54 protein-coding genes (2 of these 54 running past the window's edge) are annotated in these 56271 nt (G+C 64.2%); 27 read left to right on the top strand and 27 right to left on the bottom strand.

The genetic code is table 11. The features are described 5' to 3' along the window. Nucleotides 1–178, top strand: the 3' end of a protein-coding gene (locus VGN93_RS17435; RefSeq protein ID WP_327508436.1) for a YbfB/YjiJ family MFS transporter. It extends 1013 nt beyond the left edge of the window; the window shows 178 of its 1191 coding nt (coding positions 1014–1191); the start codon falls outside the window, past its left edge; its stop codon occupies nt 176–178. Between the two features lie 95 nt (nt 179–273). Then, entirely contained in the window at nt 274–1542 is a 1269-nt protein-coding gene (gene sbmA / locus VGN93_RS17430) for a peptide antibiotic transporter SbmA (RefSeq protein WP_327508435.1), read from the top strand. Nucleotides 1543–1566: 24 nt separating this feature from the next. Here sbmA and VGN93_RS17425 read toward each other — a convergent pair whose 3' ends face one another. After that, nucleotides 1567–2580 carry a polysaccharide deacetylase gene (locus tag VGN93_RS17425; protein ID WP_414714102.1) on the bottom strand — a complete coding sequence of 338 codons (1014 nt, stop codon included), beginning with the start codon at nt 2578–2580 and terminating at the stop codon, nt 1567–1569. Between the two features lie 139 nt (nt 2581–2719). On the opposite strand from VGN93_RS17425, the gene VGN93_RS17420 reads away from it, so the two are divergent. From VGN93_RS17420 to der, 3 genes are all read left to right on the top strand, one after another. After that, a complete protein-coding gene (locus tag VGN93_RS17420) occupies nt 2720–3304 on the top strand; it encodes an NnrU family protein (RefSeq protein ID WP_327508434.1) in 585 nt (194 codons plus the stop codon). Nucleotides 3305–3395: 91 nt separating this feature from the next. Beyond that, nucleotides 3396–4067, top strand: a complete 672-nt coding sequence (locus VGN93_RS17415; protein WP_327508433.1) for a tetratricopeptide repeat protein — start codon at nt 3396–3398, stop codon at nt 4065–4067. Between the two features lie 36 nt (nt 4068–4103). Next, a complete protein-coding gene (gene der, locus VGN93_RS17410; RefSeq protein ID WP_319324870.1) occupies nt 4104–5537 on the top strand; it encodes a ribosome biogenesis GTPase Der in 1434 nt (477 codons plus the stop codon). Nucleotides 5538–5707: 170 nt separating this feature from the next. On the opposite strand, the gene VGN93_RS17405 is transcribed toward der, so the two are convergent. After that, complete coding sequence (locus tag VGN93_RS17405) at nt 5708–6622, bottom strand: sugar kinase (RefSeq protein ID WP_327508432.1); 915 nt, start codon at nt 6620–6622, stop codon at nt 5708–5710. A 16-nt stretch (nt 6623–6638) separates the two neighbouring features. Continuing rightward, on the bottom strand, nt 6639–7643 hold the full coding sequence (locus VGN93_RS17400) for an Ldh family oxidoreductase (RefSeq protein WP_327508431.1): 1005 nt from the start codon (nt 7641–7643) through the stop codon (nt 6639–6641). A gap of 150 nt (nt 7644–7793) precedes the next feature. On the opposite strand from VGN93_RS17400, the gene VGN93_RS17395 reads away from it, so the two are divergent. Further along, nucleotides 7794–9437 carry an alpha-glucosidase family protein gene (locus VGN93_RS17395; protein WP_327508430.1) on the top strand — a complete coding sequence of 548 codons (1644 nt, stop codon included), beginning with the start codon at nt 7794–7796 and terminating at the stop codon, nt 9435–9437. On the opposite strand, the gene VGN93_RS31255 is transcribed toward VGN93_RS17395, so the two are convergent. The 4 genes from VGN93_RS31255 to VGN93_RS17375 form a co-directional block, all read right to left on the bottom strand. Next, the gene (locus VGN93_RS31255; RefSeq protein ID WP_319324876.1) at nt 9434–9703 is read right to left on the bottom strand and encodes a hypothetical protein; all 270 of its coding nucleotides are present in this window, start codon (nt 9701–9703) and stop codon (nt 9434–9436) included. The genes VGN93_RS17395 and VGN93_RS31255 overlap by 4 nt on opposite strands. Next, a complete protein-coding gene (locus tag VGN93_RS17385) occupies nt 9700–9900 on the bottom strand; it encodes a hypothetical protein (RefSeq protein ID WP_327508427.1) in 201 nt (66 codons plus the stop codon). Before VGN93_RS17385 ends, VGN93_RS31255 begins: the two co-directional genes overlap by 4 nt. A gap of 53 nt (nt 9901–9953) precedes the next feature. Next, nucleotides 9954–11648, bottom strand: a complete 1695-nt coding sequence (ade, locus tag VGN93_RS17380; RefSeq protein ID WP_327508426.1) for an adenine deaminase — start codon at nt 11646–11648, stop codon at nt 9954–9956. A 74-nt stretch (nt 11649–11722) separates the two neighbouring features. After that, nucleotides 11723–12592: an aldose 1-epimerase family protein gene (locus VGN93_RS17375; protein ID WP_327508425.1), complete on the bottom strand. Its 870-nt coding sequence runs from the start codon at nt 12590–12592 to the stop codon at nt 11723–11725. Between the two features lie 207 nt (nt 12593–12799). On the opposite strand from VGN93_RS17375, the gene VGN93_RS17370 reads away from it, so the two are divergent. Both VGN93_RS17370 and VGN93_RS17365 read left to right on the top strand, forming a co-directional pair. Beyond that, nucleotides 12800–13210, top strand: coding sequence for a thiol-disulfide oxidoreductase DCC family protein (locus tag VGN93_RS17370; protein WP_327508424.1), 411 nt, complete (start codon nt 12800–12802; stop codon nt 13208–13210). Next, nucleotides 13207–14829 (top strand): SDR family oxidoreductase, encoded by a 1623-nt coding sequence (locus VGN93_RS17365; protein ID WP_327508423.1) that lies wholly within the window; start codon nt 13207–13209, stop codon nt 14827–14829. The genes VGN93_RS17370 and VGN93_RS17365 overlap by 4 nt, the downstream gene beginning before the upstream one ends. 163 nt (nt 14830–14992) lie before the next feature. Here the strand turns inward: VGN93_RS17365 and VGN93_RS17360 are convergent, their stop codons facing one another. The 6 genes from VGN93_RS17360 to VGN93_RS17335 all read right to left on the bottom strand — a co-directional run bounded on the left by VGN93_RS17360 (nt 14993) and on the right by VGN93_RS17335 (nt 20995). Further along, on the bottom strand, nt 14993–16318 hold the full coding sequence (locus VGN93_RS17360) for an aspartate aminotransferase family protein (RefSeq protein ID WP_327508422.1): 1326 nt from the start codon (nt 16316–16318) through the stop codon (nt 14993–14995). Between the two features lie 168 nt (nt 16319–16486). After that, complete coding sequence (locus tag VGN93_RS17355) at nt 16487–16825, bottom strand: metalloregulator ArsR/SmtB family transcription factor (protein WP_327508421.1); 339 nt, start codon at nt 16823–16825, stop codon at nt 16487–16489. Between the two features lie 182 nt (nt 16826–17007). Then, nucleotides 17008–17772, bottom strand: coding sequence for a HugZ family protein (locus tag VGN93_RS17350; protein ID WP_327508420.1), 765 nt, complete (start codon nt 17770–17772; stop codon nt 17008–17010). A 204-nt stretch (nt 17773–17976) separates the two neighbouring features. Further along, on the bottom strand, nt 17977–19017 hold the full coding sequence (gene choV, locus VGN93_RS17345) for a choline ABC transporter ATP-binding protein (RefSeq protein WP_319322832.1): 1041 nt from the start codon (nt 19015–19017) through the stop codon (nt 17977–17979). Further along, the gene (gene choW, locus VGN93_RS17340; RefSeq protein WP_327508419.1) at nt 19014–19889 is read right to left on the bottom strand and encodes a choline ABC transporter permease subunit; all 876 of its coding nucleotides are present in this window, start codon (nt 19887–19889) and stop codon (nt 19014–19016) included. Before choW ends, choV begins: the two co-directional genes overlap by 4 nt. 146 nt (nt 19890–20035) lie before the next feature. Further along, nucleotides 20036–20995 (bottom strand): choline ABC transporter substrate-binding protein, encoded by a 960-nt coding sequence (locus VGN93_RS17335; RefSeq protein ID WP_327508418.1) that lies wholly within the window; start codon nt 20993–20995, stop codon nt 20036–20038. A gap of 227 nt (nt 20996–21222) precedes the next feature. Here VGN93_RS17335 and VGN93_RS17330 point away from each other — a divergent pair, with 227 nt between their 5' ends. The 11 genes from VGN93_RS17330 (at nt 21223) to VGN93_RS17280 (ending at nt 32637) form a co-directional block, all read left to right on the top strand. Then, complete coding sequence (locus VGN93_RS17330; protein ID WP_327508417.1) at nt 21223–21810, top strand: thymidine kinase; 588 nt, start codon at nt 21223–21225, stop codon at nt 21808–21810. Between the two features lie 65 nt (nt 21811–21875). Beyond that, on the top strand, nt 21876–22538 hold the full coding sequence (locus tag VGN93_RS17325; RefSeq protein WP_327508416.1) for a hypothetical protein: 663 nt from the start codon (nt 21876–21878) through the stop codon (nt 22536–22538). Nucleotides 22539–22596: 58 nt separating this feature from the next. Beyond that, complete coding sequence (locus VGN93_RS17320; protein ID WP_327508415.1) at nt 22597–22974, top strand: cytochrome c family protein; 378 nt, start codon at nt 22597–22599, stop codon at nt 22972–22974. 175 nt (nt 22975–23149) lie between these two features. After that, a complete protein-coding gene (locus tag VGN93_RS17315) occupies nt 23150–24238 on the top strand; it encodes a hypothetical protein (protein ID WP_327508414.1) in 1089 nt (362 codons plus the stop codon). A gap of 235 nt (nt 24239–24473) precedes the next feature. Beyond that, nucleotides 24474–25622 (top strand): hypothetical protein, encoded by a 1149-nt coding sequence (locus VGN93_RS17310; protein WP_327508413.1) that lies wholly within the window; start codon nt 24474–24476, stop codon nt 25620–25622. Between the two features lie 3 nt (nt 25623–25625). Further along, nucleotides 25626–27536 carry an AAA family ATPase gene (locus VGN93_RS17305; RefSeq protein ID WP_327508412.1) on the top strand — a complete coding sequence of 637 codons (1911 nt, stop codon included), beginning with the start codon at nt 25626–25628 and terminating at the stop codon, nt 27534–27536. Nucleotides 27537–27599: 63 nt separating this feature from the next. Beyond that, nucleotides 27600–27863 carry a type II toxin-antitoxin system RelE family toxin gene (locus VGN93_RS17300; protein WP_327508411.1) on the top strand — a complete coding sequence of 88 codons (264 nt, stop codon included), beginning with the start codon at nt 27600–27602 and terminating at the stop codon, nt 27861–27863. Further along, nucleotides 27860–28276, top strand: a complete 417-nt coding sequence (locus VGN93_RS17295; RefSeq protein ID WP_319322811.1) for a helix-turn-helix transcriptional regulator — start codon at nt 27860–27862, stop codon at nt 28274–28276. The genes VGN93_RS17300 and VGN93_RS17295 overlap by 4 nt, the downstream gene beginning before the upstream one ends. A 10-nt stretch (nt 28277–28286) precedes the next feature. Next, nucleotides 28287–29588, top strand: a complete 1302-nt coding sequence (locus VGN93_RS17290; protein WP_319322809.1) for a DUF6638 family protein — start codon at nt 28287–28289, stop codon at nt 29586–29588. Beyond that, complete coding sequence (locus VGN93_RS17285; protein ID WP_319322808.1) at nt 29581–30732, top strand: DUF2333 family protein; 1152 nt, start codon at nt 29581–29583, stop codon at nt 30730–30732. The genes VGN93_RS17290 and VGN93_RS17285 overlap by 8 nt, the downstream gene beginning before the upstream one ends. A gap of 225 nt (nt 30733–30957) precedes the next feature. Continuing rightward, complete coding sequence (locus VGN93_RS17280; protein ID WP_327508410.1) at nt 30958–32637, top strand: formate--tetrahydrofolate ligase; 1680 nt, start codon at nt 30958–30960, stop codon at nt 32635–32637. Between the two features lie 38 nt (nt 32638–32675). Here the strand turns inward: VGN93_RS17280 and VGN93_RS17275 are convergent, their stop codons facing one another. The 3 genes from VGN93_RS17275 to VGN93_RS17265 form a co-directional block, all read right to left on the bottom strand. Next, nucleotides 32676–33182 (bottom strand): DUF1993 domain-containing protein, encoded by a 507-nt coding sequence (locus VGN93_RS17275; protein ID WP_327508409.1) that lies wholly within the window; start codon nt 33180–33182, stop codon nt 32676–32678. A gap of 102 nt (nt 33183–33284) precedes the next feature. Next, the gene (locus VGN93_RS17270) at nt 33285–34040 is read right to left on the bottom strand and encodes an extensin family protein (RefSeq protein ID WP_327508408.1); all 756 of its coding nucleotides are present in this window, start codon (nt 34038–34040) and stop codon (nt 33285–33287) included. Between the two features lie 132 nt (nt 34041–34172). Then, a complete protein-coding gene (locus tag VGN93_RS17265; protein ID WP_319322801.1) occupies nt 34173–34481 on the bottom strand; it encodes a hypothetical protein in 309 nt (102 codons plus the stop codon). Between the two features lie 397 nt (nt 34482–34878). Between VGN93_RS17265 and VGN93_RS17260 the strand changes: the two genes are divergently transcribed. The 3 genes from VGN93_RS17260 (at nt 34879) to queF (ending at nt 38579) form a co-directional block, all read left to right on the top strand. Beyond that, nucleotides 34879–37068, top strand: coding sequence for an anthranilate synthase (locus tag VGN93_RS17260; RefSeq protein WP_327508406.1), 2190 nt, complete (start codon nt 34879–34881; stop codon nt 37066–37068). A 132-nt stretch (nt 37069–37200) separates the two neighbouring features. After that, nucleotides 37201–38112, top strand: a complete 912-nt coding sequence (locus tag VGN93_RS17255) for a cation diffusion facilitator family transporter (RefSeq protein WP_327508405.1) — start codon at nt 37201–37203, stop codon at nt 38110–38112. A 2-nt stretch (nt 38113–38114) separates the two neighbouring features. Further along, nucleotides 38115–38579 carry a preQ(1) synthase gene (gene queF / locus VGN93_RS17250; RefSeq protein WP_327508404.1) on the top strand — a complete coding sequence of 155 codons (465 nt, stop codon included), beginning with the start codon at nt 38115–38117 and terminating at the stop codon, nt 38577–38579. Between the two features lie 32 nt (nt 38580–38611). On the opposite strand, the gene VGN93_RS17245 is transcribed toward queF, so the two are convergent. After that, nucleotides 38612–39190 (bottom strand): HupE/UreJ family protein, encoded by a 579-nt coding sequence (locus VGN93_RS17245; RefSeq protein ID WP_327508403.1) that lies wholly within the window; start codon nt 39188–39190, stop codon nt 38612–38614. 244 nt (nt 39191–39434) lie between these two features. Here VGN93_RS17245 and VGN93_RS17240 point away from each other — a divergent pair, with 244 nt between their 5' ends. Both VGN93_RS17240 and leuA read left to right on the top strand, forming a co-directional pair. Then, nucleotides 39435–40013, top strand: a complete 579-nt coding sequence (locus tag VGN93_RS17240) for an ATP-dependent Clp protease proteolytic subunit (protein ID WP_319322790.1) — start codon at nt 39435–39437, stop codon at nt 40011–40013. A gap of 388 nt (nt 40014–40401) precedes the next feature. Further along, the gene (gene leuA / locus VGN93_RS17235) at nt 40402–42111 is read left to right on the top strand and encodes a 2-isopropylmalate synthase (protein ID WP_327508402.1); all 1710 of its coding nucleotides are present in this window, start codon (nt 40402–40404) and stop codon (nt 42109–42111) included. Between the two features lie 155 nt (nt 42112–42266). Here leuA and VGN93_RS17230 read toward each other — a convergent pair whose 3' ends face one another. The 4 genes from VGN93_RS17230 to VGN93_RS17215 all read right to left on the bottom strand — a co-directional run bounded on the left by VGN93_RS17230 (nt 42267) and on the right by VGN93_RS17215 (nt 45503). After that, entirely contained in the window at nt 42267–43121 is an 855-nt protein-coding gene (locus VGN93_RS17230) for an anti-sigma factor (RefSeq protein WP_327508401.1), read from the bottom strand. A 2-nt stretch (nt 43122–43123) separates the two neighbouring features. Then, nucleotides 43124–43642 carry an RNA polymerase sigma factor gene (locus VGN93_RS17225; RefSeq protein ID WP_319322784.1) on the bottom strand — a complete coding sequence of 173 codons (519 nt, stop codon included), beginning with the start codon at nt 43640–43642 and terminating at the stop codon, nt 43124–43126. A 194-nt stretch (nt 43643–43836) separates the two neighbouring features. Further along, nucleotides 43837–44469: a tetratricopeptide repeat protein gene (locus VGN93_RS17220; protein WP_414714101.1), complete on the bottom strand. Its 633-nt coding sequence runs from the start codon at nt 44467–44469 to the stop codon at nt 43837–43839. A gap of 131 nt (nt 44470–44600) precedes the next feature. After that, nucleotides 44601–45503, bottom strand: coding sequence for a metallophosphoesterase (locus tag VGN93_RS17215; protein WP_327508400.1), 903 nt, complete (start codon nt 45501–45503; stop codon nt 44601–44603). A gap of 110 nt (nt 45504–45613) precedes the next feature. Between VGN93_RS17215 and VGN93_RS17210 the strand changes: the two genes are divergently transcribed. Beyond that, on the top strand, nt 45614–46117 hold the full coding sequence (locus VGN93_RS17210) for an NUDIX domain-containing protein (protein WP_327508399.1): 504 nt from the start codon (nt 45614–45616) through the stop codon (nt 46115–46117). 3 nt (nt 46118–46120) lie between these two features. On the opposite strand, the gene VGN93_RS17205 is transcribed toward VGN93_RS17210, so the two are convergent. After that, entirely contained in the window at nt 46121–47107 is a 987-nt protein-coding gene (locus tag VGN93_RS17205; protein ID WP_327508902.1) for a glutathione S-transferase family protein, read from the bottom strand. A 274-nt stretch (nt 47108–47381) separates the two neighbouring features. On the opposite strand from VGN93_RS17205, the gene VGN93_RS17200 reads away from it, so the two are divergent. Beyond that, complete coding sequence (locus VGN93_RS17200; protein ID WP_327508901.1) at nt 47382–47909, top strand: N-acetyltransferase; 528 nt, start codon at nt 47382–47384, stop codon at nt 47907–47909. On the opposite strand, the gene VGN93_RS17195 is transcribed toward VGN93_RS17200, so the two are convergent. From VGN93_RS17195 to VGN93_RS17175, 5 genes are all read right to left on the bottom strand, one after another. After that, nucleotides 47910–48446, bottom strand: coding sequence for a glyoxalase superfamily protein (locus tag VGN93_RS17195; RefSeq protein ID WP_327508398.1), 537 nt, complete (start codon nt 48444–48446; stop codon nt 47910–47912). Between the two features lie 191 nt (nt 48447–48637). After that, nucleotides 48638–50710: a hypothetical protein gene (locus tag VGN93_RS17190; protein ID WP_327508397.1), complete on the bottom strand. Its 2073-nt coding sequence runs from the start codon at nt 50708–50710 to the stop codon at nt 48638–48640. A 1-nt stretch (nt 50711) separates the two neighbouring features. Next, on the bottom strand, nt 50712–53522 hold the full coding sequence (locus VGN93_RS17185) for a DUF4159 domain-containing protein (protein ID WP_327508396.1): 2811 nt from the start codon (nt 53520–53522) through the stop codon (nt 50712–50714). Beyond that, nucleotides 53519–54439, bottom strand: coding sequence for a DUF58 domain-containing protein (locus VGN93_RS17180; protein ID WP_319322769.1), 921 nt, complete (start codon nt 54437–54439; stop codon nt 53519–53521). Before VGN93_RS17180 ends, VGN93_RS17185 begins: the two co-directional genes overlap by 4 nt. Before the next feature lie 14 nt (nt 54440–54453). Then, nucleotides 54454–55467 (bottom strand): MoxR family ATPase, encoded by a 1014-nt coding sequence (locus VGN93_RS17175; protein WP_319322767.1) that lies wholly within the window; start codon nt 55465–55467, stop codon nt 54454–54456. 193 nt (nt 55468–55660) lie between these two features. On the opposite strand from VGN93_RS17175, the gene VGN93_RS17170 reads away from it, so the two are divergent. After that, a protein-coding gene (locus tag VGN93_RS17170; protein WP_327508395.1) for a DUF1285 domain-containing protein crosses the window boundary here: on the top strand, nt 55661–56271 show its 5' portion. It continues 7 nt past the right edge of the window; the window shows 611 of its 618 coding nt (coding positions 1–611); its start codon is at nt 55661–55663; its stop codon lies off the right edge, out of view.

Below are 56271 nucleotides of genomic sequence, written 5' to 3'. Positions count from 1 at the left end.
GCTGGCGCTGATGACGGCGGCGTTCGGGGTGGGGCAGATCCTCGGGCCGCTCGGCGCAGGCTTTCTCGCGGCGCGTACGGGAAGCTACGTGCTGCCGAGCCTTGCTGCCGCCGGCACGCTGCTGCTGGCCGCCGCGATTACGATCGCCGGTGGAGCGCTTTCCATTAAATCTCGGTAATACAAGCCGCGAACGATTGTTGCGATGCGCAAACTCCTCTAGGTTCTGCGCGAACCGGCGGCGCTGCCGCCCTATGCAAACGAGAGTTTCGCACCTTGTTCCACTCCTTCTTCCCGCAGCCGAAGTTGTTCTTTACCTCCGGCATCCTCTGGGCCGCCGTGTGTATCGCCGTCTGGTACACGGTGGGGCCGCAAATCGGCGCCGCGATCGGCCTGCCGCCGCTCGCCCCGAACGAGAAGGCCGCGATCGGCCTCGCCTATTTCGTTTCGCCGGATAACCTCTGGTTCTACCTCTACTTCACGATCTTCGTGCTGATCTTCGGCCTCGCCTGGAAGGTGATCGCGCGCGACCATCCCTGGACGAACTGGTCGATCTGGGGCTCCGCCTTCATCATCTTCATCGCCTACTTCTCCGTTCAGGTATCGGTGGCGCTGAACAACTGGCGTGGGCCGTTCTTCGACCTGTTCCAGGGCGCGCTGTCGAAACAGGGCAACGTCACGGCCGAGCAGCTCTTCTCGTTGCAGCTGCGCTTCCTGGAAATCGGCATGGTCGGCGTCGCGCTCAACGTGATCACGGCGTTCTTCACCAACCACTATGTCTTCCGCTGGCGCACCGCCATGAACGACTACTACATGTCCATGTGGCCGAAGCTGCGCCACATCGAAGGCGCCTCGCAGCGTGTGCAGGAAGACACGATGCGCTTTGCCAACATTCTCGAAGGGCTGGGCGTCACCTTCATCAACTCGATCATGACGCTGGTGGTGTTCCTGCCGCTGCTGTTCCGTATGTCGGAATTCGTCGGCGACCTGCCTTTGATCGGCGCCGTGCCGCATTCGCTGTTCTGGCTGGCGATCGCCTGGTCGCTGTTCGGCACGGTGCTCTTGGCTGTCGCCGGCATCAAGCTGCCGGGCCTCCAGTTCCGCAACCAGCGCGTCGAGGCGGCCTATCGTAAGGAACTGGTCTATGGCGAGGACCATGCGGACCGTGCCGATCCCGTCAGCGTGCGCGAGCTCTTCTCCAACGTACGGCGCAACTATTTCCGCATGTACTGGCACTACTGCTACTTCAACGTGGCGCGTTTCGGTTATGGCCAGCTCGACGCGATCTTCCTGAACTTCATCCTGATCCCGACCATCGTGGCCGGCCGCATCACCATGGGCACCTGGCAGCAGATCGCCACCGCCTTCGGCGAGGTCAGCAACTCCTTCCAGTACCTCGTGAACTACTGGTCGACGATCGTCGAGCTGCTGTCGATCCACAAACGTCTGAAGGCCTTCGAGGCGGCGATCGACGACAAGCCGCTGCCGGAGATCGATCAGCGTTACCTGGCGCGCCAGACGGAAGAAGACGCCGAGCCCGCCTGATCGGTGTGTGCATGGACAAGAGACTTAGAGGGCGGCGCCAGTCGCCTTCTTTTCTTTTGCGAGAATGTCCATCGCCTCGACATAGCTGACGCAGGCGACGTCCTTTTCTCCGCAGGTCTCCGTCAGGAAGCGGTCGAGTGCGCGCCAATAGGCGCCGGCATTCATCTCGACGAAGTGGAAGCCGAGCTGGAGGGGGATGCGGTCGCCGTCATATTGTTTGGCGAAGGCGTCGCGATAGGCCTTCAGCGCGCTGTCCTCGAAGGCGGCGCTCTTCTCCGGCTTCTCCTTGCCCTTGGAATGGCGGACATAGAGATTGTAGTCCATGGCGATGACCGGGCGTTGCGCGTCGCCCTCGGGCACGAGCGGCAGGGCGAAGCGGGCGATCGCGCCGCTTGCCACCGGCATCGCCGGCCCCTTCGAGACGAGGCTGGCGTCGTAGGTGAAGCCATTGGCCTCCAGCGCCTTGACCAGTCCGTTGCCGGCGGAAAGATAGGGCGCGCGAAAACCCTTGATGTCTTCTTTCACGAAACGCTGCCAGTCCGCGGGCTCGCGCTCGCCGACGCCGGCATTCTGCCAGCCGTTCTTCAGCGCTTCGTGGAAGAAGGCGAATTCGGCCTTCCAGTCGTCCGCGCTCCACTTGCCGCCGTCGAAATGGCCGCAACCGTGGCTGCCGATATCGTGGCCTTCCAGCTTCGCCAGCCAGATTTCGCCAAGCCGCAGGATCGTGTCCTCGCGGTCCGGTGCGAAGCCGACATTGGAGCGGCCGCGTTTTTCATGCGGCGCCTGGTATTTGGCGCGCTCGTCCTTCGGGAAGAGGAAGGTACAGGAGAGGAAATAGGTGAAATGCGCGCCGGTGCGTTTGGCCATGGCGCGGCTCTTCTCCCATAGCAGGTTGTCATGCGCGCCGTCGAAGGAGACGATAACGAGCTGCTTGCGCTTGGGCGTCCCGATCGCATCGTCCTTGGCAAGCGCCGGACCGGCGATGAGGCCGGCGGCGAGAAGGGAAGGGAGGATTCGGGACGATATTGCGAAAGACATGGGCACCTGCGGCAATTTGCAAAGGGTCTGTCATGGTTTCCGAATGCGGCAATCCTTTGATCGGGCTGGAATTGTCCGGCCGTGACGGCTATTCCAGACGGGATCGGCCCCGTGCCGCCTTTTTTCCAGGGACATTTCCATGACGTTGCTCATCGCCGGTCTCGTTCTCTTCATCGTCACCCATCTCATCCGCCCCTTCGCGCCCGGCCTGCGCAATGCCGGCATCGCGGCGCTCGGCAAGCCTGCCTGGATGGCGCTGCACGGCATCCTGTCGCTCGCAAGCCTCGTCCTCATCGCCTACGGCTTTGTCGAGGCGCGGGCGAATGGCGGCGCGATGCTCTATTCTCCGCCGACCTTCATGGCGCATATCGCGCTGACGCTGATGCTGATCGCCTCGATCTGTCTCGTCGCCGGCTTCCTGCCGGCCGGCCATATCCGCACGAAGCTGAAGTTCCCGATCCTCGTCGCCATCAAGATCTGGGCGCTCGCCCATCTCCTGGCGAACGGCGAGAGCTATTCGGTGCTGCTCTTCGTGACGATCCTCGCCTGGGCGGTCATCCTGCGCATATCGCTGAAGAAGCGCATTGCCGCCGGCGAGACGAAACTGCCGGTCTTCGTCTCGGCGAAAAACGACCTGATTGCCGTCGTCGTCGGCCTCGCACTCTACGTCGTCATCGTCTTCTGGCTTCACCTTTGGGTGATCAAGGTTTCGCCTTTGCCCTGATGCTGGGGCTTTTCGCGCCTGCCCCCTTACTTTGCGGCCAAAATGGAGTAGAAGGCGCAAACTCCAATCGTCAGCAAGAGCCGGGCAGGGAATGGTAAATCAGGACGACAGCTTTATCCGCGAGGTCAACGATGAACTCCGCTCCGACCAGATGCGTCTGGTCTGGAGGCGTTTTGGTCGTATCCTCATCGGCATCGCCGTGCTGGTCGTTCTCGGCACGATCGGCAAGGTGAGCTACGACTACTGGCGCGACAGCGAGGCGTCTGCCGCCGGTGACAGCTTCCTCGCCGCCCTGACGCTGGCCCGCGAAGGCAAGAACGAGGAAGCGCTTGCCGCGCTGACCGCGCTGGAAAAGGACGGTTTTGGCTCCTATCCGGTGCTCGCCCGCATGCGCTCCGCCTCGCTTCTGGCGACGACGGATGCCGCAGGCGCCGTCAACGCCTTCACCGCGATTTCCAAGGACACTTCTGTGCCGCAGGTGCTGCGCGATGCAGCCCGCCTGCGCGCCGCCTACCTGCTCGTCGATACCGGCACATACGACCAGGTTTCCGCCGAGGCCGAACAGCTCGCCACGCCGCAGAGCGCGCTGCGCCACTCGGCCCGCGAGGTTCTCGGCCTCTCCGCCTACAAACACGAGGACTATGCGCGCGCCAAGGAATGGTTCGACGCGATCCTCGCCGACAGCGAAAGCCCGCGAAACGTCGCCAACCGCGCGCAGATGCTGCTTGACCTGATTGCCGCAAGCGGCAAGCTGTCCTCCTAAACCGGCCTTCGCCGGTTCACCTGAACGGAACACGTCATGAGCTTCACGGTCGCCATTGTCGGACGCCCCAATGTCGGCAAGTCCACCCTGTTCAACAGGCTCGTGGGCAAGAAGCTCGCGCTCGTCGACGACACGCCCGGCGTCACCCGTGACCGCCGGCCGGGCGATGCGCGTCTCATCGACCTGAAATTCCGCATCATCGACACCGCCGGCCTGGAAGAGGCGGCACCCGAGACGTTGCAGGGCCGCATGCGGGCGCAAACGGAAGCGGCGATCGACGAGGCGGACCTGTCGCTCTTCGTCGTCGATGCCAAGACGGGCCTGACGCCCGTCGACACCGCGCTCGCCGACATGCTGCGCCGCAAGGGCAAGCCGGTCGTGCTCGTCGCCAACAAGTCGGAAGCGCGCGGTTCCGACGGAGGCTTCTACGATTCCTACACGCTCGGCCTCGGCGAGCCGACGCCGATCTCCGCCGAACACGGCCAGGGCATGCTGGACCTGCGCGACGCGATCGTCGCCGCGATCGGCGAGGAGCGCGCCTATCCCGAGGACGACGAGGCCGAAACCGATGTCGACGTGCGTGCGGAAGCCGCTGCCGAAGGCGCGGAGCTGGATGAGGATTTCGAGCCGGAATATGACGAGACGAAGCCGCTGCGCGTCGCCATCGTCGGTCGCCCGAATGCCGGAAAATCGACGCTGATCAACCGCTTCCTCGGCGAGGACCGGCTGCTGACCGGCCCGGAGGCCGGCATCACGCGCGATTCGATTTCCGTGGAGTGGGACTGGAAAGGCCGCACGATCAAGATGTTCGACACGGCCGGCATGCGGCGCAAGGCGCGCGTGCAGGAGAAGCTGGAAAAGCTCTCCGTCGCCGATGGCCTGCGCGCCATCCGCTTTGCCGAGACCGTGGTCATCATGTTCGATGCGACGATCCCCTTCGAAAAGCAGGATTTGCAGATCGTCGATTTCGTGCTGCGTGAGGGCCGCGCCGCCGTGCTCGCCTTCAACAAGTGGGACCTGATCGACGACCCGCAGGCCGTGCTCGCGGAACTGCGCGAGAAAACCGACCGGCTGCTGCCGCAGGCGCGCGGCATCCGCGCCGTGCCGGTCTCCGGCCAGACCGGCCGCGGCCTCGACAAGCTGATGCAGGCCGTCATCGATACGGACCGTACCTGGAACCGCCGCATCTCCACCGCCAAGCTCAACCGCTGGCTGGATGTGACGCAGACCCAGCATCCGCCGCCGGCCGTCTCCGGCCGCCGCCTGAAGCTGAAATACATGACGCAGGTGAAGGCCCGTCCGCCGGGCTTTATGATCTCCTGCACGCGCCCCGATGCGCTGCCGGAATCCTATATCCGCTACCTGACGAACGGCCTGCGCAACGACTTCAACCTGCCCGGCGTGCCGATCCGCATCCACTTCAAGGCATCGGACAACCCGTTCGCGAGCAAGGCGAAGAAGCGGCGCTGAGCACCCCCCTCTGCCCTGCCGGGCATCTCCCCCTCAAGGGGGGAGATTGGCAGGAAGCAAGAACCTCGTTCAAATGGCACCGCCAATGACAGGCGAAACGTCTGCCCCATCCAATCTCCCCCCTTGAGGGGGAGATGCCCGGCAGGGCAGAGGGGGGCTAACGATAGCGCTCAGCCTTCCGGCAGCTTGTCCTTCGTCACCAGCGCGCCGTGGTGCTGGATGACGCTGGCTGCGACATCGGCGGCGAATCGGGCCGCGTCGTCCGGGCTTGCGCCCGTTGCGAGCCGGGCGAGGAAGGCGCCGTTGAAGCTGTCGCCGGCGCTCGTCGTGTCGACGATTTTTTCGACCTTTGCGGAGGGCGCGTGGCTGCGCGCGCCGTCGAAGACCAGCGTTGCGCCCTCGGCGCCGTCCTTCACGACGATCTCTCCGACGCCGAGCGCGCGGTAGCGCCCGATCGTCTCTTCCAGCCCGGCATCGCCGAAATGCGTCGTCTCGTCGTCGAGGCTCGGCATGACGAGCGTGGCGGCGCGCGCGCCCTCGCTGATGGTCGCGCGCATGCGCTCCATGTCGTCCCACAGGCGCGGGCGGATGTTGGGGTCGAAGACGATGTGCTTGCCGGCGGCCTTGCCGCGGCGAAGCTCGGCGAGCAGGGTTTCGATATCCTCGGCCGGCAGGATCGCCAGCGTGATGCCGGAGAAGACGACCACGTCGGAGGCCTCGATCGCGGCGCGCAGCCGGTCGCCGTCGCGCGCCAGCAGCTTTGCCGCAGAGACGGAGCGCCAGTAGGAGAAGCTGCGCTCGCCGTCCTTCAGGTGGATCATGTAGAGGCCGGGCGAGCGGCCCTCGATGCGCGCGACATGGCCGGTGCCGATGCCGTGGCCTGCCATGAAGGCGAGCATTTCGTCTGAAATCATGTCGGTGCCGACGGCGGAGAAATAGTCGACGCTCCAGTCGGACGGCAGGTATCGGCGGGCATAATAGGCGGTGTTGAAGGTGTCGCCGGCGAAACTCTTGCGCATCAGGCCGCCGTCCGCCTGCATCAGTTCCACCATGCACTCGCCGATCGAGAGCAGCCGTCCCGCCATGTCGAAATCCTCCCGGCTAATTCCGCCGGAAAGAGGAAATACTGTCAAAGAGTTGGCGGGGCAAGACGATGCCGGTGCTTTCCGCCTGCCGTTGCCGCTCTACGCGGCCGATGCCGGGAACATGCACGCCGTATTCGCTCGAAAGCCGCTCCACATGCGTCGCGAGGCGGGCGGAAAAACCGTCGGCAAGAAGCTGCGGCGCCAGCGCCAGCACGAAGAGGCCGGCGCCGGGCGAGGTCTCGCCTGCCTGGAAATCCGGCGCATCGACCGACCAGTTCGCCCCGGTGAGGCCGGCGGCGAGCACTTCCACCATCAGCGCGATATTGGCCCCGCGCTCTCCGCCGAAGGCCAGCAGCGCGCCTTGCATCGCCGCGAAGGGATCGGTAGTCGGCTCGCCGTCCTGGTCGAGCGCCCAGCCGTCCGGAATGGCCTCGCCGCGCGCCGCCGCCTCGCGGATTTTTACGAAGGCGGTGGCGCTGGAGGCCTGGTCGATCAGCAGGAAGCGGCCGTCGGGAAGGGGGGCGGCGAAGGCGAGCGGATTGGTGCAATAGACCGGCAGGCGGCTGCCCGACCCCGCGAGCAGCGGCGGCCCGTTGGTCGCGGCCACGGCGACGAGGCCTTCCTGCGCCAGCCGGGCGGCGTACCAGCCGAGTTCGCCCGTCGTGTAGCTGTTGTGTACGGTGAAGATCGCGATGCCGAGCGCCTTCGCCTTCGTCACCAGTTCCTCCTGCGCGACGGAAAAACCATGCTGCGCCACGCCGCCCATCGCATCGCACTTGAGGATGGCCGGCACCGGCGAGGTGAGGAGGGGTTCGGCGCGCGCGACGATCCGCCCGTCGACGAGGCTCCTGAGATAGTCCGTCAGGTGGGCGAAGCCGACTGACGGCTTGCCGGCCATTTCGGCCTCCACCGTGGCGCCGGCAAGGGCTTTTGCCCCCGCCTCGACCATGCCGACGCGCATCAGCGCCGTTTTGGCAAGCTCGATGGCTTCGGCCTTCGAAAGGGTGACGTCATCGGTCATGCGGTCAGCCTTCTCTCTGGAAATCGCCGGCATCATCCCGACCGATCCACCCTTCGTCAACCTTCGAAAAATCGCGGGTTGTGCCGTTTACGCCCCAGGGCGCGCGCGTTACATCTTGTTGAACGCAATTGGAAACCGGAGCGAGAACGCATGGCAAAGCCCCGTAAGAAGGCCGACGACTGGTGGCGCGGCGCGGTCATCTACCAGGTCTATCCCCGCTCGTTTCAGGACACGACCGGCGACGGCATGGGGGACCTTCGGGGCATCACCCAGCGGCTCGGGCACATCGCCTCGCTCGGTGTTGATGCGATCTGGCTTTCGCCGTTCTTCAAGTCGCCGATGGCGGATATGGGCTATGACGTCTCGGATTATTGCGATGTCGACCCGATGTTCGGCACGCTCGCCGATTTCGATGCCATGCTCGCCGAATCGCACCGCCTCGGCCTCAAGGTCATCATCGACCAGGTGATCTCGCACACCTCCGACCAGCATCCCTGGTTCGTCGAAAGCCGCTCCAGCCGCAAGAATGCCAGGTCCGACTGGTATGTCTGGGCGGATCCCAAGTCGGACGGCACGGCGCCCAACAACTGGCTGTCGATCTTCGGCGGGCCGGGCTGGGAATGGGATGGGGTGCGCAAGCAATATTACATGCACAATTTTCTCATGTCGCAGCCGGACCTCAACTTCCACAATCCGGATGTGCAGGACGCGCTGCTCAAAACCGTGCGCTTCTGGCTCGACCGCGGCGTGGACGGTTTCCGTCTCGACACGGTGAATTTCTACTTCCACGACAAGAAGCTGCGCGACAACCCGCCCCATGAGCCCGATCCCGACGGGGTCGGTCTCGATGCGCCCGACGTCAATCCCTATGGCATGCAGACGCACCGCCACGACAAGACGCAGCCGGAGAATGTCCAGTTCCTCAGGCGTTTTCGCACGCTGCTCGATGAATATGAGGGCCGCATGACGGTCGGCGAAGTGGGCGATGGCGCACGGTCGCTGAAGACGGTTGCCGAGTATACGAGCGGCGGCGACAAGCTCAACATGTGCTACACGTTCGACCTGCTCGGGCCGGATTTCACGGCGGAACACGTGCGCAAATGCGTGCAGGGTTTTCAGCGGGCGGTGACCGACGGCTGGGTCTGCTGGGCCTTTTCCAACCATGACGTCAACCGCCATGTCAGCCGCTTCATCAAGACGCCGGAGGAGCGCGAACGCGTCGCCAAGCTGGCGATCACCCTGCTTTCGACGTTGCGCGGCTCGATCTGCCTTTACCAGGGCGAAGAGCTTGGCCTCACCGAGGCCGACCTCGCCTTCGAGGACCTGCGCGACCCCTACGGCATCCGCTTCTGGCCGGCCTTCAAGGGCCGCGACGGGTGCCGCACGCCGATGCCCTGGCAGCGCAGCGAGGCGCATTCCGGCTTCAGCACGGGAAAACCCTGGCTGCCGGTCCCGGAGGAGCATTCGCGCCTGTCCGTCGACGCGCAGGAAAAGGTTTCCGGCTCCGTGCTCAACCACTACCGTGCCACGCTCGCCTTTCGCAGGGAACACGAGACGCTGCACGACGGCGACATGTCCTTCCTCCATTCCAACCAGGACATCCTCGCCTTCACCCGCGAGAAGGGCGGCGAAAAGCTGCTCTTCGTCTTCAACCTGACGCACGAAAAGGCAGAGTTCGTGCCGGCGAAGTCGCTGAAGCTCGGCGAACCGCTGCCGGTGCCGGGGTTTGGCGCGAAGCTGAAGGACGGGACGATCGAGCTGGATGGGCTGGATATGGCGTGTGTGCGGATTTAGCGTTTTCGCCCGACGAGCCGGTCGTACTCGGCATGTGAGCCGATCCAGAACCAGACGAGCGTCTCCGTGTCGCTATCCCTGACGGCCAGCGCACGCCAGGAGATACCGACGCGTGCGGACCAAAAGCGGCCGACGGATTTGAGCTGCAAGGATGGATGAGCCGGATTCGCCTTGAGGAGAGCGAAATTCCTGTCGGCTTGTTCGCGTATGTGGGATGGCAGCGCCTCGTAACACGTCCAGAACGCGTTCGTGGCTTGGTGGTTCAAAGCGGGCGCGTCCGGTTGCTGCGGAATTCCGACAAGGCGAGCTCCGCGAGTTCGTCCAAGGTCCCGTTCGCGGCGTCTTCCGCCAGGTCCCGGTCCCAGCGTTCGGCCTGAAGTGCCTCGAACCAGGCCGAGAATCGCTCGAATTCATCCGAGCTTAGCTCAGAGACGCTTTTCTCGATTTGCTCCAGTTTCGTCATGTCGCGCTCCTATCGTCCATATTGTACGCGAACGGAGTGCCGGATGGCAAACCTCACCCGATCAGCATAAACCGGTCCACATCCACCATCCCCCTGTCCGAAATCTTCAGGTGCGGGATTACCGGCAGCGGCAGGAAGGCGAGCTGGAGGAAGGGTTCCTCCAGCGTGGCGCCGAGGGCGTAGGCGGCCTGGCGCAGGTGGTGGAGCGTGTCGCGGACGGCCTCGTAGGGCTCGAGGCTCATCAGGCCGGCGACGGGCAGCGCGATCTCGCCGGTGACCTTGCCGTCCTCCACCACGACGAAGCCGCCCTTGATCTCGCCCAAACGGTTGGCGGCGAGCGCCATGTCGTCCTCATCGACGCCGACGACGCAGATATTGTGGCTGTCATGGCCGACCGTCGAGGCGATCGCGCCCTTCTTCAGGCCGAACCCCTGGACGAAGCCGTTGGCATGGTTGCCGTTCTTGCCGTGGCGTTCGATGACGGCGACCTTGATGATGTCCTGGGCGAGATCGACGGTGGTCTGGTTGCCCTTCGCGGGCAGCCGGTAGCGCCGGTGCTCGGTGATGATCTTTCCCGGCAGCACGCCGATGACCGGCGTTTCGCCATCCGTGACCGGCACGGCGAAATGCGCCGCATTGACCGGCCGCGCCTTGACGCTGTCGAGGCCGACCGGGGCGACGGGTTGGCGCGTCGCAAACAGCGCGCCGTCGACCCTGCGTCCGGCGGAGAAGACCATCTCCGCCTTGCAGTTTTCCAGCGTGTCGATGACGACGAGATCGGCGCGCCAGCCGGGTGCCACGAGGCCGCGGTCGCTGAGCCCGAAGGCCTTGGCGGCGGAAATCGAGGCGGCGCGGTAGACGGCGAGCGGCGCGCGGCCATGGCCGATCGCGGTGCGGATCATATAGTCGAGATGGCCCTGCTCGGCGATATCGAGCGGGTTGCGGTCATCCGTGCAGAGCGCGATGAAGGGCGACAGCCGCTCGGTGATGATCGGCAGCAGCGCCAGCAGGTCCTTGGAGACCGAGCCTTCGCGCACGAGGATGTGCATGCCCTTGCGGATCTTCTCCAGCGCCTCCTCGGCCGTCGTGCATTCATGCTCGGTGCGGATGCCGGCGGAAAGGTAGCCGTTGAGATCGTTGCCGCGCAAGAGCGGCGCATGGCCGTCGATATGGCCGCCCTGGAAGGCTTCCAGCTTGGCGAGACAGATCGGATCCTTGTGGATGACGCCCGGGAAATTCATGAATTCGGCAAGGCCGATGACCTTGGGGTGGTCGCGGAACGGCAGCAGGCGCTCGATCGGCAGGTCGGCGCCGGAGGTTTCCAGATGCGTCGCCGGCACGCAGCTCGAAAGCTGCACGCGGATGTCCATGATGGTTTCCAGCGCGCTGTCGAGGAAGAACTGGATGCCCTCCGTGCCGAGCACATTGGCGATCTCATGCGGATCGCAGATCACCGTCGTCACACCATAGGGCAGCACGCAGCGGTCGAATTCATGCGGGGTGACCAGCGAGGATTCGATGTGCAGGTGCGTATCGATGAAGCCCGGCACGACGATGCGGCCGGAAATGTCGATCTCGGTGCGGCCGGTGTAGTCGCTGCAGGTGCCGACGATGCGCTCGCCGGAAATCGCGATGTCGGAGGCGACGAGCTCGCCCGTCACGAGATCGAAGAACTGCCCGCCCTTCAGCACGATGTCGGCCGGTTCGCGGCCGGTCCCCTGGTCGATGAAGCGTTCCAAGTCGGTCATGGCAAGTCTCCGAATCCTTTTGCAGAGACTCTAGCGGCGCGGCGGCGAGAGGGAAGGGCCGGCGCGCCAAATTGCTAAACCAGGAAAGTGACCGAGAAGGCGAAGCGCTTCGTTTCGCCGCTGGCAAGCACGGTGGTGGAGGGCCGGTCCTTCAGTTCTCGCGATCCGCCCAGTTCCGCCGCCGTGCCGTGCCAGGGCTCGACGCAGAGGAAAGGCGCGCCGGGTTTTGTCCAGAGTGCGAGGTTCGGCAGGTTTTCGAAGTGGAATTTGAGCGCCGGCCCGCCGTCCGCCTCGTAGGTCAGGCCGTCGCCCGCGCCTTCGGGGAAGACCAGCGCGTCGTTCTCGAACAGGCTGTGGGCAAGCGCGAGCCGGCCCTTTTCGAAGGGCGAGGGCTGGCGCTCCGGGGAAAGCAGGCCGTTTTCCAGCGGCTGGCGTTCCGGCTCGGCGCCGTTGTCGAGGATGACCCGGTGCGGCGTGCCGCCAGCGCCGGGCAGCGGCCAGGCGAAGGCGGGGTGGAAGCCGAAGCCGAAGGGCATCGGGTCCTGGCCGCGGTTCTCCACCTCGGCGGCGATGGTGAGCATGGGGCCATCAAGACTATGCTCGACGGAAAGCCGAAAATCGAACGGGTAGATGGCGCGGGTGTGCTCGGAGGCGTCCAGCGTGAAGCGGCAGGCCGTCGGGCTGGCGCCGGCGGGCAAAAATTCCCGCTTCCGGGCAAGGCCGTGCTGGGCCATGGGATAGGCCTTGCCGTCGATCAGCAGCGTGTCGTCCGGCGCCTTGCCGACGATCGGGAAGAGCACCGGCGAGCGCCCGGTCCAGAAGGCGGCGTCGCCGTTCCACAGCCAGTTCGCCCCGTCGCGGGAGGTGATCGCCTGCATTTCGGCGCCGAGCGAGGAGATTTCGATCGAGAGGTGGTCGTTCTCTATGCGGGTGATGGTCGGCATGAGGCTCTCCCCTGGTTTATCGTGGGCACAATAGCCCCGAAACCGGGCGGGCTTGCAAGCGCTATCCAATCCCGGTGTCTGAATGACGGTTGTCGTTCAACGGCGTTTCCAAAGGCTCGCCGACCTCGATGTCTGGCGCTATGAAAAGACGCTTCTTCCCATTGCATAGCGGTTGATGGCGGCAGGCCGGCACCATATGTTCAGGTCATGAACCGGAACGACGCGGCAGGCCCGATCATCGTCTTCGATGCGGAGTGCATTCTCTGCTCGGCCAATGCGCAATTCGTGCTCCGGCACGATCGCGCCCGCCGTTTCCGCCTCGCCTCCATGCAGAATGCGGTGGGTACGGCCCTCTACCGCCGCTTCGGCATCGATCCCTCCGATCCCGAATCGATGATCGTCGTCGACGGCGACCGGCTGTTCAAGGACAGCGATGCGGTGTTGGCGATCTATGCCGGCCTAGGCTGGCCGTGGAAGGTTTTTGCCGGGCTCCGTTTTATTCCCCGTTTCCTGCGCGACCCGGCCTATCGCTGGCTTGCGCGCAACCGCTACCGCATTTTCGGGCGGCGCGACGCCTGCTGGGTGCCGTCGCCGGACGATGCGGATCGGGTGCTGTGAAAAGCGTCATCGTGCTTGGTGGTTATGGCGGTTTTGGCGCCCGGCTTTCGAGACGGCTGGCGGCGGATGGCTGGGCCGTGCTGGTCGCTGGGCGCAACGGTGCCGCGGCGGAGCGCCTTGCTGCGGACCTGCCCAATGCCCGTGGCTTGGTTGCGGATCGCAATGCCGACCTCCGCCCGGTGATCGAGGCCCATCGCCCCTTCCTGCTGGTCGATGCAGCCGGGCCGTTTCAGGGGAGCGGCTACCAGGTCGCGGAAGCCTGCATCGCCTGCGGCGTGCACTATATCGACCTCGCGGATGCGCGGGATTTCGTCTGCGGCATCGCGCGGCTGGATGATGCGGCGCGGGCGTCGGGCGTCGCGGTGGTTTCCGGCGGCTCCAGCGTGCCGGCGCTTTCTGGAGCGGTGATCGCGGAATTGTCGCGGGGCATGGAGGCTGCGTGTTCGGTCGAAACCTCGATCAGCGCCTCCAACCGGGCGACGGCGGGCGCGTCGGTCGCGGCGGCGATCCTGAGTTATGTCGGAAAGCCGTTGCGGCTGTGGCGCGGCCGGCGTTTCCGGCAGGAGACCGGCTGGCACCGGCTGCATGTCGCGCGCTATCACATTGCCGGCCGGACGCCGATCCGCCGGCTGGTGGCGCTTGCGGATGTGCCGGACCACGATATCGTGCCGGCCACCATTCCCGGCAAGCCGGCGACGGTTTTTCGCGCCGGTCCCGAATTCGCCTTCCAGCTCCTGACGCTCTGGCTCCTGAGCTGGCCGGTGAAATGGGGCTGGGCCCGCTCGCTTGCGCCCTTCGCCGGGTGGCTGTTGCCGTTGCAGAAGCTGAGCGCGCGTTTCGGCACGGATCGCTCCGCCATGGCGGTCGAGCTCAAGGGATTTGCCGGTGGCGAGGCCGTGGTGCGCCGCTGGACGCTGATTGCCGAGGATGGCGACGGGCCGGAGATTCCGACGATTGCCGCCCATGTGCTGGCGAATGCCATGGCGGCGGGGCGGCTCGTGCCCGGCGCGCGCCATGCGGCGGGTGCAGTGACGCTGGATGATTTCGCCCCGCATTTCGACAGGCTCGCCATCTTCCGGGCAATCGAAAGCCGACCCTATCAGCCGCTTTACCGCCGCGTCATCGGCCCGGCCTATGCGACCCTGCCGCAACCCGTTCGCGCCATGCACGACGTGATCGGCGACGCCGGCGCTTCCGGGCGGGCGATGGTGCGGCGCGGAAAATCGCTGCCCGCGCGTATCGTCTGCGCCGTCATGCGCTTCCCGCCGGAAGGCGAACACGCGCTGCATGTCGCCTTCGAGGAGTGCCGCGGCGTGGAGCGCTGGACCCGGGATTTTGCCGGTCATGCCTTCACGAGCGAACTCAGCCAGCGGAGCGGCCGCCTCACCGAACGATTCGGCCCGATGCGCTTCTCCTTCGACCTGCCTTCGGATGCGACGGGCCTGACGATGGTGATGCGCGGATGGTCCGTCCTCGGCATCCCCATGCCGTTATGGCTTGCGCCGCGCAGCGAGGCGCGGGAATGGGCGGAGGGCGAGGATTTCTGCTTCGACGTGCCGATCGCGCTGCCGGGCATCGGCACTATCGTGCACTATTCCGGCCGCCTGCGGCGAATTTGATCCCGCAAACGAGAAAATGGCGGACGAAGCCGCCATTTCGATCGGTGACAAACCTTGCCCCACCCACAACGTCATCCTCGGCCTTGAGCCAAGGATCCACTGGCGTATTCGCGCGATGGATGGTCGGGTCGAGCCCGACCATGACGGAGGAGGAGGGTGGTAATCAGATATTGTTCTGCAAGACCTCGCGCAGCTTGCCGAACAGGTCGTCGATATGGTGTTTTTCGATGATCAATGGCGGGGAGAGCGCGATAATATCGCCCGTCGTGCGAATGAGCAGGCCTTTTTCATAGGCCTTGAGGAAGGCGTTGAAGGCGCGTTTGGTCGGCTCGCCGGCGATGGGGGCGAGTTCGACGGCGCCGATCAGGCCGACATTCCTGATGTCGATGACGTTCGGGCAATCCTTCAGCGAATGCAGGCCGTCTTCCCAATAGGAGGCGAGTTCGGCGGCGCGGGTCAGCAGACCCTCTTCCTTATAGGTGTCGAGCGTGCCGAGCGCGGCGGCGCAGGCCAGCGGATTGCCGGAATAGGTGTAACCATGCATGAACTCGATCATGTGCTCCGGGCCGTTCATGAAGGCATCATGGATCTCGGAGGTCACGAAGACGGCGCCCATCGGGATGACGCCGTTGGTGAGGCCCTTGGCGGTGGTGATGATGTCGGGCTTCACGTCGAAATACTGCGCGGCAAACGGCGCGCCGAGGCGGCCGAAACCGGTGATGACCTCGTCGAAGATCAAGAGGATGCCGTGCTGCGTGCAGATCTCGCGCAGTTTCTGGAGATAGCCCTTCGGCGGGATGAGCACGCCGGTGGAGCCGGCGACCGGCTCGACGATGACGGCGGCGATGGTCGAGGCATCATGCAGCGTGATGATGCGTTGCAGTTCGCTGGCGATGTCGCCGCCATGTTCCGGTTCGCCGCGCGAAAAGGCGTTCCGGTCCGGAAAATGGGTGTGCGGCATGTGGTCGACGCCGGTGAGCAGCGTGCCGAACATCTTGCGGTTCGAGACGATGCCGCCGACGGAGATGCCGCCGAAATTGACGCCGTGATAGCCGCGCTCGCGGCCGACCAGACGGAAGCGCGAACCGTCGCCCTTGGCGCGGTGATAGGCGAGCGCCACCTTCAGCGCGGTCTCGACCGATTCGGAGCCGGAATTCGTGTAGAGCACGTGGTTCATGCCTTCGGGCGCGATGTCCACCAGGCGGTTGGCGAGTTCGAAGGCCTTGGGGTGGCCGAGCTGGAAGGCGGGCGCATAGTCGAGTTCGCCGGCCTGTTCGCGGATCGCCTCGGTGATCTTCGGGCGGCAATGGCCGGCGTTGACGCACCAGAGGCCTGCCGTGCCGTCGAGCACCTGGCGGCCGTCATGGGTGGTGTAGTGCATGTCCTTCGCGCCGACGAAGAGGCGCGGTTCCTTCTTGAACTGCCGGTTCGCCGTGAACGGCATCCAGAAGGCACGGAGATCGTTGGGGGTGTTGAGGCGGTTGGACATGCGGTCTCTCCATGATCCGTGAAATTCGGGGCCGTCCGATGGGATTTTTACCCGGCGGTCAAATTATCAAGGCGCTCGGGGGCGTCAAGCAGCCTCGGATGCGCGAATCAATACAAAACGCCCCGGACGGACATCCGGGGCGGCGCGCGCCGGGTGGGGTAGGGCTGTTCAGGCGATGCGCAGCTTCTTTTCCGCAGCCCCGCTGCCGGAAGCCCGGTAGATGCGCTCGATCGCGTCGAGAATGGTCAGCACGGCATCCGACTTGCTGGAATAATAGATGGTCTGGGCATCGCGACGGGTGGTCACGAGATTCTGCGCACGGAGCTTGGAAAGGTGCTGCGACAGGGCCGATTGGCTGAGCCCGACCTGGTTTGCCAAGGCGCCGACCGCGATCTCGCCTTCGACCAGCACTTTCAGGATCAGCAGGCGTTTCGGGTTCGCCATGGCGGAAAGAAAGTCCGATGCAACTTCGGCCTGCGCATGTTCTGCGTCTGAAATCTTGTCCATCTGAAACTCCTTTGGGCGTTTCCGCTTCAAATCATATGATTTTATGTGAATCCGCTTGTTAGCATATAAACAAAATACCCCTCATCAAGAGCCAGAAATGGGGGTATGCTGCACGCATAGCGATAAACACAGGTCCACAACCCGGAAGACGCCGAAGCGGACGGATGCGGAAACGCCGCTTTTCAGCCAGCCGCCCGTGCTTCTCGAAGCAAACGCGCAAGTTCGCCGCGCAGTTCCGAGGCCTGATCAAGTTCGCGTGAAAATTCCAATCGCTTCAATTTATCGCCGCTCGCAAGGTCCACGCCGGCCGCATCGAGGCTGACGATGATCCATTCGCCGTCCTTCGCGCCGCAGTAGTGGCGGGCGTAGATGCCGGCGGCTTCCGCATGGTCGCTGTTCATGTGCTCGACGGCGCCGGTCTCCATCTCGGCGAGCGCGCCGCGGGCGGGCGAGCGAATCAGCAGGTCGTCTGCGGTGAGCACGAAGGCCTTGCCGAAGCCACCATTCAGATGAGCGCGCAGCGGCACGAGGCGGAAGAAGGCGAAGTCCGGGAAATCGACATAGAGCTTGGCCTTGGGATGGCGGCGGATGAAGCGCTCCCGCAGCGCCGCGTGCGAATCGCTCTCTCGCGCCACCTCCTCGGCCTCGCAGATGACGGTGAGGCGCGGATGGGCGAGCGGGTCGCCCTTGCCGGGCTCGCCGGCAAGCAGCGAGGCGCGCGGGTCGCGTCGCAACGCCTGGGTGTGGACCGACAGCGCCGAAACGAGGATGACCGGCGTGCCGTCCGTATCGGTGCCGGTCAGCGTGCGGCTGGCGAAGGGCGCGCCGCTTTCCGGCTCGATGACGGCGAGCGCGCAGCTCCGCGCGGAGCGCAGGAGCGTGCGGGCAAGGCGACGGGCGTCGTCGTCGGTTTCGCGCAGAACGCTCGGCTTGTCCTTCTCGGCCATGGTCTGCTCCCTTCCGTTCTGCGCCACCCCCCCTCTGCCCTGCCGGGCATCTCCCCCTCAAGGGGGGAGATTGGATGGAGCAGCGTGTCGCCCATCTCCGGCGTTGCTGGTTGAGCAATGTTTCGCTTCTTGCCAATCTCCCCCCTTGAGGGGGAGATGCCCGGCAGGGCAGAGGGGGGTAAAGCCGCATGCCGCGACCGCCAATCATCCCCGCCGACGATGCCGCGTCAATCCGTTCACGACATCCTGCGCGCTGATCGTGCCGATCACCGTGCCGTTGTCGACCACGCCGACATTGCCGGGCGTACGCGACATGGCGTCGAGGATGTCGACGAGGGGCGTCTCGCGTGTCGCCGTCGCCGTCACGCCGCCATTGCTGGAGGCGCCGTGCTGCATGACGTCCTGCGCCGTCAGCATGTTGATCGGGTTCATGTTCTGCACGAAATCCGCGACATACTGGTTGGCCGGGTTTTTTACGATATCCTGCGGCGTGCCGCACTGGATGATCCGCCCGCCTTCCATGATGGCGATGCGGTTGCCGATGCGGAAGGCTTCGTCGAGGTCGTGGCTGACGAAGAGGATGGTCTTCTTCAGCCGGCGCTGGAACTCCAGCAACTCGTCCTGCAAGCGCGTGCGGATCAGCGGATCGAGCGCGGAGAACGGCTCGTCCATCAGCAGGATCGGCGCGCCGGTGGCGAACGCCCGGGCGAGGCCGACGCGCTGCTGCATGCCGCCCGACAGTTCGTTCACCTTGCGGTCCGCCCATTTGGCGAGATTGACGAGTTCGAGCTGTTCGGCGACACGCGCCTTGCGCTCGTTGTCCGGCACATTGGCAAGCTCCAGCCCGAAGCCGACATTGTCGGCGACGGTGCGCCAGGGCAAGAGCGCGAACTGCTGGAACACCATCGAGACGGTGTGCATGCGGAAATCGCGCAACGCCTTCGGCGTCGATTTGTACGGGTTCACCGAGCCGTTGCCGGCCTTCACCTGCACGTCGCCGCGCACCACCGGAGCAAGCCCGTTGACGGCGCGCAGCAGCGTCGATTTGCCGGAGCCGGAGAGGCCCATCAGCACGAGGATCTCGCCCTCGGTGATCGACAGCGTCGCATCGGCGACGCCGAGCACCAGCCCGGTTTCCGCGCCGATCTCGTCGCGGGTCTTGCCCGCATCGACCATGGCGAGCGCCTTTTGCGGGTTGTCGCCGAAGATGATGGAGACATTGTTGAAGATGACGGTGTCGGTCATTGGGCGTCTCCGTCATCGGAGGAGCGGAAGAGCCGGTCGAGGATGATCGCCAGGATGACGATACAGAGCCCGGCCTCGAAGCCCATCGAGATGTTCACGGTGTTGAGCGCGCGCACCACCGGAACGCCAAGCCCCTTGGCGCCGACGAGCGCCGCGATGACCACCATCGAGAGCGACAGCATGATGGTCTGCGTCAGGCCCGCCATGATCTGCGGGGTGGCATAGGGCAGTTCCACCTTGCGCAAGACCTGGCCGGGCGTCGCGCCAAAAGCCTGTGCGGCTTCGACGAGCGAGGGCGGGGTCGAGATGATGCCGAGGCGGGTGAGGCGGATCGGTGCGGGGATGGCGAAGATCACGGTGGCGATGAGGCCCGGCACCATGCCGAGACCGAAGAGGATGAGCGCCGGGATGAGGTAGACGAAGGTCGGGATCGTCTGCATGAGATCGAGGATCGGCCGCAGGATCGAGTAGAACCAGGGCCGGCGCGCGGCGGCGATGCCGAGCGGCACGCCGACGATCATGCTGACGCCGGTCGCGGCCAGCACCAGTGCCAGCGTCTCCGTCGTCTCCTTCCAGTAGCCCTGGTTCACGATGAGCAGCAGGCCGAGGAAGGTGAAGATGGCGACGCCGAGCGAGCGGCGGAAATACCAGCTCAGCCCCGTCACCAGCGCGATGAAGAAGAACGCATAGGCGAGCTTGCCGCCGGCACTGGTGATGAACGGCCCTTGCAGCAGGAAGAGCACGGCATCGATGCCGGCCTGCAGGAAGACCTTCAGGAAATCGAACAGGCCCTTGCCATTCGTCGTCAGCCAGTTGACGGCTTCCTTGGCGATCGGGCCGATCGGAATTTTAGAAACGGTAAGCCAATCCACGGCAGCAAGCCCCGTTCTGGAGGTTGAGGATGAGCAGAAATGCCCGCGCAATTCCGGGTGCAAAACCGTCGCACATTTTTGCTGGAATTGCAGTATCCAGAGGCAAGAAGGGCGGGAAAGTTTCCTTCCCGCCCTATTCTGGCCTGTTAGAGACCGAGTGCCGTTTTCACGGCCGGCAGGGCCTCGCCGCTACCGTCCTTGGTCGTGACGCCGGCAAGCCAAGGCTCGATGGCCGCCGGATTGGCCTTGATCCATTCGGTCGCGGCCGCTTCCGGATCCTGACCGTCGTTCAGGATCTTGCCCATGATCTGGTTTTCCATCTCCAGCGAGAACTTGAGGTTCTGCAGAAATTTGCCGACATTCGGGCACTCGGCGACATAGCCCTGGCGCACGTTGGTATAGATGGTCGCGCCGCCGAGGTTGGGGCCGAAGACGTCGTCGCCGCCGGTGAGGTATGTCAGCTTGAAGTTGGCGTTCATCGGGTGCGGTTCCCAGCCGAGGAAGACGACCGGGGTGCCATCCTGCTCGGCGCGGGCGACTTCCGCCAGCATGCCCTGTTCGGAGGATTCGACCACTTCGAAGCCGGTGAGGCCGAACTTGTCGCCGGACACCATGTCGATGATCAGGCGGTTGCCGTCATTGCCCGGCTCGATGCCGTAGATCTTGGCGCCGAGCGCTTCCTTCTGCGCGGCGATATCCTTGAAATCCTTGATGCCGAGTTCGGCACCCTTGGCGTTGGTCGCGAGCGTGTATTTCGCGCCCTCGAGGTTTTCGCGCACGGTCTCGACCGAGCCGTCCTCGCGGAACGGCTTGATGTCGGCTTCCATGGTCGGCATCCAGTTGCCGAGGAAGACGTCGATGTCCTTGTTCTTCAGCGAGGTGTAGGTGACCGGCACGGAGAGAACGGTGGTTTCCGTCTCGTAGCCGAGGCCCTTCAGGATGGTGGCGGCCGTCGCGGTCGTGGCGGTGATGTCCGTCCAGCCCACATCCGAGAAACGAACCTTGCCACAGCTTTCGGCTTCGGCGGCCGAGACATGGGCGACGCCGAGAGCGAGGACGGATACGGCTGCGGCAAGAATGGTCTTGAATGGTGATGCAGTCTTCATTTTCGCTCCCCTTATGATTGGTGGTATAGCCAATCATCAAAATGACATGCTTTCAAGCATCTTGGCGTAGCCCGAAGCCACTGAAACGTCCAATAAATTTCGCGCCTGTTCGCAATTGCGCCCATGAATGTCGCAACGGATGGGCCCTGCTGTTTTCTGTGGTTTTCCGCCCTTTGCGGCTGGAAAATCGCGCCTTCCCGCGCCATGACGCGGGGACGGAGAAAATCATGGCCAAGCTCTATTTCAGTTACGCGACGATGAACGCGGGCAAGTCGACGCTGCTCCTGCAGGCGTCCTACAACTACCGTGAACGCGGCATGCGGACAGTGATCTTCATCGCCTCCTTCGACGACCGCGCCGGACAGGGCCGCATCTCGTCGCGCATCGGGCTGACCTCGGATGCCATCGCCTTCAACCATACGGATGATCTCTACCGCCATATCGAGCAACTGAACGGCGACGGCGATGGCGAGATCGCCTGCGTCTTTGTCGACGAGGCGCAGTTCCTGTCTGGAGAGCAGGTGTGGCAGCTCGCCCGCGCCGCCGACCGGCTGCATATTCCCATCATGACCTATGGCCTGCGCACCGATTTCCAGGGCAAGCTCTTTCCGGGCTCGCAGGCGCTGCTCGCCATCGCCGACGAGCTGCGCGAAGTGCGCACCATCTGCCATTGCGGCCGCAAGGCGACGATGGTCGTCAGGCTCGGCGCAGACGGCAAGGTGGCGCGCGAGGGCGCGCAGGTGGAAATCGGCGGCAACGACAAGTACGTTTCCTACTGCCGCCGCCACTGGGACGACATCATGAACGCCGATTGAGCGGCGTAGGTGTGGCTGAAGGCAATATGAAGGACTTTTAAGACTTATCGTTCTTAGATGTTCCAATGCCCGTTCCAAAAGAAACGACCACCTTATCAAAAATTGGCGATTTTGTTTGTTCGGCAGCGGCGCTGACATTTGTCCTATCGGCCGTCTGGTGGATAATCGATTTCAATTTCGCCGCGACGTTCCTTGCGACGCCCGTCAATCCTGTTGTTTTGCAGATCGCCTTGGCCCTCGGAGCGGTTGCCGGCGCGTGTGTTGTCGTTTCAGATCATCTAAGACGCTTCCGGCGCCGCAAAGTGGCGATGTATGAAACCCGATCGGCGATTTTCATCGTCATCATTATGGGCATCGCGTTCGCACTTTTTGGCGCGATTCTCGCGGACGCAGTCGTAAGGCGCGTTGCGAACGTTTATTTGTTCTGGAGCAGTAACGCTCCCGTTGTTCGCGAGTTCTTTCCTATCCGTAAGGTGCTTCCTCGTAAGTCCACACAGGCCGTTTCGGTCGGCCTGCAGGGCGAGGGGCGGCGTCTTGAGATATCACGCAAAGATTACGACATGCTTGGAGGTTCCGGCAATTTGGATCGGCCTTGGATCTATTGTCTTTCATTGCTGGAACAACGAGAAGGTGAAGCGATACGGGTCTGGCTGCCGCCACGCCTGACGGCGGGGTTTGATGGAATAACGATTGTTCGTTGCCCAGACGATGTGCAGATGGTCGATTGAAGGGCGCCGCCGCCGTGGGCTATTGGTTGCGCACTACAGTGCCGTTGAGGACCTGCCTATGAAGCACTTTTTGCCGTTCACTGCCGCTTTCCTCTGTCTGACCACCTCCGCGCTGGCGGAGGGGGATGCCATTGCCGGCAAGGCGGTGTTCAGGAAATGCATGCCGTGCCATTCGACGGAGCCGGTCAACAAGGTCGGGCCGACCTTGTCCGGCATCATCGGCCGGCCGGTCGCCTCCATTGCGGATTACAACTATTCTCGGGCCATGACGGCCTTTGCCGAGGGCGGCAAGCAATGGAACGAGGGGCTGATCGCCGAATATCTGATGGCCCCCAAGGCGATGGTGCCGGGCACGCGCATGACCTTCGCAGGCCTCAAGAAGATCGAGGACATCGCCAATCTCATCGCCTATCTGAAGAACCCGGCGCAAGAGTAGGTAGCCCCAAGAATTTTTGCCTGCCGGCCTTGCGGGCGCCTCGTGCTGTCCCACATCTTGTTCCGGTAACACCGTCGGACAGGTTCCTATCCGTCTGAAATCGTATAGTGTTGCCGCAACGGAATAAATCGGGCGGCGCAGACGTCTGCCGTGGAGCGTTTCAAGGGGACAAGGCATGGCCACACTTCAGAACTTCGATGCGGAAATCGAAAAGACCCGCAGCGTCGTCAGCCAGATGCGCAGCAAGATGGAACAGTCGGGCGTCGTGCTCGACCAGTTCGCCAAGGCGGACACCAAGCTCGGCGACGTCAATTTCGACATCGAGAACGCCCGTATCTCGGATGTCATCAAACAGCAGAAGGTGATGGAAGGCAATATCGCCGATCTCATCATCGGGCTGGAGGATGCGACCAACATCTTCGGCACCGAATTCGAGAGCATGAAGAGCTATACGGGCTATGAAAAGTTCATCGGCATCTTCTCCAAGCAGAAGATGCAGCGCATGCGCACCGACCGCGTGCGCAACATGTCGCTTGCCGGCAATCTTCAGGAACTGCTCGCCAAGTCCGACACGATCGTCGGCATCCTGAAGGAACAGAAGTCGATCCTCGACCAGCGCTACAAGACCTCGGAAGCGAGCCTCGTGCAGGTGATCGAGCGCCGCAAGGGCACGATGGTCAACCTCGAAGCGACCCAGAAGCGCATCGAGGAGCTGAACCCGCTCCTCATGGATCTCGAAAACCGCATCGCCGCCTCGACCGATCAGAAGAGCCGCACGGAACTCGAAGGCGAGCGCTCGGCGCTGGCGACCGAATACAACATGATGCAGGCGAAGGAGCAGGAACTGCTCGCCGAAAGCCAGACGCTGGAACGCTACACCTCGATGTTCCAGACCTTCGTCGATTCGCTCAACAACCAGATCGCCGCGCAGAACACGCTGATCAACAAGCTGACGATCGATACGGAGCAGCGCATCGTGCTCTACAAGGCGCTGGAGGATTCGTTGAAGACGGCCGCCCAGCAGGACGTGGCGCACAAGATCAACACGCTCGGTTCGCAGGTCGATACCGCGGCGGAAGAGACCATGGCCGGCATCGGCTCGGCAGCCCAGCGCCATATCGGCGACCTTCTCGAAATGCACGAGAAGAACATGCTGTCGACGCAGGACATCCAGCGCCGCAAGAAACTCGCCGACGACGCGTTTGCCCGGCGGTTCCAGGCGGTGATGGACAAGCATAATACTGCGAATTACGTGAAGCAGTGATGGTTCGCATGCCGACGCCGGGTTTGCTATCGGGTGCCGTTTCACCCCCCTCTGCCCTGCCGGGCATCTCCCCCTCAAGGGGGGAGATCGGCAAGGTGCAATGGCATTCCTCATATTTCGGCGTTCGGGATTGGCGAAAGCCTAGCCTCCTCCAATCTCCCCCCTTGAGGGGGAGATGCCCGGCAGGGCAGAGGGGGGTGCTTTCCGCATTCCCTTCTAATGAGACTGACCCCCAATGAACGCCCCCGCCGACAGCGCCGTCGCGCAGTATTTCTCCACCATCCGCGCCGCCCTCGGCGGCCTCGAAATCTTCCTTGGCGACCGCAATTCGCCGCTTTACCGCAACTCCGTGGTGGGCGAGATCGTCGTGCCTTATCTCGCCCGGCTGAAGGCCTCCTTCGCCTGCTGGGAGAACCGCATCGGCTTCATCGACCAGTTCCGCGTCTCGCGCGCCGAAAGCGGCTTTCCGGTGTTCCAGAACGTGCTGGAACTGGAAAACGACCGGCAGAGCGCGGAAAAGCGGCTCGCCGCCATTCCGAATGCCGACCAGCTGCGCGGCGAGATGGCGGATTTCATCCTGCGCCAGAAGGCGTTCCCCAGCGATCTCCAGGGCCGCATGGCCGAGCGGCTCTATCTGGAGCAGATCGGCAAGGGCGACATCTTTTCGCCCTTCGTGCTGCCGGAGACGATCCGCGTCGCGGTTAATCCCAAGACCATGCGGCCCTATTACATCGTATGCTGGGGCGCCTTCGACGGCACGGCCACGCTGCCGATGGTCTATATGGCGACGATCGAGGATTCGAGCGAGAACGTCGTCAAGATGCTGGTGGGGCAGGGCGGCAAGCTCAATCCGGACGTCGACATCCCGTTGCCCGTCGGCGGCCTGCTCAACCCGGAGCTTGCCAGCCGCTTCGACGATTTCACGCTGAAGAACAGCGCCTATTCGCTGACGCCCGCGACGATCGCCACCAATCTCGACAAGGATTTCCCGACGCTGCACCCCAAGCAGTTGCGCCGCATCGTGCTCGGACCGTTCTATTCGGCCGGAATCACCGAGAACAATGCGCGGGTCAACGAAATCCTCTCCAAGGTGCGCAAGCCCGAAAACGCCTGGCTGCTGACCTGGACGGTGCAGGAGGTCTTTTCCAAGGCCGAGCGCCCGGCGCAGAAGGGTTTCTGGAGTTCCACCCCGGCGCAGGAAGAATTCCACATCGAGACCAACGATCTCGAAGCCGCCCGCATGGGCGTCAGCACGTATGAAAAACATGCACTCGTGCCGCACGATGCCTACCAGGCGCTCTATGCCGCAGGCGAGACCGCCGGCATCTTCGGCGCCTACAAGGTGCATGTGATTTCCGGAAACCAGGTAATCAGCGAGGGCTAGTCCATGAGCCTCAATGCCGGACTGACGACGATCCACGAAGACGATATCGCCAAGCACCAGGCGGCGGCGCAGAGCCTCGTCACCAAGCTCGTCATCCTCGAAAGCGAGGACGGCAAAAGCGGCACGACGCTCGCCGGAACGGGCCGGCGTTTCGTCTCCACCGTTTCGACCGCCGGCACGCGGCGCACGCGCGAGGTGGAGCTGGCAAGGACCATCCAGTCCGTGCGCGCCGCCGATCCGCTGCTCTCGCCGCAGCAGCATGCCGTGCTGTTCCGCTCGAGGCGCGGCTTGCAAGTGGCGCTCGCCGTTACCGATGCCTTCTCCCGCCAGACCAATCTCGAAGGCCTGCAATCGCGCAATCTCGCCTCGCCTCTGGCCGGCGACGAGGCGAACCAGTTCAAGGCGCTGCTTTCGGCCTCCGCCTATATCGCCGCCTTCACCTTCGCCGCCTATCTCGGCGCGACTCTGCCGGGCGAGGGGGAGCCGGTGGAAGATGGCGGCGAGCCGGACTACCTGTTCGACACGCCGCAGGATGCGCTGAAAAGCATGATCGCCGGCCTCGACCGCACCATCGTCGGCGCGCCGGACGATGCAGCGCTGATCAGCCGCGCCCGCGCCTTTTCGCGCGTCGCCATCGAGGGGCTGATCGGTCGCCGCGCGCGGTTCACCGGCCTTGCCGGCTTCGAGAATGCGCATATCCGCATCGAGCAGGACGATTTCACGCTCTCCGGCTTCGACGTGGCGCCCGGCCAGAAGCGCAAGCCGCTGACGATGACCTTCAAGAAGCCGGAGGAGATCATCGGCAATCACATCGCCAAATACCAGGCGATGAAACTCGCAAAAATGCTGGTCGCCTATGATTTCGAGCGGCAGCTCAACCCCTTCGTCGAACTCGGCGGCTTCCTCTTCACCTTCATCGGCGACGGCATGCCCGGCACCGGCAAGACGATCCTCATCCAGATGCTCGCCGGCCTCGTCAACGACTACTGCCAGACAGCCGGCTACGCCTTCCACTACGAGAATTTCGGCGTCGACCAGATCTCCTCCTACCAGGGCAAATCCGGTCAGAACTGCAAGGAATTCGTCAACAACGTCATCAACCCGAAAGCGATCGGCTTCGGCACGATCGACGACGTCGATCAGGTTGCGGCCAAACGCTCCGACGACCGGGCATCCGCCGGCCAGCACGAGGTGACGGCGGTGCTGATGGAAAGTTTCGCCGGCGCCTCCACGGTCGTTCGCGGCAACTGCACCTTCGGCATGTTCTCCAACTATCCCGAAAACGTCGACGACGCGCTGCGCCAGCGCGCCGGCGCCCGCTGGCTCGTCGACGGGCCGCAGACCGAGGACGATTATATCGACATCTTTGCCATGCTGGTCGGCAAAAACCATTCGATCCCGCTCGGCGAGCACAAGCTCTTCGAAGGCCAGGAGATCAAGCGCGCCGTCTCGACCTCCTACGAACAGCACGCCAGGCCGCAGGAAGACGGCCTGCTCGCCGTCTGGGAGGCGCATGAGAAGGAGCACGGCGCGGTCAAGTCGCTCGCCGATGTCGGCGCCTACCTGCACCGCATCAAGATCGCCGAACCGCGCTTCACCGGCCGCGCCATCAAGAACATCACCGACGCAATCAAGATGCGCGCCATGGACGTGGACCTGCCGGACGACTGGTTCACGACCGCCGACGCCTTCATGCACAAGGGCTATGAGGCGAAGAAGGCGATGATCGAGGAACTGCGCGGCCCCATTTCCATCGACATGGTCCTCCAGGAGATCAACCGCTACGCCGATTCCGAATTCCGCTACACCGACAAATCCGACGACGCCGCCGTCACCGACATCATCCGCCGCGAACGCCAGCGCGAAAAGGCGATCCGCGAGATGGAGACAATGAAGGCGGAGGGGCGGTGGTGAGGCGTGGAATTAGCTGACAGCGAATTTTGTTGATCAAAAAAGGGGAAAGGGGTTATTCTGGCGGTGAAAAAGGTCATCTATAGCAAGCACGTGCTCAAGGCCTTCAACCAGATGCCCGCGGATGACGTTCGGCGTATCCGATCCAAGTTCCTGCAATACGCTTCAGACCCTGCCTCCATGGCAAATAACGTCAAACGCTTGCAGGGGTTGGAGTACTATCGTCTCAGGGTTGGAGATTGGCGTGCGATCTTTCGAGAGGATGGCCTGATCGTCGATGTTATCAAGGTGGCGCGGCGCGACACTATCTATAAGGGGATACCCGAATGAATTCCGTCGTTTCCTTCAAAACCCCGAATGGTGAGGAAATGGTGATCCTGAGTCGCGGCGATTATGACGCGCTGCTTCGGCTGGCTGAGTTGGCCGAGGATTTGGAGGATTTGGCTGCGGTCGAAGCCTACAAGCAGCGAGTTGCGGCAGGGGAGGAAGAAGGCATCCCATCGGAATTTGTGGATCGACTCATCGATGGCGAAAGCCCCGTTCGTGTCTGGCGCGACTTTCGCGGAATGAGCAGCAAGGAACTGGCCAAAGCTACGGGCATCAGCACCGCCTATCTTTCCGAGATCGAGACCGGCAAGAAGGAAGGCAGCATTTCGGTTTTCAGGAGCATCGCAAAGGCGCTTCGCGTCGACCTCGACGACCTCTTCTGGGGCGAGGACAGCAAACGGCCGGTAAACGAATGATCTACGACGCATGAAACGCCTCCTCGAAGCCGAATTGATCTATGGCCGGTTGCTGCCGGTCGATGAGCCGCATCTGGTCGAGCGCTACAACAAGGCGCTGGACGGGTTCGGCATGCGGCGCACGGCGCTTACCAGTTTCCGCATCGACATGACGGGGTTTTCGCCGGAGATTGCCGATGAACTCGGTGACCGGGATTATCTCGATCCGAACCGGGTCAACCGGCGCTTCGTCATCATGACGCCGGAGCAGGTGAACCTGCCGGTGGTGCATACGAGTTTTTCCAACACCGCGGCCTTGATGCACGAATTCTTTTCGGCCAATGCGCGGGCGATCAATGCCATCACCATCCGCGATGCGCTCTATGGCGAGATCGAGGATTCGGTATCCGTCGTCAACGATATCGACGACCTGCTGTCGATCAACGAGGTGCGCTTCAAGGTGCTGTCGGCCGAGGACATGCTCGGCAAGGCGGGGGAGTTGCGCGGGCTTGTCGACCGGCTGAAGACGGTACCGAATGCCTGGTCGGACGATGCGATGCTCAACCGCATGGTGGAGCTTGCCAAGCAGACCGGCGATATCCGCCAGAATGCGCTGGTGCCGGACCAGCTCGTCTTCCGCCACGAGGCCTATTGGGCGAACCATTTCGGCGGCGTCTACGTCTTCCTCGACGACAAGACGACGACGGTGATCTGCGATCCGACCGTGCCGGGTTTCCGCCGCTCGCGGCCGTGGCAGGTGAGCTATATCGCGCTCGACGATCACAAGCGCATCTTCGAATTCCTCGCCTCGACCAAGCGGCTGGAATTGCCGCGTGCCTCCTGGGTGGAGCCGTCCGGTCTCTTCCAGCATCGTGCCGACATGACGGTCGTCAATCTCGTCAACCAGGGCGACCCGACCGCCGATCTGGAAAAGGCCGACCGCATCTGGCTGCAGACCTGGATGCACCGCAATGCAGCACCTGTCGCGCGCGACGGCACCTATCCCTTCCTGCAGGAGGCGATCCGCACGGTGGCGGCGACGGGCGAGATCAAGATCAACGAGGTGCCGCCGGAACGGCGTTTCCTCCTGGTGCGCGCCGCCCCCGAACATCCGGACCAGTGGCTGGTCAACCGCCTGATTTCACAGATGGTTCCCTATGACTTTGTGTCCCGCTTCGTCTTCGACAAGCAGGGTTTCTACGCGGCCTACGAGCAATATAGCGAAAAGTTCCGCGCGTACGTTGTTGCGACGTTGACGCGGACCTATCTGCAAGACAAGGCTGGCTTCCGCCGCAAGCTGTACGGCATCAGAGAGGACGACACCAATGCTTGACCCGATCGTGGCGTTTTTCCAGCGCATCTTCGCGGCCATCGGACGGGGCATCGGCCTGGTGATCGCCTGGATACTCTGGCCGTTCATGACGGCGGCGAACTGGTATCGGGCGCGCGGCTGGATCATCAAGGGGCCGATCGGCATCGGTCTTCTCGTGCTCGTCGGGCTTTATGCCTATTTCATCTGGCAGACGCAGGTCTGGAGCGGTTTCAATCCGGATTACGTCAACAGCTACAACCTCGCCCAGCGCAAGCAGGATGCGGGCGTCTCCTCTACCGGTGCCGCTGCAACCACGCCGGCGGCCGGTGAACTGGCCGAGCCGGAACCGAAAACCTGCGTGCGCTCGGCGATCGTCGATGTCACGGCCGACCTGATCGACTACAATGTCGACCAGAATGCCTGGATTTCCTCGATGCTGCTCTACAAGCTCGGGCTGTTCGGGCTCGACTGGGACAAGACGCCGTGGTTCGACAACAAGGCATCGTTCCAGCGCGGCATCAACCAGGCGGTTCGCCGCACGTCGGTCGAACTCGTCGATTCGCTCGGCCGCGTGCGCGGCACGTCGGGCATCAACGCCGATCTCCAGCGCGCTCGCGGCAATATCCAGTTCGATGAAGAGACCTGGTATTTCGGCTCGGATTCGCTTTTGCCGAAGACGCCGACGCCGAACTATTATCGCACGGCGATGGCGGACCTGCGCAAGTTCAACGCCTCGCTCGAATCCTGCGAGGCGATCTTCGATGGCCGCTCGGACAACCTGATCGAATTCCTCGACCGCATCGCCAACGACATCGGCTCGACCTCCGCGATCATCCGCGAGCGCTCGGAATTCCACAATGGCGGCTGGTTCGATACGCGCGCCGACGACCGTTTCTGGTTCGCCTATGGCCAGCTCTACGGCTATTACGGCATCCTTTCGGCGGCCGGCGCGGATTTCGACGCGGTGATCAAGGCGCGCGGCCTCGACCCGCTGTGGGTGGAGACCATCAAGCAACTCCGTTCTGCGCTGAACATCCAGCCGGCCATCATCTCGAACGGCCGTGAGGATGGCTGGATCATGCCGACGCATCTCGCGACGATGGGCTTCTATATCCTGCGCGTGCGCTCCAACCTCGTCGAAATGCGCGACGTGCTGGCGCGCTAGTGAGCGCATCGGGAGTTGCCAATAGCGAGCAGGGGGTGAAACCTCTTTCGCTATTCGCCGCAAATTTATCCCCTCGTGTCGTTTTTGATCTAGCGGGCGGCAAATTCCGGCGTGGCGCGGCGGCCGGCTTCACGCTGAAATGGCGTGGCAAATGACAAGGAAAAACGCCGCCGTCGGGAGAGGAGACCCGGCCGTGGACGTTTTGCCAAAAGGGAGCGACACTGCATGGCCGACGTGAAATCCGACATCGAAATTGCCCGCGCCGCAAAGAAAAAACCGATCATCGAGATCGGCGGCAAGCTCGGCATTCCGCCCGAGCACCTGCTGCCCTACGGCCACGACAAGGCGAAGATCAGCGCGGAGTTCATCGCCGCGCAGAAGGGCAAGAGGAACGGCAAGCTGATCCTCGTCACCGCGATCAACCCGACACCGGCGGGCGAGGGCAAGACGACAACGACGGTCGGTCTCGGCGATGGCCTCAACCGCATCGGCAAGACGGCGATCACCTGTATCCGCGAGGCTTCGCTCGGGCCGTGCTTCGGCGTGAAGGGCGGGGCTGCCGGCGGCGGTTATGCGCAGGTCGTGCCGATGGAGGACATGAACCTCCACTTCACCGGCGATTTCCACGCCATCACCTCGGCGCACAACCTGCTCTCCGCGCTGATCGACAACCATATCTACTGGGGCAACGAGCAGAATATCGACATCCGCCGTATCGCCTGGCGGCGCGTCATGGACATGAACGATCGCGCGCTGCGCCACATCGTCGGGTCGCTCGGCGGCGTTGCCAACGGCTATCCGCGCGAGACGGGTTTCGACATCACTGTCGCCTCCGAAGTCATGGCGATCCTGTGTCTTTCGATGGACCTCAAGGATCTCGAAAAGCGCCTCGGCAACATCATCATCGGCTATCGCCGTGACAAGACGCCGGTTTTCGCCCGCGATATCAAGGCGGATGGGGCGATGACGGTGCTGCTCAAGGACGCCATGCAGCCGAACCTCGTGCAGACGCTGGAGAACAACCCGGCCTTCGTGCATGGCGGTCCCTTCGCCAATATCGCGCATGGCTGCAACTCGGTGATCGCGACGACGACGGCGCTGAAACTCGCCGACTATGTGGTGACGGAAGCCGGTTTCGGCGCCGATCTCGGGGCGGAAAAGTTCTTCGACATCAAGTGCCGCAAGGCCGGGCTGAAGCCGGATGCGGCGGTCATCGTCGCCACCGTGCGCGCCATGAAGATGAATGGCGGCATCAGGAAGGACGAACTCGGCAGGGAGAATATCGAGGCGGTCAAAAAGGGCTGCGCAAACCTCGGCCGGCATGTGCAGAACGTCAAGAAGTTCGGCGTGCCCGTCGTCGTCGCCATCAACCACTTCATTTCCGATACGGATGCCGAAATCCAGGCGGTGAAGGATTATGTCGCGACACTCGGCGCCGAGGCGATCCTCTGCAAGCACTGGGCGCAGGGTTCTGCCGGCATCGAGGCACTGGCGCACAAGATCGTCGAGCTCGCCGAATCCGGCCTGTCGCAGTTTTCGCCGCTTTATCCGGACGAGATGCCGCTGTTCCAGAAGATCGAGACGATCGCCAAGGACATCTACCATGCCGGCGAGGTGATCGCCGACAAGTCGGTGCGCGACCAGCTGCGCATCTGGGAGGAGCAGGGTTACGGCCACCTGCCGGTGTGCATGGCGAAGACGCAATATTCCTTCTCGACCGACCCAAACCTGCGCGGCGCGCCCTCCGGCCATACGGTGCCGGTGCGCGAGGTGCGGCTTTCGGCCGGCGCCGGCTTCGTCGTCGTCATCACCGGCGAGATCATGACCATGCCGGGCCTGCCCAAGGTGCCGTCGTCGGAGAAGATCTTTTTGAACGAAGAAGGTTTTATCGAGGGCCTGTTCTGACAAAAGAGGGGCGCTTCGGCGCCCCTCTCGCGTTCGGCTTACGTGCGGCCGAGGAAGTCGAGCTTGCCGACGGGCACGCCGTTGTGGCGCAGGATCGCGTAGGCGGTCGTGAGGTGGAAGTAGAAGTTCGGCAACGCGAAGGTCAGCAGGTAGTCCTTGCCGGTGTAGGTCACATCCTGGCCGCGCGACTTCAAGACGACCGTGCGATCCGCTGCCCCCTCGAAGGCGGATTCCGGCACGGTGGCGAGATGGGACACCGTCTTTGCGATGCGGGTGCGCAGGTCTGCGAGCGTCGTTTCGTCATCGGAGAAGCTCGGGGCATCCGTGCCCGTGAGGCGGGAGGCGGCGCCCTTTGCCGTGTCGCTCAGGCGCTGGATCTGGCCGGCGAGCGCGAGCATGTCGGGCGAGAGGCGGGCATTCACCAGCACATCCGTCTTGATCTTCTTTTCTTCCGCGAAGGCCTCGGCCTTGTCGAGCAGTTTCGTCAGCACGGTGAAGCCGCGCTGGAAGGCCGGGATCGAGAGTTCGTAGGGGGAGATCGACATGGTGGGGGACCTTTGAAATGGAATGATTGGGCCGCAGTGGGCCGCCCTACAGATAGGTGCCGGCCTCAAGCCTTTTGAGGAGCCCGATGAAATAAACGGCGCCTACCAGCAATAGCGATAGCCGCCGCGCCGTTCCTTCACGTCGAGATGCAGGTGGTTCTGGTGGGCGGCGTCGCTGCCGGGGTCCAGCACCGTCGTGAAGTAGAGGCAAGCGGCCTCGGTGATGGTACGCTGGAAGGCGCCATCCATGGTCGAATCCTTGTCGGCCGGGCGGATGGTGATGGTCTTGCCGCTCTTCAGCGTGAAGCCGGCGATATCGACGGCATTGCCGAAGGCGTGTTCGGAAATCCTGCCCTCTTCGGCGCCGTTGCGGTTCTTGCAGACATAGGCGGAGGCCTGGGCGAGGACGGTGATCGTCTCGCCCGGCATGGCGGCTTCGAGCGAGGGTTTGACCGATCCCTCCATCCAGCGCGAAAGCTGGAGCGCGGTGTCGCAGCGCACCGTCGCCTCGGGCTCGACCTTGATGCCGCCCGGCAGGCCCTTGAGCAACACCGGCTTGTCGATGCCGCAGGCCTTGCCGTCCTCGACGGCGGGCGCCTCCTCGAAAGTCGCGCCGATGGCTTTCAGTTCCGCCCGGCAGGCGGCCTGCTCCTGGCCGTCTTCCTGCGGGCGCTCCCTGGCCTTGTCTTCCTCTTCCTTCGCCTTGCGCGCGGCCTCCGCCTTCGCGGCATCGTCCTTCACGGCCGGATCGGGCACGGCCTGATGGGGCGTCTCCTTGGCGTCTTCCTTGGCCTGCTGTTCCGGCCGGGCAGCGGGAAGCGGGCCTTCCTTCGGCAGGTCGGCAGCACCCGTTAGCACCAGCGTGGCGGCAAGCAGAACTATGCGATGGAGCGTTGCGATGGGTCCGTCTCCCGGCTGATTATATCAGCCGACAGGCTGATCGTATCAGCGGGGAAACGCCGGGGAATGGATTTGGTTGCTGTACCGGTATCAGATACCGGCGCCGTACACGATTTCCATCGAGGGCGGGCAGGAGCCGGCACAGTCGTCGATGATCGTGCGCACGCGCTCGATGAGGTGGATGCTGTCGCCGGCATCGTTGTTCTCGATGAGTTCGAGGAACAGATGCACCAGTGTACGTGCCTCGCCTATAGTGCGAGGCTCATGCCGATAGATCGCGTCGAAGGTGCTGGCGATGCGGCTGTCCAGCGCCTTGAACTCGGGGGTCTCGTATTGCTCGATCGTCCCCGCGAGCGCGAGCTGCATTTCCCGGAACTGTTCCACCATGACGGAAACCATGGGTATTTGCCTTGATATCAATGTTTTTCGATGGTCGCCATTAGCACATGCTCAAGAAGGGAGCAAATGCCGGAGCATGGTGAAAATTCGCCATATTGACAGATTGTTTCGCCGCCCTAAGCCACCGCGCACACAGTGAAACGCCCGGTGATGCTCCGGCGCAACATCCGGAAAGCCAGCGGAAAGCGGTGGCAAACGGTCTTGCGCGCCGCAAAACTTCAGGCTAACACTCGTCGCCATGGAAAAGATGATCATCATTGCTGGTTGGTGGTGGGCTCGCTGAGGCGGCCTTGACCAGTCATGCGTGATTGAGACGACAAGCCGCCCGAAACCTTCGAGGCGGCTTTTGCTTTTTTAAGCCGCCTTCAAGAGAGCGGGCCTGAAACGGAGTTGGGGAATGGCCACGAAAATCCTGGAAGACGGCGCGGAAGCCTACGAGACGAAGGGCGGCGTGACCGTCACGCGGCGGCGCCGCGCGGCGGACTATGCGCACGCGATTTCCGCCTATGTCGACAAGCTCGACGAGCGGCGCGGTGCGGTCTTCTCGTCGAACTACGAATATCCGGGGCGTTATACCCGCTGGGACACCGCCGTTGTCGATCCCCCGCTCGGCATCTCCTCCTTCGGCCGCGCCGTCTGGATCGAGGCCTATAATGCGCGCGGCGAAGTGCTGCTTTCCCTGATTGCCGATCGCCTGGCCGACGTGCCTGAGCTCGCTCTCGGCGCCCGCACGAAAAACCGTCTCGATCTCGACGTGAAGCTGCCCGACCGGGTCTTCACTGAGGAAGAGCGCTCCAAGATGTCGACGGTGTTCACCGTTCTGCGCGCCGTCACCGACCTGTTCCATTCGGACCAGGATGCGAGCCTCGGCCTCTACGGCGCCTTCGGCTACGACCTCGCCTTCCAGTTCGATGCGATCGAATTGAAGCTGAAGCGTTCCGACGACCAGCGCGACATGGTGCTCTTCCTGCCGGACGAGATCCTCGTCGTCGACCACTATGCCGCCAAGGCCTGGATCGACCGCTATGATTTCGCCAAAGGCGGGCTTTCGACGGAAGGCAAGGGGGAGGCGATCGAGCCCGAGCCGTTCCAGACGGTCGATGTGATCCCGCCGCATGGCGACCACCGACCCGGCGAATATGCCGAACTCGTCGTCAAGGCGAAGGAGAGTTTTCGCCGCGGCGACCTGTTCGAGGTGGTGCCCGGCCAGAAATTCTTCGAGCGCTGCGAGAGCAAGCCGTCGGAGATCTCCAAGCGGCTCAAGGCGATCAACCCGTCGCCCTATTCCTTCTTCATCAATCTCGGCAACCAGGAATATCTCGTCGGCGCCTCGCCGGAAATGTTCGTGCGCGTGTCCGGCCGGCGCATCGAGACCTGCCCGATCTCCGGCACAATCAAGCGCGGCGAGGACCCCATCGCCGATTCCGAACAGATCCTGAAGCTGCTCAATTCGAAGAAGGACGAGTCGGAGCTCACCATGTGCTCGGACGTCGACCGCAACGACAAGAGCCGCGTCTGCGAGCCGGGCTCGGTCAAGGTCATCGGCCGCCGGCAGATCGAGATGTATTCGCGCCTCATCCACACCGTCGATCATATCGAAGGCCGCCTTCGCGACGACATGGATGCCTTCGACGGCTTCCTGTCGCATGCCTGGGCGGTCACGGTCACCGGTGCGCCGAAGCTCTGGGCGATGCGCTTCATCGAGGCGCATGAGAAGAGCCCGCGCGCATGGTATGGTGGGGCGATCGGCATGGTCGGCTTCAACGGCGACATGAACACCGGCCTGACGCTGCGCACCATCCGCATCAAGGACGGCATTGCGGAAGTGCGGGCCGGCGCCACGCTGCTCTACGATTCGAACCCGCAGGAAGAAGAAGCCGAAACCGAACTGAAGGCATCCGCCATGATCGCAGCCATCCGTGACGCCAAGGCCGGCAATTCCGCAAAAGTCCAGCGCGACGTCGCCTCGGTCGGGGCAGGGGTGAATATCCTGCTCGTCGATCACGAGGACAGCTTCGTGCACACGCTCGCCAACTATTTCCGCCAGACCGGCGCGAATGTGACGACCGTGCGCACGCCGGTGCCGGAGGAGGTGTTCGACCGTCTGAAGCCGGATCTCGTCGTGCTGTCGCCCGGCCCGGGCACGCCGAAGGATTTCGACTGCAAGGCGACGATCAAGAAGGCGCGCGCCCGGAACCTGCCGATCTTCGGCGTCTGCCTCGGTCTCCAGGCGCTTGCCGAGGCCTATGGCGGGGAGCTGCGCCAGCTCGCCATTCCCATGCACGGCAAGCCGTCGCGCATCCGCGTGCTGGAGCCCGGCATCGTCTTTTCCGGCCTCGGCCGCGAGGTCACTGTCGGCCGCTACCACTCGATCTTCGCCGATCCCTCGACCCTGCCGCGTGATTTCATCATCACCGCGGAGAGCGAGGACGGCACGATCATGGGCATCGAGCATGCAAGCGAACCGGTCGCCGCGGTGCAGTTCCATCCGGAATCGATCATGACGCTCGGCCAGGATGCCGGCATGCGCATGATCGAGAACGTGGTGGCGCACCTCTCCAAAAAAGCCAAGGTAAAAGCCGCCTGACGCTTTGACAAAACGGCCGGACTGGCCGATAGCAGGCCAAGAGAAAACCGCGTGCACGTCCCCGTGCGCGCGGTTTTGCGTTGATCGGCATGATTTTTGCAACTCGGTTGCATCTGCATCGGAAGCACGGCCATGGAAAACACGGATATCAAGACGGTCAAACGGCTTGCGCTTTGGGGAATTCCTCTCGCTTTCTTCGTCATGGGCCTGAAGCTTGCTGCCTGGTTGCTGACGGGATCGGTCGCCCTTCTGTCGGACGCGCTTGAATCGAGCGTGAACATCGTTGCGGCAATCGTCGCCTTCGTGGCGATCACCGTTGCCGCCAAGCCGGCGGACAAGACACACCCCTTCGGTCATCACAAGGCGGAATATCTTTCGGCGGTTCTGGAAGGTGTATTGATCGTCGTGGCCGCGGTGCTGATCATCGTGGAGGCAGTGCCGGCGGTTATGGCGCCGACGCCGATGGAGGCGCCGGCAATGGGTCTTGCCATCAATTTTCTCGCTGCGGTCATCAACGCCATCTGGGCGTTTACGCTGATCCGGGCCGGCAAGCGCTATCGCTCGCCGGCGCTCTCGGCGGATGGCCAGCATATCCTGTCCGACGTCGTCACCTCGATTGGCGTGCTCGTCGGCCTCGTGCTGGCGATCGCGACGGGATATGCAGTGCTCGATCCGCTGCTGGCGGTGCTGGTGGCGCTCAACATTCTCTATCAGGGCTGGAAGGTCATCGCGCATTCGGTCGACGGGCTGATGGACCATGCGGTGGAGCCGGGAGAGGCCGAGGCCATCCAGGCGGCGATCGCCGCCCATGGCGTGGGGTCGCTCGGCGTGCACGACCTTAAGACAAGGCGGGCAGGCTCGGCGACCTTCGTCGACTTCCACCTCGTCGTGCCGGCGTCCATGCCGGTCGGGCAGGCGCACGATATCTGCGACCGGCTGGAGGATGCCATCCGCACCGTGCAGCCCGGCGCGCAGATCGCCATCCATGTCGAGCCCGAGACGGAAAAGGCGCATGGTATCAGGGTCAAGATCGAGGAGACATGACGATGAGCAAGACGGACGTATCGGGACTGTCGCAACTGGGCCAGGCGGTGGAGCTTCCCGTCAATCCGGAAACCGCGGTGCTGGAAAAGGTGCCGAGCAACCATGCCGGCACGGATTTCGTCGTGCGCTTCACGGCACCGGAATTCACCTCGCTCTGCCCGATGACCGGCCAGCCGGACTTCGCGCATATCGTCATCGACTACATTCCGGATGGCTGGCTGGTCGAATCGAAGTCTCTGAAGCTCTACCTGCATTCCTTCCGCAACCATGGCGCCTTCCACGAGGATTGCACCATCGACATCGCCAAGCGGCTCGTCGATCTCTTGCAGCCGAAATGGCTGAGGATCGGCGCCTACTGGTATCCGCGCGGCGGCATTCCGATCGATGTGTTCTGGCAGACGGGCGAGGCGCCGCAAGACGTCTGGATTCCGGACCAGGGCGTGCAGCCCTATCGCGGTCGCGGATGAAGCGGCGGCAGTTGCCCGCCGCCCCCTAAAGATCAGCCGAAGGCGAGGGCGAGGCCGGCGAGTGCCGTTGCGCCGCCGATGATGCGGGCCGCGATCGCGCCTCCGGAAAGCCGCGCGATGCCGAGACCGAGGCCGATGCCGGCGCCATGCAGCAGCGCGGTCGCGATGACGAAGCCGATGCCGAAGGACAGCGCGCCGGCCGAGCCGAGCTCGCCGCCATGGGCATGGCCGTGGAAGAGCGCGAAGACGGCGACGATCGCGGCCGACACGACCGTGTCGAGCTTCACCGCCATGGCGACGAGCAGGCCGAGCGCCACGACCGAAGCGAGGATGGCGGGCTCGACGAAGGGCAGGTCGATGCCGGCGAGCGCAAGGCCGAAGCCGAGCGCCATGGTCGCGACGAAGGCGGTCGGCACGGCCCACAGCGCCCTGCCGCCGATCTGCGCCGCCCAGAGGCCGACGGCGACCATGACAAGGATATGGTCGAGGCCGAACAGCGGGTGCGAGACGCCGGCCATGAAGGAGCCGTGCTCCTGCGGGTCGAGATGGGCGAGGGCCGGTGCCGCGGTGGCGGCGAGTGCGGCGAGCGCAAGCGCGATGCGTCTGATCATGATATCCCCTGTTGCGCCGGCGGGAGCCCCGGCGTTTCGTCAATGAGAACCGCATCCTAGGAGCTAGGCTCCCGGCAAGTCCATACGCAAATTAGGTAAGGTACGAGCGGTCGCATTTACCCTGTTTTCCGGTGGCGCGGACGTGCTCTATCGCGCGCTATCGGTTTTGTTGCATTGTCTTGGCCGGTGAGTCGCATTATCTGACAGCGACAGGACTATTCTGACGAGCAATCGGAGATTTTGCATGAGCGACGAGGACGACAAGAAGACGGAACTGCCCCTGGGCAAGGAAACGGAGGCGAACCTTTTCAAGTCGCGTTCGATCTTCATCTATGGGCCGATCAACCAGGAACTGGCGCAGAAGGTCTGCTCGCAGCTCGTGGCGCTCGCCGCCGCCAGCGACGAGGACATCCGCATCTACGTGAATTCGCCGGGCGGCCATGTCGAATCGGGCGATTCGATCCATGACATGATCAAGTTCATCAAGCCGAAGGTCTGGATGATCGGCACGGGCTGGGTCGCCTCCGCCGGTGCGCTGATCTATGTCGCGACGCCGAAGGAACGCCGGCTTTGCCTGCCGAACACCCGCTTCCTCCTTCACCAACCGTCGGGCGGCACCCGCGGCATGGCATCCGACATCGAGATCCAGGCCCGCGAAATCATCAAGATGAACGAGCGCCTGAACAAGATCTTCGCGGATGCCACGGGCCAGCCGATCGAGAAGATCGCCAAGGACACGGACCGCGACTACTGGCTTTCGGCCGAAGAGGCCAAGAGCTACGGCCTGGTCTCGCGCATCGTCACCTCGCAGGGCGATATCTGAGGCTTTTGCCTTTCCGAATTGACGAAGCCCTCCCGTCGTGGAGGGCTTTTTCTTTTGGGCGCTTGCGCTTTGCGCCTCCCGCCGGTATAGACGGCCTCATGTTGAAGACCAGCGCACAGATCATCGAACGAGTTTCCCGCGGCAGCGCAGCTGTTCGCGAGCGTTCGCGCGGCTTCTCCTCGCTTCTTCTTCTCGGCCTTACGCGCGGTTGCCGGGTTCGTTGAGGAGCGCCCGGCGGCCGACAAAGCCCGCCCGGCCATAGCTCCTCGTTTCACCCTACGCATTAATTCCGGTTTGGCCGCCCAAGGCCAGCATTCGCCGTCGCAAAATGCGCACGCTTGCGCTAAGACGCTTTCGCGAATGCCGGGACGACGAAGAGACGAAGACGATGATTTTGAAGACCCATACACCCAAGCAGGGCATGCCCGAGGCCGCCGTCAAGTACCAGGCCTACCCGACCATCAACATCCCGGACCGCACCTGGCCCGGCAAGGTGATCACCGAGGCGCCGATCTGGTGTTCGGTGGACCTGCGCGACGGCAACCAGTCGCTGATCAACCCGATGGGCCACGACCGCAAGGCCCGCATGTTCCAGCTCCTGCTCGACATGGGTTTCAAGGAAATCGAGATCGGTTTCCCCTCCGCATCCCAGACCGATTTCGACTTCGCCCGCTGGTGCGTCGAACAGGGCAACGTGCCGAAGGATGTCTCGTTGCAGGTGCTGGTGCAGTGCCGGCCGGAGCTGATCACCCGCACCTTCGAGGCGCTGGAAGGCGCGTATAACCCGATCATCCACTTCTACAACTCCACCAGCGAGTTGCAGCGCCGCGTGGTCTTCGCCAAGGACGTCCACGGCATCAAGCAGATCGCGACCGACGCCGCCAAGATGATCACCGACATGGCCGCCAAGGCCGGCGGCGGTTACCGCTTCGAATATTCGCCGGAGAGCTTTACCGGCACCGAGCTGGAAGTGGCGCTGGAGATCTGCAACGCGGTCGTCGAGATCGTCAAGCCGACGGCCGACAACAAGCTGATCCTCAATCTGCCGTCGACCGTCGAGATGGCAACGCCGAACATCTATGCCGACCAGATCGAATGGATGTGCCGCAACATCGACAACCGCGAGAACGTCATCATCTCGCTGCACCCGCACAACGACCGCGGCACCGGCATCGCCGCCACCGAACTCGCCTTGATGGCGGGTGCGGACCGCGTCGAAGGCACGCTGTTCGGCAACGGCGAGCGCACCGGCAATGTCGACGTCGTGACGCTGGCGCTCAACATGTACACGCAAGGCATCGATCCGAAGCTCGACTGCTCGGATATCGAGCGCATCAAGGCGGTCTACGAATATTCCAACGAGATGGCCATTCCGGAGCGCCACCCCTATGTCGGCGAGCTGGTCTATACCGCCTTCTCCGGCTCGCACCAGGATGCGATCAACAAGGGCATGAAGGCGATCAAACACGCCAACAAGCCGCTCTGGGAAGTGCCCTACCTGCCGATCGACCCGCAGGATGTCGGCCGTTCCTACGAGGCGATCATCCGCATCAACTCGCAGTCCGGCAAGGGCGGCATCGCCTATATCCTGCAGGCAGACTACGGCATCAACCTGCCGCGCAATCTGCAGGTGGAGTTCCGCGAGGAGATCCAGCGCATCACCGACGAGGAGGGCGTCGAGCTGCCCTCGAAACGCATCCACGAGAGCTTCCTCGAGCGCTACGTCACGCAGCCCGGCACGCGGATCCGCTTCGTCGATCACCACACCTATCCGGACGACGCCGGCCAGAAGGGCACGCGCATCGTTGCGGCCGAGGTCACCGACGGCGGCGAGACGAAGCGCATCGAAGGCAAGGGCACCGGCCCGATCGACGGCTTCATCAACGCGCTGTCGATCTATCTCGGCATCCCGATGTCGGTGGCGGATTATTCCGAGCACTCGCTCCAGCACGGTTCGAACGCCGCCGCCATCGCCTATGTGGAAGTCGAGCATCCGGGCGGAAAACTGTTCGGCGTCGGCATCAACACCAACATCGTGACGGCCTCGCTCGAAGCGATCGTGTCCGCCGCCAACCGCGTGCTCACGATCCGCGGCTGAGCCGTTTTCGCGTCACAGCCTGATACGCCCCGGTCGCCTTGCGGCCGGGGTTTCTTGTATCAGAACCTTACGGAATGCCGGTCGCGACCCGGCTTTTGGCTGGCCACGTCGCGTGGCTATGGATTCCAACGAATCCGGCCGGTTGCGTTTTGCCGTCAGATCGACGCCGAAACCGTCTCCGCCAGCCGTTCGAGGCCGGGATCCGCCGAGGGGCCGACCACCACGTAGGAGGCGTTGCCCTTCTGCCAGGAGACGAGGCCGATGTCGTTGCGCATGCTCTCGGCGAGCGCGGTTGCGCCCTCGACCGGGTCGCTCTTGAGGAAGCAGATGGCAAAGATCTCGTTTTCGGCGTTGCGGTAGAGAAGCTGGGCGGTCGGCTTGCCGCCGGCGACCAGCAGGCGCGCGCCCTCGAATGTGAGGTTCTGGCCGGACAGGTCGGGCAGGGCGAAATTCACGCCGGTGCTGGCCGATAGCCATTCGACGATGTGCTCCTGATCGCTTGCCGGCACTTCCACGAGATGGCGCGTCTGGCGCGCATAAATGCGGTGATAGTCGGCGATGTCGTCGAGCCAGGTACGAGCAGGGGCGAACTGGGTGGAGGCGACTTCCTGCGCGGCGTTGCGCTGCTCGGAGACGAGGTAGCCGGCGGCACCGCCGGCGATGAACAGCGCCATCGAGGCGGCAAGCGCCTTCGGCCAGAACGGCGAGGCGCGGCGCGGCGCGGCGGTGGCGACCGGAATGGCGGCGAAACCCGATTTCGGCGGTTCATCCTCGGTCTTGCCGGCGTCCTTGATGTTGCGCACCAGATCGAGCGGGATCGGTTCCTGCAACAGCCTGTCGAAGGCGCGGGCGCCGAATTCGCTGCCGAGCTTCAATTTTTCGTAGACGCCGCGCGCGTCGTCGTCCTCGGCGAGGATGGCGTTGATTTCGTCTACTTCCGCATCCGGAAGCTGGCCGTCGAGATAGGCCGACAAACGTACTTCGAGCGGAAGACCCTGTGTGCTTTCCACGATCAGGCCCTCCTTTCCATTTGTTCGGAGATCATGGCCGCAAGCCTGATGCGGGCCGCCGAAAGCCGGCTCATCACGGTGCCGATCGGTATCCCCAGGATATCCGCCGCCTCCCGGTAGCTATGGCCTTCGACATTCACCAGGAGGAAGACGCTCGAAAGGCCTTCCGGCATGGTCATGATCAACTTGTGCAACTGCTTGGCATAGACCGCCTTGTCCGCTGATGCCTCGACATGCAGGCTATCCTGCTCGGCAACATCTACCGTGCCGGACCCTGTGCGGACCTTTCGCTTGCGGATTTCGTCCACCCAGAGATTGCGCGTCATGGCATAAACCCAGCTTTCCAGCCGGCCTTCCCCGTTCCAGAGATGGCTTCGCGTGATGGCTCTCTCGCATGCCTCCTGCACAAGATCGTCGGCATCGCTGCCGTTGCGCGTCAGTGTCATGGCGAAACGACGCAGCTTCGGCAGCAAATTGACCAATTCTCGTCGGAACTCATTCGATTCTGCCGTCGGACGCATTGCTTTTCCAAGGAAACGTTCGGGATCAAAACTCTATTCGCCCCCGGGTGGGTAGCGAGTGTCTGATATGAAACATTCTTCCTAAGCTCTGCAAGCATGAACGGCAACCCGGAGCGCAGTTTCCTGCGTTCCCTGAACGATTGATCTTTTGTTGGCCGGCGCCGTCCCGTTTTCGGACGACGCCGCCAGCGATGTCAGTAAGTGGTGCGCTCGCCGCCGAGCGACTGGAGCAGGGCGCGGTAAGCCCAGGTGTTCTCGCCGCCGCGATCGCGGATTTCGACGAGCTGGACGCGGGCACCCTCGATGTCGCCCTGTTCGATCAGGGCCTGGCCCATATAGGAGCGGGCGAGGATGTAGTTCTCGTCCTTTTGCAGGGCGCGCTTGTAGTAGGTCATGCCGAGTTGCATGTCGCCGAGTTTGCGCGTGTTGTAGCCCATGTAGTTGAGGATGCGCGGATCCTCCTGGTCGGAGGCAGCACGCAGTGCGCGCAGCGCATTCTCGTACTGGCCGGCATAGGCGAATTCGCGCGCCGCTTCATAGAGCGTGTCGTCGATATCGCGCTGGCTCTTCTTTTCTTCGGCTTCCGGCGGCTTTTCCTCGGCCGGCGTGCCTTCGGTCGGCGTCACTTCCGCCGGCTTCAGGTCTTCCGGCGCGAGGCATTCCTTCTTTTCCTCGTTCCAGATCTTGCCGTCCGTGCAGGTGGTCGTCGTCTCGGTGGCGACCGGCGGCGTCGTGGTGTCAGAATCCGCTGCGCGGGCGGCCGAAAGCGCCGTCAGCGAGACGGCGGCGCAGAATGAAAGCAGCATGGTGTGGCGAAGCATGGTCATGGGTTCCCCTCTCGATCGGATCGTCTGCCGGGCGCTGGCCGTCTCTAACGGACCCGCTCCTTTTTGTATCACAGGGCAGGTCTCTCTGAGGAGTTGTTACGGATGGCGCGAGGGATTTATTCGCCCTGGCTTTAGAAACGCGTCGTCTCGGCAAGCGTCAGCGCGAGGCCGTCCTGGGTCAGCGCGTAGCGTTCGCGCAGGACGTTCCAGTTGCCCGGCGCACCGGAAATCGAGAAGAGATTGTAGCCGGCCGGCGGCTTGTGACCGCCCGGCCCCTGCGAGGCCGATGCGATGCCCACGACCGGCACCTGCTTCGTCTGGCCGGGCAGCCAGTGCACGGTGTTGAGATGGGTATGGCCGTGCAGCACGAGCTCTGCGCCGCCGGTGGAGATGGTGGCGGCGAAGCGGCGGATGCCGATCATGCGCTTGTGGAACGAGGTCGCGCCGCGGATCGGCGGATGGTGGATCAGCACGACGCGGAAGAGGCCGGCTTCACCCGCGGCGCGCAGCATATTGACCGCCTCGCGCGCCTGCCGGCCGCCATAATAGCCCGACGCGGAAAACGGCGGCGTGGCGACGGCCGTCGAGCAGCCGATGATCGCCACCTGGCCACGCACGCGCAGATAGGGAAAGACGTGCACGTCCTCTTCCCATTCGGCGGGGGCCGCGTCGCCACGCATGTAGGGATACCAGGCGCGCGTCGATTTCTCGTAGGCGCCGCGCACATAGGCGTCGTGGTTGCCCGGCACGACCGAGACGTTTTCCGGCGTGCCGGCCTCCGGCAGCCATTTCTTCACGGCCGCGATCTCGAGCGAGGAGGCGAGGTTCACGAGGTCGCCGGTGATCGCCAGATGGTCCGGGTCACGCCGCTCCACATCTTCCAGAACGAGGTCGAGCGTGTTGGTGAAGAGGTGGCGGCGGCGGTTGCGGTGCCAGTTGACGAAGCCGGTGATGCGCTTGGAAAACAGCTCCAGGAACGTCAGGGCGGGCAGCGGCCCGAGATGGACGTCCGATATATGGGCAAGTCTGAACATACCTTTCCTTAGAGCATAAGGCCGTTAAGGGAAACGCAAGGCGTGGATATTCGCGACGCTTTGACGCTGCAAGACTTGATTTGGCCCAAAGGTTCCGGCGAAGTGCCAGAATGGAACACGACACCCCGATCAGCGCCACGCCGCCGACCCGCCGCCTCCTCGCGCGGCTGGTGATGCGCATGGCGCATGGTTACTTCGCGCTTGCCCGCGGCATGACGATGGGCGTGCGCGCCGCCTGTTTCGACGAGACCGGCCGCATCTTCCTGGTGCGCCACAGCTATGTGCCCGGCTGGCACCTGCCGGGCGGCGGCATAGAGCGCGGCGAGACGGCGCTGGTGGCGCTGGAGAAGGAGATGCGGGAAGAGGGCAACCTCGCCCTCGGTGCGCCGCCAGCGCTCGTGCATGTCTATTTCAACCGACAGACCAGCCGGCGCGACCATGTGCTGCTCTATCGCTGCGATCGCGTCACGCAGACCGCGCCGCGCCTCAAGGACCGCGAGATCGTCGAAGCGGGCTTCTTCGCGCTGGATGCGCTGCCGGTCGCCACCACGCTGGCCACAAGCCGGCGGCTGGAGGAACTCGCCGGCCGCGCGCCGTTTGCGGATTTCTGGTGAGAGTCAGGCGGCCTTCAGCCGTTCCCGTCCATGCGGCGCGTCGAGGTCGATCTCGGGGCCAATGGGCACGATGCCCGTCGGGTTGATCGTCGTGTGGGAGCGGTAATAGTGCTCCTTGATGTGGCGCATGTTCACCGTCCCGGCGATGCCCGGCACCTGGTAGAGCTCGCGCAAATAGCCGGAAAGGTTTGGGTAATCGGCGATGCGGCGGATGTTGCACTTGAAGTGGCCGACATAGACCGGATCGAAGCGCACCAGTGTCGTGAAGAGCCGCCAGTCGGCCTCGGTGATGCGGTCGCCGGTGAGGTAGCGTTTTTTGGAAAGCCGATCTTCGAGGCTGTCCAGCGTTTCGAAGATTTTCACGACGCTGTCGTCATAGGCAGCCTGCGTCGTCGCAAAGCCTGCCTTGTAGACGCCGTTGTTGACGCTGTTGTAGATCGTGTCGTTCAGCGCATCGATCTCGGCACGCAGGTCTTGCGGATAAAAATCGTCGCGCGAGCCGGTGAGGCCGTCGAAGGCGGTGTTGAACATGCGGATGATCTCGGCCGATTCGTTGGAGACCATGCGGCTCTGCTTCTTGTCCCAGAGGACGGGCACCGTGACGCGGCCGGAATAGCGCGGGTCGGCCTTCTGGTAGACCTCGTAGAGCGCGGACGCGCCGAACAGCGGATCGAGCGTACCGCCGTTCTCGCCCTTGAATTCCCAGCCCTTGGCCAGCATCAGCGGGTCGACGACCGAAACGGTGATCAGGTCCTCCAGCTTCTTCAGCTTGCGGAAGATCAGCGTGCGGTGTGCCCAGGGGCAGGCATAGGAGACGTAGAGGTGGTAGCGGCCGGCTTCCGCGGCAAAACCGCCTTCGCCCGAGGGACCGGGCGCGCCATCCGGCGTGATCCAGTTGCGGAACTGCGAGGCGGCGCGCTCGAAACGGCCCTTCGTCGCCTTCGTATCGTACCAGGCGTCGTGCCAGACGCCGTCCACCAGCATGCCCATGATCTTTTCCTTTGCCGCCAAACTTCGCTCCTAGATAGCGCATGGGCGGGGCGTTGATAGGCGCATTTTGATGAACAGTGCGTTTTGCTCTTTGACAAGCGGCGATTTTCTGCTATCCGCGCTGGTCAGAACCGGCAATTGGCCGGCGAGGAAGACGAACGAATGTTCCACCCGGGAAGCCCACGACGACGCTGATGCCCCTGCACGCACCCCTCGACGGTGCGCGATCACCCGCATCCACAGCTTCGCATACGGTTTCTCGCTTCCCATGAACATGCTCAAGCACGATCTCGTCTACCTCACGGAAGATGCGTCCCACGACGCGGCCATCGAACATATCAACGAAGAAGCCTTCGGCCCCGGCCGGCATGTGCGCGCCGCCGCCCGCATCCGCGAGCAGGGACCGCACGACCACTCGCTCTCCTTCATCTGCACCGATGACGGCGAGACGATCGCCTCCGTGCGCATGACGCCGGTGCTGGCCGGTGGCGTCAAGGGCCACCTGCTCGGCCCGCTCGCCGTGCGCCCGTCGCACAAGAACCAGGGCATCGGCCGTGAACTGCTACGCATCGCCTGTGCCGCCGCCAGGCGCAAGGGCTCGGAAGCCGTGGTCCTCGTCGGTGATCCGCCCTATTACGGCCCGCTCGGCTTCGAGAAGGTCGCGTGGAACGCGCTGACATTTCCAGGCCCGGTCGACCCGGCCCGGGTGCTGGTCATGCCGTTTGCGGCGGATACGCATGAACGGCTGAAGGGCGTGATTGCCTGGCGGTGCGACGAGGGGCAAGCCCCTCGCCGGGATTGATCAGTCCTTCAATTCCATGAAGCGGATGCGGTTCTGGAAGGGGTCGGTCACCGTCACCTCCCACCGCGAGCCTTCATCCTCCAGCCCCGGCTTCATGTAGCGGTAGTCCTTGCCGATCAGCTCCTTCTGGAAGCCGCGGATGCCCTTCATGTAGACGACCATGTTGCCGCCCGGCGTGGCGTCGCCCGCATGTTCGGAGAGATGCAGCCGTAGGCCGGCGCGTGACACCTGGGTGTAGAGCGGGAAATTGTCGCCGTAGCGGTGCTCCCAGTCGACCGAAAAGCCGAGGAAGCCGAGGTAGAATTCGTGCGCCTTCGCCACATCGAAGATGCGCACGATCGGCACGGCCTGCTCGAATTGCGGTCCGCCGGCCGTCGGTTTGACCTCGATTTTCGCGGACAGGATGTTCCACGTCTCGACGCCGAACTGGCGGGCGACGATTTCCAGCGCTTCGCTATGGGTGATTTCGATCGTGCGGGCGGCGAGCGCCTCCCGCAGGGTTTTTGCCATGGTCTTGGCATCGCGATAGTCGCGCATATCCGTTCCTCATCTCCGGCGAAGTCTTCGTCAGTGCCCGCATTGCCGACGCCTTCGCCCGACGATGAACGGGGGAGAAAGGTTTTGGGGGAGGCGTTCGCCATGCCTTGGAAAGGCGCGGGTCTGCCGGCCGCCTCCGGCCGTGCGGCCAGACTAGCCGAACGGCGCAGGCGATTCCAGCCGAAAAGCGGTCAGCGCCCTTCGCGATACCAGGTGGCGGAGAAGGCGAGCAGCAGCAGGCCGACGCCGGCAAAACCGGCAAAGAGCGGCAGCGAATTGATGCCCTTCAGCACGGTCTCGTCCGTCATGCGCAGCGACAGGCGGTTCTCGTCCGCCGTGCGCACCTGACCGGTGACCGGCAAGAGCGGCGGCAGCGTGATCGCGTCGCCGTTCTCGTCGACGAGGCGACGCACCGTACCCCTGGTGGCGTCGGCGATCGGCTTGAGCGTTTCCGTCGTGGAGATCGTCGCCTTGAATTCCGGCGCATCGACCGCGCCGACATGCACGAGCGCGCTCAGATCGTCATTGGCGATCTCGTAGAGGCCCGTCTCGGTGGTCGGCACTTCGGCGCGGTAGAGGCCGGGCTCGGCTTCGGTGAGCGCCACCTGCTGCGTGGCGCCGGAGGGCAGCTTCAGCGTCGCTTCGCCGGGCGCATCGCCGATCGTCTGGCGGTTGATCTGCAAGGTGCGGCCGAAGGTGCGCGCCGTCAGCGCCTCCTCTTCCAGCGCCGGCTCCTGCATCAGCCAATGGGCGGTGCGGCGATAGAGCGAGACATGCGGGCCGCCGCCCTCGAAGCCGCGCGCCCAGAGCCAGCCCTGGTCGGAGAGCAGCATGGCGACGCGGCCCTTGCCGGCGCGGTTGAGCACGAGCAGCGGCTTGCCCTCGTTCGCCTCCATCACGACATTGCCCTCCGGGCGCTGAACGTCGACGGTGCGGAACCAGCGGCCCCAGTGCGGCGGCTCTTCGCCGGCCCCTTCGAGGCCGCGGGTGACGGGGTGCTTGCGGCCCTGTTCGGACAGGCGCGGATAGAAGGCCGCTTCGTTCATCGAGCCGGTCGGGTTGGCCGGCAGCACGACGGACAGCGGCGTGCTGGCGATCGAATCATTGCCCGCATGTTCCGGCCCCGCCGCGATCAGCAGCGCGCCGCCGTTTTCGACATATTGCGCGATGTTGTCGTAGTAGAGGATCGGCAGCACGCCGCGGTGCTGGTAGCGGTCGAAGATGATCAGGTCGAACTCGTTGATCTTGTCGACGAAGAGTTCGCGCGTCGGGAAGGCGATCAGCGACAATTCGTTGATTGGCGTGCCGTCCTGTTTTTCCGGCGGCCGCAAAATGGTGAAATGCACGAGGTCGATGGCCGTGTCGGACTTCAACAGGTTGCGCCAGGCGCGCTCGCCGGCATGCGGTTCGCCGGAGACCAGCAGCACGCGCAGGTTTTCGCGGATACCCTCGATGACATGGACGGCGCGGTTGTTCGCCGTGGTGATTTCACCTTCGACGGGGGCCACCTCGAATTCCAGGATGTTGTTGCCGCCGCGCGGCACGGTGAAGCCGAGCGGCTGCTCGGTGCCGGGCTCGGCGATCTCCGAGGCGATCTCGTTGCCGTTGAGGCGCACGGTCACGCGCGCTGCCGTCTCCGGGCCCACGCCATCGTCCACCACGCGGAACTTCAGCTCCTGCGGCTCGCCGACGATGCCGAAGCGCGGGGCGCTCACCACCTCGATGCGGCGGTCGAATTCGTCCGGCCGGCCGGTGATCAGTCCGTGGATCGGCGCGTCGAAGCCGGAAAAGGCGGAGGCCTCCGGAATGTCGTGCACCTGGCCGTCGGTGATCAGGATCGCGCCGCCGACGCGTGAACGCGGCACGTCGGCGATGGCCGCGTTGAGGGCGTCGAACAGGCGCGTCGAGGGCGTGTCGGACGTGCCGTCGTCGCCCGCCTCCACGATGCGCGGCTCGATGCGCGGGTAGCGCGAAAACCGTTCCTTGAGGCCCTCCAGCGCGGCATTGGTCGCGGCGGTGCGCGCCTCGTTGTCCTGGCTCTGGCTGCGGTCGACGATGACGGGCACGACGGTCGTCAGCGCCTCGCGGTCCTCCTGCAGGAAGACCGGGTTGGCGAGCGCCAGCACCAGCAGCGCCAGCGCCAGCGCGCGCACGAAGGAGCCGCGCAGGCCCCGCCAGAAGCCGAGCGCGGCGAGCGCCACGCCGGCAAGCGCGATCAGGGCGATGGCGATCCAGGGCAGGAAGGGGGAGAACTGGATGGTCATGTCATTGTCCCAGCCGTTCGAGGAGGGCGGGCACGTGCACCTGGTCCGCCTTGTAGTTGCCGGTGAGCATGTACATCATGATGTTGACGCCGGCGCGGAAGGCGTGGTCGCGCTGCACCTCGTCCGGCGGCACCGTCGGCAAGAGCGCCATGCCATTGGCGTCGATCGCCCAGGCGCCGGCAAAGTCGTTGCCGGTGATCATGATCGGCGAGACGCCGTCGCCGGCGCGCGCCGGGCGGGTCGGGTCTTCGGCGCGGTCGAGTTCGGCCTCGATCCACAGCGGGCTTCCGGCATAGCGGCCGGGGAAATTCGCAAGCAGATAGAAGGCTTTGGTCAGGACGTGGTCGGCCGGCACGGGCTCCAGCGGCGGAATGTCGAGATTGGCGAGGATCGCCTGGAGGCGCTCGGTGTTCGGGCTCGTCGCCGTGTCGTTGAGCGAGACGAACTGGTCGCGCGTATCGAACAGCACCGTTCCGCCATTGCGCATATAGGCATCGATGCGGCTGATCGCGGCGCTCGACGGCATCGCGGCCGTGGCGCTGACTGGCCAGTAGATGATCGGGTAGAGCGAGAGCTCGTCCTTGGAAATGTCCACGCCGACCGGCTGGCCGGGCTCCAGCGTCGTGCGGTAGGTGAGGAATTCCGTGAGGCCGGCGAGGCCGCGTTCGGAAATCCGGTCCACCTCGCCCTCGCCGGTGACGACATAGGCGATATGTGTCGTGTCGAGCCGCGACAGGATCGCCTCGTCGCCGGGCTTGGCATCGTCCGCCCGGCTTTCCGAGGGAAGCGCCAGGAGCGCCCCGGCAAAGAGCGCCAGCAGAAGGGCGGCGGCGGCGCCGCGCGCCGGCCTGCGGCGGACGGCGGCCGCGAAGGCGCCGCCGATGAAGAGCACGATGGCGCAGTCTGCCAGAAGCAGCAGAGCCGCGAGCGTGAAGAGATGCGGTTTCAGCGACCAGGTCTCCCTGCCGGCCAGCGGTTCGCGCAGGACCGACGTGCCCTCGGCGACCATGAGCGGGCGGATTTCGTGGCCCGGCGGGAAGAGGTTGTGGGCGACATAACCGTCCTCCGTGCCGTAGAGGCCGGGCGGGTTGTCGAAGCTTGCGATCCGGCGCGTGCCGTCGCTGGCTGCGAGCGGTTTGGCCTCGCCGGTGGCGGCGGCAAGCGTGCCGTTCGCCGTCATCAGGCGGTAGGGCGGCAGGCCCGGGCTTTGTTCGCCATCGCTGGTCGAGACCCCGCCGCCGCGCGACAGCTGCACGGTGCGGCGAAGCATTTCGACGAAATCGCCCGAGAGCGGCAGGTTGGACCAGCCGGTTTCGGCGCTGATGTGGAAGAGCACCAGGCGACCGGAGCCGAGCGGGCCGGTGGTCACCAGCGGCGTGCCGTCGGCAAGGCCGGCCCAGGTGCGCTCTGCCAGGTCCGGTGTCGGTTCGGCGAGGACCTGGCGCTTGATGAGGATGTTTTCGGGAGCGCGCATGCCGAAGAACGGGCTGTTCTGCGGATAGGCGGAAAGCGGCTGCGGCTCCGACCAGGACAGCGCGCCGCCGAGCGCGCGTTCGCCCTTGCGCAGCAGCACCGGCACCAGCGGATCGTCGGCGGGGGCGGCGGCAAGACGCGGGCCGGCGAAGCGGATCAGCATGCCGCCCGCCTCGATCCAGCGGCGAACCTCGTCCTGCGCATCCTCCGGCAGGCGGCCGATATCGGCCATGATCAGCACGGAGGGGTTCTGTTCGAGCAGTTCGGGGATCGCCACAGAAAGATCGGCGACGCTCGGCTCGATCAGGTCGGCATAGGGGGCGAGCGCGCGGTTGATATAGTGCAGCGGCGAGAGCAGCGGCTGGCTCGCATCCACCACCTCGCCGGAGAGGAAGGCGACGCGGCGGCGGCGGAAACCGTCGTCGAGCAGGTAGGTGCCGCCGGCATTGGCGAGCCCGTCTATGGTGACGCGGGCGAAATCGTTGCGCAGTTCGAAGGGGGCGGTGATCGTGCCGGTCGTGGTCGTGCTGCCGGCTGCGAAATCGGCCGTGCCGGTTGCGATCGGCCGGCCGCGGGAATCGTGCGCCGTCAGCGGCAGGCTTTGCGCCGCGCCGCCCTCGAGCCGGGTGAGCGTCAGGGACAGCGCATCGGCGCCGTTCGTGGCGGCGGTGATGGCGACGGCGGCGGCGCCGTCGCCCTGGATCATGCGGAATTCGGCGGGCGAGAGCGCTTGCAGGGCGGCAACCGTCTCGTCGGTCTCGCCGGTCGCCATGCCGTCGCTGATGAAGGCGATGGTGCCCGGCGCGGTGCCGTCGAGCGCGGTGCTGAGCGATGCGATGGCGGCGGCGCGGTCGGCGGGCAGCGGCCGGGGTTCGGCGGCGGCGAGGCGATTGCGGGCGGTGGCGGCATCGACCGGCACGGCGTCGTGCTGGCGATCGGCGGTCAGCACCAGCGCGATCGGCACGTCGCGGCTTTCCGCATCGTCGATGAGCGTCGACGCGGTATCGACGCGGCGTTGCCAGTCGGTGGCGGATGCCCAGCTGTTGTCGACGACGAGCACCAGCGGGCCGGTGCTGGCGAGCGTGTTGGTGCGCGGGTTGAAGACCGGATCGGCGATGGCGAAGATGATGGCGGCGGCCATCAGCATGCGCAGCAGCGTCAGCCACCAGGGGCTCTGCGCCGGCGTTTCCTCGCGCTTCATGATGGAAGCGAGGATAGCGAAGGGCGGGAAGACCTCGACGAGCGGTTTGGGCGGCGTCAGGCGCAGCAGCCACCAGATGACGGGCAGCAGCACGAGGGTTGTGAGAACGGCGGGAAAGGCGAAGGCGAAAGCGCTCATCGGCCGCGGCCCTCCGTCTTCATCGCCGGCATGCCGGACAGATACATGTGCACGGCGACCAGCGCCTCGGAGGCGAGCCGGTCGGTGCGGTGGGGCACGAAGCTCCAGCCGAGATGGCGCAGATTGTCGGCAAGCGCCTCGCGGCGCGCGACATAGGCGCGGGCATACTCGTCCTTCAGCGTTTCCGCGCGGCCGGCAGTGAGTTTTTGGCCTGATTCCGGATCGGTGAATTCGGTGCGCCCGACATAGGGGAATACCTCCTCCGCGGGGTCGGCAACCTCGACGACATGGCCGCGCAGGCCGCGGCGGGCAAGCGGCCCGAGCCGGTCCATCACGTCTTCGACGGGATCGAGAAAATCGCCGATCAGCACGATGTCGCTGTTGCCGCGGATCATGCCGGTCTCCGGCAGGCCGCCGGTCGTACCGTTATGCATCAGCGCGGTCGCCAGGCGTTCGGCGGCGTTGCGCGCGGCGATCGGCTCCATGATGCCGGGGCAGCCGATGCGCTCGCCGGAGCGGGCGAGGATTTCGGCAAGCGCCAGCAGTAGCACGAGCGCACGGCTTTCCTTGGAAACGCTGCCGAAGGTGGATTTGTACATCATCGAGGGGGAAAGATCGGCCCAGATCCAGACGGTATGGGCTGCCTCCCATTCGCGGTCGCGCACATAGGTGTGGTCGTCGCGCGCCGAGCGGCGCCAGTCGATGCGCGACAGGCTTTCGCCGTCGACATAGGGGCGGAACTGCCAGAAATTCTCGCCGATGCCGCGCTTGCGGCGGCCGTGCCAGCCGGCGATGACGGTGTTGGCGAGGCGCTGCGCCTCGACCATGCAATCGGGAATGAGGGCAGCCCGGGCCTGTGCCCGCGAGAGCACCTCGCGGGTGGGGGTCGGTTGGACGATCTGGCCGACGGACGCCATGCTCTTTGCTCCGCTCAGCCGCCCGCCTGCCGGACCAGGCCTGCAATGACGTCACGCACCGACATGCCCTCCGCCCGCGCACCGAACGTCAGCGCCATGCGGTGCTGCAAGACGGGTTCGGCCAGCGCCAGCACGTCGTCGACGGAGGGCGCAAGCCGGCCTTCGTAGAGCGCACGGGCGCGGGCGCAGAGCATCAGCGCCTGGCCGGCGCGCGGGCCTGGACCCCAGGCGACGTGCTTGTCGGTGCCGGCGACGCCATTGCCGGGGCGGGCGGAGCGCACCAGCGAGAGGATCGCGTCGAGCACCTTTTCGCTGACCGGCATCTGGCGAATGAGGGTCTGGATTTCGATGAGCCGTTCGGCCGAGATCGCCGCACTGGCATGCGCCTCGCGTACGCCGGTGGTTTCCAGCAGGATCTGCCGTTCGGCGGCGAGTTCCGGGTAATCGACGTCGACCTGCAACAGGAAGCGGTCGAGCTGGGCTTCGGGCAGCGGATAGGTGCCTTCCTGCTCCAGCGGGTTCTGCGTCGCGAGCACATGGAAGGGTTTCGGCAGGTCGTTGGTCTGGCCGGCGACCGTGACGTGATATTCCTGCATGGCCTGGAGCAGGGCGGACTGGGTGCGCGGCGAGGCGCGGTTGATCTCGTCGGCCATCAAAAGCTGCGTGAAGATCGGGCCGGGCACGAAGCGGAAGGAGCGCTTGCCGTTCTCGTCCTGGTCCATCACTTCGGAGCCGAGGATATCTGAGGGCATCAGGTCGGGCGTGAACTGGATGCGGCTGGAGGCAAGCCCGAGCACGGTGCCGAGCGTGGCGACCAGCTTGGTCTTGGCGAGGCCCGGCACGCCGACCAAGAGCGCATGGCCGCCGGAGAGCACCGCGAGCATGGTCTGCTCGACCACGCTTTCCTGGCCGAAGATCACCTTGCCCACTTCCTGGCGGATGATGGCAATGTCGGAGAGCGCGCGCTCGGCGGCGGCGATGACCGCCTTTTCGTCCAGGCCTGCCTCGGGGGAATTCTGAACGCCCATGGTCGTCTCCAGTGTCGGTTCAACGTAACACGAATCGTGGCTTTGCCATGTTCGCATGCTTCATCGAGAGCTTATTAGCTCACCTGTGGCTGACAAGCGGCCACGGAATGACTATCTCGTGAGAAAGGACTGTATCCACCCTTTCCTCAACAGAAGGCCTCTCGCGGAGATAGGGTTCAACCGGGACGGAACAATGGCAACGGGTGAAATTCGCGATAGCAGCGACGCGGCGGGACTGGCCGCCTTGATCTCGCGGGCAGCCGCGGAAACCGGCGGGCGCGGCCTGCCGCCGGTCGAGCGCTGGAACCCGCCGTTCTGCGGCGACATCGACATGGAGATCCGCGCCGACGGCACCTGGTTCTACATGGGCACGCCGATCGGCCGGGCGCCGCTGGTGCGGCTGTTCTCGACGGTGCTGCGCCGGGACGAGGACGGCAAGACCTATCTGGTGACGCCGGTCGAGCGCGTCGGCATTCGCGTCGTCGATGCGCCGTTCCTGGCGGTCGAGATGAATGCGGCGGGCGAGGGGGAGGCGCAGACGCTGACCTTCCGCACCAATGTCGGCGATGTCGTGGAGGCGGGGGCTGAGCATGCGCTGCGTTTCGTGATTGCCGGTGAAAACAATGAGTTGAAGCCGTATCTTCTCATTCGCGGACGGCTGGAGGCGCTGGTCTCGCGGGCGGTGATGTACGAGCTGGTCGAGCTCGGCGAGACGATCGAGATCGACGGCGTGGCGATGTTCGCGCTGCGCTCCGGCGGCGTGGTTTTCCCGGTCATGCCGGCGGCCGAACTGGATCAGCTTTC

Origin of the sequence: Shinella sp. (assembly GCF_035998705.1) — a bacterium.
Taxonomy (GTDB): Bacteria; Pseudomonadota; Alphaproteobacteria; order Rhizobiales; family Rhizobiaceae; genus Shinella.
This window is presented reverse-complemented; position numbering and strand designations above follow the sequence as displayed.

Coding starts and splice junctions, on each gene's coding strand:
- VGN93_RS17425 (WP_414714102.1), bottom strand. CDS start 2,580: ATGTCTTTCGCAATATCGTCCCGAATCCTCCCTTCCCTTCTCGCCGCC.
- VGN93_RS17420 (WP_327508434.1), top strand. CDS start 2,720: ATGACGTTGCTCATCGCCGGTCTCGTTCTCTTCATCGTCACCCATCTC.
- VGN93_RS17415 (WP_327508433.1), top strand. CDS start 3,396: ATGGTAAATCAGGACGACAGCTTTATCCGCGAGGTCAACGATGAACTC.
- der (WP_319324870.1), top strand. CDS start 4,104: ATGAGCTTCACGGTCGCCATTGTCGGACGCCCCAATGTCGGCAAGTCC.
- VGN93_RS17405 (WP_327508432.1), bottom strand. CDS start 6,622: ATGGCGGGACGGCTGCTCTCGATCGGCGAGTGCATGGTGGAACTGATG.
- VGN93_RS17400 (WP_327508431.1), bottom strand. CDS start 7,643: ATGACCGATGACGTCACCCTTTCGAAGGCCGAAGCCATCGAGCTTGCC.
- VGN93_RS17395 (WP_327508430.1), top strand. CDS start 7,794: ATGGCAAAGCCCCGTAAGAAGGCCGACGACTGGTGGCGCGGCGCGGTC.
- VGN93_RS17385 (WP_327508427.1), bottom strand. CDS start 9,900: ATGACGAAACTGGAGCAAATCGAGAAAAGCGTCTCTGAGCTAAGCTCG.
- ade (WP_327508426.1), bottom strand. CDS start 11,648: ATGACCGACTTGGAACGCTTCATCGACCAGGGGACCGGCCGCGAACCG.
- VGN93_RS17375 (WP_327508425.1), bottom strand. CDS start 12,592: ATGCCGACCATCACCCGCATAGAGAACGACCACCTCTCGATCGAAATC.
- VGN93_RS17370 (WP_327508424.1), top strand. CDS start 12,800: ATGAACCGGAACGACGCGGCAGGCCCGATCATCGTCTTCGATGCGGAG.
- VGN93_RS17360 (WP_327508422.1), bottom strand. CDS start 16,318: ATGTCCAACCGCCTCAACACCCCCAACGATCTCCGTGCCTTCTGGATG.
- VGN93_RS17355 (WP_327508421.1), bottom strand. CDS start 16,825: ATGGACAAGATTTCAGACGCAGAACATGCGCAGGCCGAAGTTGCATCG.
- VGN93_RS17350 (WP_327508420.1), bottom strand. CDS start 17,772: ATGGCCGAGAAGGACAAGCCGAGCGTTCTGCGCGAAACCGACGACGAC.
- choV (WP_319322832.1), bottom strand. CDS start 19,017: ATGACCGACACCGTCATCTTCAACAATGTCTCCATCATCTTCGGCGAC.
- VGN93_RS17335 (WP_327508418.1), bottom strand. CDS start 20,995: ATGAAGACTGCATCACCATTCAAGACCATTCTTGCCGCAGCCGTATCC.
- VGN93_RS17330 (WP_327508417.1), top strand. CDS start 21,223: ATGGCCAAGCTCTATTTCAGTTACGCGACGATGAACGCGGGCAAGTCG.
- VGN93_RS17325 (WP_327508416.1), top strand. CDS start 21,876: ATGCCCGTTCCAAAAGAAACGACCACCTTATCAAAAATTGGCGATTTT.
- VGN93_RS17320 (WP_327508415.1), top strand. CDS start 22,597: ATGAAGCACTTTTTGCCGTTCACTGCCGCTTTCCTCTGTCTGACCACC.
- VGN93_RS17315 (WP_327508414.1), top strand. CDS start 23,150: ATGGCCACACTTCAGAACTTCGATGCGGAAATCGAAAAGACCCGCAGC.
- VGN93_RS17310 (WP_327508413.1), top strand. CDS start 24,474: ATGAACGCCCCCGCCGACAGCGCCGTCGCGCAGTATTTCTCCACCATC.
- VGN93_RS17305 (WP_327508412.1), top strand. CDS start 25,626: ATGAGCCTCAATGCCGGACTGACGACGATCCACGAAGACGATATCGCC.
- VGN93_RS17295 (WP_319322811.1), top strand. CDS start 27,860: ATGAATTCCGTCGTTTCCTTCAAAACCCCGAATGGTGAGGAAATGGTG.
- VGN93_RS17290 (WP_319322809.1), top strand. CDS start 28,287: ATGAAACGCCTCCTCGAAGCCGAATTGATCTATGGCCGGTTGCTGCCG.
- VGN93_RS17285 (WP_319322808.1), top strand. CDS start 29,581: ATGCTTGACCCGATCGTGGCGTTTTTCCAGCGCATCTTCGCGGCCATC.
- VGN93_RS17280 (WP_327508410.1), top strand. CDS start 30,958: ATGGCCGACGTGAAATCCGACATCGAAATTGCCCGCGCCGCAAAGAAA.
- VGN93_RS17275 (WP_327508409.1), bottom strand. CDS start 33,182: ATGTCGATCTCCCCCTACGAACTCTCGATCCCGGCCTTCCAGCGCGGC.
- VGN93_RS17265 (WP_319322801.1), bottom strand. CDS start 34,481: ATGGTTTCCGTCATGGTGGAACAGTTCCGGGAAATGCAGCTCGCGCTC.
- VGN93_RS17260 (WP_327508406.1), top strand. CDS start 34,879: ATGGCCACGAAAATCCTGGAAGACGGCGCGGAAGCCTACGAGACGAAG.
- VGN93_RS17255 (WP_327508405.1), top strand. CDS start 37,201: ATGGAAAACACGGATATCAAGACGGTCAAACGGCTTGCGCTTTGGGGA.
- queF (WP_327508404.1), top strand. CDS start 38,115: ATGAGCAAGACGGACGTATCGGGACTGTCGCAACTGGGCCAGGCGGTG.
- VGN93_RS17245 (WP_327508403.1), bottom strand. CDS start 39,190: ATGATCAGACGCATCGCGCTTGCGCTCGCCGCACTCGCCGCCACCGCG.
- VGN93_RS17240 (WP_319322790.1), top strand. CDS start 39,435: ATGAGCGACGAGGACGACAAGAAGACGGAACTGCCCCTGGGCAAGGAA.
- leuA (WP_327508402.1), top strand. CDS start 40,402: ATGATTTTGAAGACCCATACACCCAAGCAGGGCATGCCCGAGGCCGCC.
- VGN93_RS17225 (WP_319322784.1), bottom strand. CDS start 43,642: ATGCGTCCGACGGCAGAATCGAATGAGTTCCGACGAGAATTGGTCAAT.
- VGN93_RS17220 (WP_414714101.1), bottom strand. CDS start 44,469: ATGACCATGCTTCGCCACACCATGCTGCTTTCATTCTGCGCCGCCGTC.
- VGN93_RS17215 (WP_327508400.1), bottom strand. CDS start 45,503: ATGTTCAGACTTGCCCATATATCGGACGTCCATCTCGGGCCGCTGCCC.
- VGN93_RS17210 (WP_327508399.1), top strand. CDS start 45,614: ATGGAACACGACACCCCGATCAGCGCCACGCCGCCGACCCGCCGCCTC.
- VGN93_RS17205 (WP_327508902.1), bottom strand. CDS start 47,107: ATGGGCATGCTGGTGGACGGCGTCTGGCACGACGCCTGGTACGATACG.
- VGN93_RS17200 (WP_327508901.1), top strand. CDS start 47,382: ATGCTCAAGCACGATCTCGTCTACCTCACGGAAGATGCGTCCCACGAC.
- VGN93_RS17195 (WP_327508398.1), bottom strand. CDS start 48,446: ATGCGCGACTATCGCGATGCCAAGACCATGGCAAAAACCCTGCGGGAG.
- VGN93_RS17190 (WP_327508397.1), bottom strand. CDS start 50,710: ATGACCATCCAGTTCTCCCCCTTCCTGCCCTGGATCGCCATCGCCCTG.
- VGN93_RS17185 (WP_327508396.1), bottom strand. CDS start 53,522: ATGAGCGCTTTCGCCTTCGCCTTTCCCGCCGTTCTCACAACCCTCGTG.
- VGN93_RS17180 (WP_319322769.1), bottom strand. CDS start 54,439: ATGGCGTCCGTCGGCCAGATCGTCCAACCGACCCCCACCCGCGAGGTG.
- VGN93_RS17175 (WP_319322767.1), bottom strand. CDS start 55,467: ATGGGCGTTCAGAATTCCCCCGAGGCAGGCCTGGACGAAAAGGCGGTC.